Origin of the sequence: Nostoc sp. 'Peltigera membranacea cyanobiont' 232 (genome assembly GCF_002245985.1) — a bacterium.
Lineage (GTDB): Bacteria > Cyanobacteriota > Cyanobacteriia > Cyanobacteriales > Nostocaceae > Nostoc.
Map to the genome: position 1 here is coordinate 1 of NZ_NOLK01000029.1, position 57,671 is coordinate 57,671.

General features: G+C 41.8%; 51 protein-coding genes and 1 pseudogene (1 of these 52 running past the window's edge). 23 read left to right on the forward strand and 29 right to left on the reverse strand.

Going from position 1 to position 57,671, the window contains the following annotated elements; all coding sequences use genetic code 11:
• Window positions 1–40: 40 nt before the first annotated feature.
• From CDG79_RS12300 to CDG79_RS12340, 9 genes are all read right to left on the reverse strand, one after another.
• Window positions 41–2,239, reverse strand: coding sequence for a putative baseplate assembly protein (locus CDG79_RS12300; protein WP_094342390.1), 2,199 nt, complete (start codon window positions 2,237–2,239; stop codon window positions 41–43).
• A 99-nt stretch (window positions 2,240–2,338) separates the two neighbouring features.
• Window positions 2,339–2,752 carry a GPW/gp25 family protein gene (locus CDG79_RS12305; RefSeq protein ID WP_094342391.1) on the reverse strand — a complete coding sequence of 138 codons (414 nt, stop codon included), beginning with the start codon at window positions 2,750–2,752 and terminating at the stop codon, window positions 2,339–2,341.
• Window positions 2,753–2,787: 35 nt separating this feature from the next.
• Window positions 2,788–3,210 carry a hypothetical protein gene (locus CDG79_RS12310; protein WP_143855470.1) on the reverse strand — a complete coding sequence of 141 codons (423 nt, stop codon included), beginning with the start codon at window positions 3,208–3,210 and terminating at the stop codon, window positions 2,788–2,790.
• A 124-nt stretch (window positions 3,211–3,334) separates the two neighbouring features.
• A complete protein-coding gene (locus CDG79_RS12315; protein WP_094342393.1) occupies window positions 3,335–3,832 on the reverse strand; it encodes a PAAR domain-containing protein in 498 nt (165 codons plus the stop codon).
• Window positions 3,833–3,954: 122 nt separating this feature from the next.
• Complete coding sequence (locus tag CDG79_RS12320) at window positions 3,955–5,685, reverse strand: VgrG-related protein (protein ID WP_189524976.1); 1,731 nt, start codon at window positions 5,683–5,685, stop codon at window positions 3,955–3,957.
• 80 nt (window positions 5,686–5,765) lie between these two features.
• Window positions 5,766–6,329 (reverse strand): CIS tube protein, encoded by a 564-nt coding sequence (locus CDG79_RS12325; protein ID WP_094342395.1) that lies wholly within the window; start codon window positions 6,327–6,329, stop codon window positions 5,766–5,768.
• Between the two features lie 33 nt (window positions 6,330–6,362).
• Window positions 6,363–9,719 carry a hypothetical protein gene (locus CDG79_RS12330; RefSeq protein ID WP_143855471.1) on the reverse strand — a complete coding sequence of 1,119 codons (3,357 nt, stop codon included), beginning with the start codon at window positions 9,717–9,719 and terminating at the stop codon, window positions 6,363–6,365.
• 23 nt (window positions 9,720–9,742) lie between these two features.
• The gene (locus CDG79_RS12335; protein WP_094342397.1) at window positions 9,743–10,267 is read right to left on the reverse strand and encodes a phage tail protein; all 525 of its coding nucleotides are present in this window, start codon (window positions 10,265–10,267) and stop codon (window positions 9,743–9,745) included.
• Window positions 10,267–10,506 carry a hypothetical protein gene (locus tag CDG79_RS12340; protein WP_094342398.1) on the reverse strand — a complete coding sequence of 80 codons (240 nt, stop codon included), beginning with the start codon at window positions 10,504–10,506 and terminating at the stop codon, window positions 10,267–10,269. Before CDG79_RS12340 ends, CDG79_RS12335 begins: the two co-directional genes overlap by 1 nt.
• Window positions 10,507–10,698: 192 nt before the next feature.
• Here CDG79_RS12340 and CDG79_RS12345 point away from each other — a divergent pair, with 192 nt between their 5' ends.
• On the forward strand, window positions 10,699–12,603 hold the full coding sequence (locus CDG79_RS12345) for an eCIS core domain-containing protein (protein WP_223278108.1): 1,905 nt from the start codon (window positions 10,699–10,701) through the stop codon (window positions 12,601–12,603).
• Between the two features lie 210 nt (window positions 12,604–12,813).
• On the opposite strand, the gene CDG79_RS12350 is transcribed toward CDG79_RS12345, so the two are convergent.
• The 4 genes from CDG79_RS12350 to CDG79_RS12365 are packed head-to-tail and all read right to left on the reverse strand — an operon-like array spanning window position 12,814 to window position 17,440.
• A complete protein-coding gene (locus tag CDG79_RS12350) occupies window positions 12,814–13,467 on the reverse strand; it encodes an FHA domain-containing protein (RefSeq protein ID WP_094342399.1) in 654 nt (217 codons plus the stop codon).
• Entirely contained in the window at window positions 13,445–15,577 is a 2,133-nt protein-coding gene (locus CDG79_RS12355) for a substrate-binding domain-containing protein (protein ID WP_094342400.1), read from the reverse strand. The genes CDG79_RS12350 and CDG79_RS12355 overlap by 23 nt, the downstream gene beginning before the upstream one ends.
• A gap of 43 nt (window positions 15,578–15,620) precedes the next feature.
• Window positions 15,621–16,295, reverse strand: a complete 675-nt coding sequence (locus CDG79_RS12360; protein ID WP_094342401.1) for a response regulator transcription factor — start codon at window positions 16,293–16,295, stop codon at window positions 15,621–15,623.
• A gap of 23 nt (window positions 16,296–16,318) precedes the next feature.
• On the reverse strand, window positions 16,319–17,440 hold the full coding sequence (locus CDG79_RS12365; protein ID WP_094342443.1) for a sensor histidine kinase: 1,122 nt from the start codon (window positions 17,438–17,440) through the stop codon (window positions 16,319–16,321).
• Between the two features lie 489 nt (window positions 17,441–17,929).
• On the opposite strand from CDG79_RS12365, the gene CDG79_RS12370 reads away from it, so the two are divergent.
• The 12 genes and pseudogenes from CDG79_RS12370 to CDG79_RS12430 all read left to right on the forward strand — a co-directional run bounded on the left by CDG79_RS12370 (window position 17,930) and on the right by CDG79_RS12430 (window position 31,901).
• Window positions 17,930–18,769, forward strand: a complete 840-nt coding sequence (locus CDG79_RS12370) for a Pvc16 family protein (RefSeq protein WP_094342402.1) — start codon at window positions 17,930–17,932, stop codon at window positions 18,767–18,769.
• Window positions 18,770–18,799: 30 nt separating this feature from the next.
• Complete coding sequence (locus CDG79_RS12375) at window positions 18,800–20,461, forward strand: phage tail sheath family protein (protein ID WP_094342403.1); 1,662 nt, start codon at window positions 18,800–18,802, stop codon at window positions 20,459–20,461.
• A 143-nt stretch (window positions 20,462–20,604) separates the two neighbouring features.
• Window positions 20,605–21,060: a phage tail protein gene (locus tag CDG79_RS12380; protein WP_094342404.1), complete on the forward strand. Its 456-nt coding sequence runs from the start codon at window positions 20,605–20,607 to the stop codon at window positions 21,058–21,060.
• Between the two features lie 127 nt (window positions 21,061–21,187).
• A complete protein-coding gene (locus CDG79_RS12385) occupies window positions 21,188–21,682 on the forward strand; it encodes a phage tail protein (RefSeq protein WP_223278109.1) in 495 nt (164 codons plus the stop codon).
• An 11-nt stretch (window positions 21,683–21,693) separates the two neighbouring features.
• Window positions 21,694–22,041 carry a hypothetical protein gene (locus CDG79_RS12390; protein WP_094342406.1) on the forward strand — a complete coding sequence of 116 codons (348 nt, stop codon included), beginning with the start codon at window positions 21,694–21,696 and terminating at the stop codon, window positions 22,039–22,041.
• Between the two features lie 248 nt (window positions 22,042–22,289).
• Window positions 22,290–22,673 carry a hypothetical protein gene (locus CDG79_RS12395; RefSeq protein WP_094342407.1) on the forward strand — a complete coding sequence of 128 codons (384 nt, stop codon included), beginning with the start codon at window positions 22,290–22,292 and terminating at the stop codon, window positions 22,671–22,673.
• Complete coding sequence (locus tag CDG79_RS45150) at window positions 22,637–22,819, forward strand: DUF6760 family protein (RefSeq protein ID WP_094342444.1); 183 nt, start codon at window positions 22,637–22,639, stop codon at window positions 22,817–22,819. The genes CDG79_RS12395 and CDG79_RS45150 overlap by 37 nt, the downstream gene beginning before the upstream one ends.
• Window positions 22,816–24,789, forward strand: a complete 1,974-nt coding sequence (locus CDG79_RS12405) for an FHA domain-containing protein (RefSeq protein WP_094342408.1) — start codon at window positions 22,816–22,818, stop codon at window positions 24,787–24,789. The genes CDG79_RS45150 and CDG79_RS12405 overlap by 4 nt, the downstream gene beginning before the upstream one ends.
• A gap of 158 nt (window positions 24,790–24,947) precedes the next feature.
• Window positions 24,948–27,128 (forward strand): CHASE2 domain-containing serine/threonine-protein kinase, encoded by a 2,181-nt coding sequence (locus CDG79_RS12410; RefSeq protein WP_094342409.1) that lies wholly within the window; start codon window positions 24,948–24,950, stop codon window positions 27,126–27,128.
• Window positions 27,129–27,477: 349 nt separating this feature from the next.
• Window positions 27,478–28,857, forward strand: a pseudogene (locus CDG79_RS12420) (RNA-guided endonuclease InsQ/TnpB family protein).
• A gap of 737 nt (window positions 28,858–29,594) precedes the next feature.
• Window positions 29,595–31,442: a group II intron reverse transcriptase/maturase gene (gene ltrA / locus CDG79_RS12425; RefSeq protein WP_094342445.1), complete on the forward strand. Its 1,848-nt coding sequence runs from the start codon at window positions 29,595–29,597 to the stop codon at window positions 31,440–31,442.
• Window positions 31,443–31,682: 240 nt separating this feature from the next.
• A complete protein-coding gene (locus CDG79_RS12430) occupies window positions 31,683–31,901 on the forward strand; it encodes a hypothetical protein (protein ID WP_094342411.1) in 219 nt (72 codons plus the stop codon).
• A gap of 171 nt (window positions 31,902–32,072) precedes the next feature.
• On the opposite strand, the gene larC is transcribed toward CDG79_RS12430, so the two are convergent.
• Window positions 32,073–33,356 (reverse strand): nickel pincer cofactor biosynthesis protein LarC, encoded by a 1,284-nt coding sequence (larC, locus tag CDG79_RS12435; protein ID WP_094342412.1) that lies wholly within the window; start codon window positions 33,354–33,356, stop codon window positions 32,073–32,075.
• Window positions 33,357–33,442: 86 nt separating this feature from the next.
• On the opposite strand from larC, the gene CDG79_RS12440 reads away from it, so the two are divergent.
• The 3 genes from CDG79_RS12440 to CDG79_RS12450 all read left to right on the forward strand — a co-directional run bounded on the left by CDG79_RS12440 (window position 33,443) and on the right by CDG79_RS12450 (window position 36,623).
• On the forward strand, window positions 33,443–34,102 hold the full coding sequence (locus CDG79_RS12440; RefSeq protein WP_094342413.1) for an L-threonylcarbamoyladenylate synthase: 660 nt from the start codon (window positions 33,443–33,445) through the stop codon (window positions 34,100–34,102).
• 508 nt (window positions 34,103–34,610) lie between these two features.
• A complete protein-coding gene (locus CDG79_RS12445; RefSeq protein WP_094342414.1) occupies window positions 34,611–35,831 on the forward strand; it encodes a HetZ-related protein in 1,221 nt (406 codons plus the stop codon).
• Window positions 35,832–36,146: 315 nt separating this feature from the next.
• The gene (locus CDG79_RS12450; RefSeq protein WP_094332732.1) at window positions 36,147–36,623 is read left to right on the forward strand and encodes a PD-(D/E)XK nuclease superfamily protein; all 477 of its coding nucleotides are present in this window, start codon (window positions 36,147–36,149) and stop codon (window positions 36,621–36,623) included.
• Here CDG79_RS12450 and CDG79_RS12455 read toward each other — a convergent pair.
• Window positions 36,620–37,453, reverse strand: coding sequence for a DNA adenine methylase (locus tag CDG79_RS12455; RefSeq protein WP_094342415.1), 834 nt, complete (start codon window positions 37,451–37,453; stop codon window positions 36,620–36,622). The two genes, CDG79_RS12450 and CDG79_RS12455, sit on opposite strands and share 4 nt — an antisense overlap.
• Window positions 37,454–37,618: 165 nt before the next feature.
• On the opposite strand from CDG79_RS12455, the gene CDG79_RS12460 reads away from it, so the two are divergent.
• A complete protein-coding gene (locus tag CDG79_RS12460; protein ID WP_094342416.1) occupies window positions 37,619–37,825 on the forward strand; it encodes a DUF751 family protein in 207 nt (68 codons plus the stop codon).
• A 116-nt stretch (window positions 37,826–37,941) separates the two neighbouring features.
• Window positions 37,942–38,361: a 30S ribosome-binding factor RbfA gene (rbfA, locus tag CDG79_RS12465; RefSeq protein ID WP_094342417.1), complete on the forward strand. Its 420-nt coding sequence runs from the start codon at window positions 37,942–37,944 to the stop codon at window positions 38,359–38,361.
• A 509-nt stretch (window positions 38,362–38,870) separates the two neighbouring features.
• Here the strand turns inward: rbfA and CDG79_RS42320 are convergent.
• Window positions 38,871–39,044 carry a hypothetical protein gene (locus CDG79_RS42320; protein WP_189524977.1) on the reverse strand — a complete coding sequence of 58 codons (174 nt, stop codon included), beginning with the start codon at window positions 39,042–39,044 and terminating at the stop codon, window positions 38,871–38,873.
• Window positions 39,045–39,319: 275 nt separating this feature from the next.
• Here CDG79_RS42320 and CDG79_RS12470 point away from each other — a divergent pair, with 275 nt between their 5' ends.
• Complete coding sequence (locus tag CDG79_RS12470) at window positions 39,320–39,556, forward strand: DUF4327 family protein (RefSeq protein WP_094332736.1); 237 nt, start codon at window positions 39,320–39,322, stop codon at window positions 39,554–39,556.
• 484 nt (window positions 39,557–40,040) lie between these two features.
• On the opposite strand, the gene CDG79_RS12475 is transcribed toward CDG79_RS12470, so the two are convergent.
• Entirely contained in the window at window positions 40,041–40,394 is a 354-nt protein-coding gene (locus tag CDG79_RS12475) for a hypothetical protein (protein ID WP_094342418.1), read from the reverse strand.
• Window positions 40,395–40,565: 171 nt separating this feature from the next.
• Entirely contained in the window at window positions 40,566–41,312 is a 747-nt protein-coding gene (locus tag CDG79_RS12480) for a 3-oxoacyl-ACP reductase family protein (protein WP_094342419.1), read from the reverse strand.
• 616 nt (window positions 41,313–41,928) lie between these two features.
• On the opposite strand from CDG79_RS12480, the gene CDG79_RS12485 reads away from it, so the two are divergent.
• Window positions 41,929–42,834, forward strand: coding sequence for a cation diffusion facilitator family transporter (locus CDG79_RS12485; RefSeq protein WP_094332739.1), 906 nt, complete (start codon window positions 41,929–41,931; stop codon window positions 42,832–42,834).
• A 62-nt stretch (window positions 42,835–42,896) separates the two neighbouring features.
• Here the strand turns inward: CDG79_RS12485 and CDG79_RS12490 are convergent, their stop codons facing one another.
• The 11 genes from CDG79_RS12490 to CDG79_RS12550 all read right to left on the reverse strand — a co-directional run bounded on the left by CDG79_RS12490 (window position 42,897) and on the right by CDG79_RS12550 (window position 52,908).
• Window positions 42,897–43,301 (reverse strand): response regulator, encoded by a 405-nt coding sequence (locus CDG79_RS12490; protein ID WP_094342420.1) that lies wholly within the window; start codon window positions 43,299–43,301, stop codon window positions 42,897–42,899.
• A gap of 834 nt (window positions 43,302–44,135) precedes the next feature.
• Window positions 44,136–45,758 carry a glutamine-hydrolyzing GMP synthase gene (guaA, locus tag CDG79_RS12500; RefSeq protein ID WP_094342422.1) on the reverse strand — a complete coding sequence of 541 codons (1,623 nt, stop codon included), beginning with the start codon at window positions 45,756–45,758 and terminating at the stop codon, window positions 44,136–44,138.
• A 224-nt stretch (window positions 45,759–45,982) separates the two neighbouring features.
• Window positions 45,983–47,098, reverse strand: a complete 1,116-nt coding sequence (gene cbiD, locus CDG79_RS12505; RefSeq protein WP_094342423.1) for a cobalt-precorrin-5B (C(1))-methyltransferase CbiD — start codon at window positions 47,096–47,098, stop codon at window positions 45,983–45,985.
• A 27-nt stretch (window positions 47,099–47,125) separates the two neighbouring features.
• Window positions 47,126–47,371 (reverse strand): hypothetical protein, encoded by a 246-nt coding sequence (locus CDG79_RS12510; RefSeq protein ID WP_094342424.1) that lies wholly within the window; start codon window positions 47,369–47,371, stop codon window positions 47,126–47,128.
• Complete coding sequence (locus CDG79_RS12515; RefSeq protein WP_094342425.1) at window positions 47,352–47,630, reverse strand: BrnT family toxin; 279 nt, start codon at window positions 47,628–47,630, stop codon at window positions 47,352–47,354. The genes CDG79_RS12510 and CDG79_RS12515 overlap by 20 nt, the downstream gene beginning before the upstream one ends.
• Before the next feature lie 573 nt (window positions 47,631–48,203).
• The gene (locus CDG79_RS12525) at window positions 48,204–50,258 is read right to left on the reverse strand and encodes an SUMF1/EgtB/PvdO family nonheme iron enzyme (RefSeq protein WP_094342426.1); all 2,055 of its coding nucleotides are present in this window, start codon (window positions 50,256–50,258) and stop codon (window positions 48,204–48,206) included.
• Window positions 50,259–50,299: 41 nt separating this feature from the next.
• Window positions 50,300–50,572 carry a DUF5615 family PIN-like protein gene (locus tag CDG79_RS12530; protein WP_223278111.1) on the reverse strand — a complete coding sequence of 91 codons (273 nt, stop codon included), beginning with the start codon at window positions 50,570–50,572 and terminating at the stop codon, window positions 50,300–50,302.
• Window positions 50,518–50,742 (reverse strand): DUF433 domain-containing protein, encoded by a 225-nt coding sequence (locus tag CDG79_RS12535; RefSeq protein WP_094342428.1) that lies wholly within the window; start codon window positions 50,740–50,742, stop codon window positions 50,518–50,520. The genes CDG79_RS12530 and CDG79_RS12535 overlap by 55 nt, the downstream gene beginning before the upstream one ends.
• An 8-nt stretch (window positions 50,743–50,750) precedes the next feature.
• The gene (locus CDG79_RS12540; RefSeq protein ID WP_094342429.1) at window positions 50,751–51,206 is read right to left on the reverse strand and encodes a hypothetical protein; all 456 of its coding nucleotides are present in this window, start codon (window positions 51,204–51,206) and stop codon (window positions 50,751–50,753) included.
• An 89-nt stretch (window positions 51,207–51,295) separates the two neighbouring features.
• On the reverse strand, window positions 51,296–52,180 hold the full coding sequence (locus tag CDG79_RS12545) for a hypothetical protein (RefSeq protein ID WP_223278112.1): 885 nt from the start codon (window positions 52,178–52,180) through the stop codon (window positions 51,296–51,298).
• Between the two features lie 344 nt (window positions 52,181–52,524).
• Window positions 52,525–52,908: a transposase gene (locus CDG79_RS12550; RefSeq protein ID WP_094342430.1), complete on the reverse strand. Its 384-nt coding sequence runs from the start codon at window positions 52,906–52,908 to the stop codon at window positions 52,525–52,527.
• Window positions 52,909–53,331: 423 nt separating this feature from the next.
• Between CDG79_RS12550 and CDG79_RS12560 the strand changes: the two genes are divergently transcribed.
• From CDG79_RS12560 to CDG79_RS12570, 3 genes are all read left to right on the forward strand, one after another.
• Window positions 53,332–54,393: a hypothetical protein gene (locus tag CDG79_RS12560; RefSeq protein WP_223278113.1), complete on the forward strand. Its 1,062-nt coding sequence runs from the start codon at window positions 53,332–53,334 to the stop codon at window positions 54,391–54,393.
• Window positions 54,394–54,497: 104 nt separating this feature from the next.
• Window positions 54,498–55,694 (forward strand): hypothetical protein, encoded by a 1,197-nt coding sequence (locus tag CDG79_RS42325; RefSeq protein ID WP_189524978.1) that lies wholly within the window; start codon window positions 54,498–54,500, stop codon window positions 55,692–55,694.
• 184 nt (window positions 55,695–55,878) lie between these two features.
• On the forward strand, window positions 55,879–57,671 hold the start of the coding sequence (locus CDG79_RS12570; RefSeq protein ID WP_094342432.1) for a protein kinase domain-containing protein. Its footprint extends 1,999 nt past the window's final position; 1,793 of the gene's 3,792 nt are visible here — the first part of the coding sequence; it begins with the start codon at window positions 55,879–55,881; its stop codon lies off the right edge, out of view.

A 57,671-nucleotide genomic window follows, 5' to 3' on the forward strand; every position in this document is an offset into this window, starting at 1 on the left:
ACTAATAACCAATGACAAATGACAAATGACAAATGACAAATTAAGAATTACGAATTACTTGGATGTCGTGATTTGAACGTAGATTGGTATCAGCCCAAGAACATATCAAACCTTCCGATCCTGGGTCAATTAGTTGTTCTGGTGATGGTTGTCGTCGCCAATTTTCTCCTTGCTTGCGGATGGGAAACAGCAGGACGGGGCCTAAATGACGCACGCCTGGGGTTTGTTGTAGTAATGCGACAATATCGGATGTATAAACGGGTCGCCCAAATGGCCAACCTTTACCGTCCATTCCTCCAGTTAAGGGATTTAAATATTTATACAGTAATACCCTTAAATTACGACGAATTTCTTCGCTGGCAAAAGGGTTGTTGTATGCTGGCTCTAAAGCAACTTCTGTCTGTACCGAAACACCTACGTAATTCGGCTCTTGTAATTCTATTTGTACCCCTAATAACCGTCTTTCATCTAAGTAACTCAAAATTTGCTCTTGCAGTGCATTACTGAGAGCAAATTCTTCTGGTGTCATGCCATCGCCTTGAGCGATCGCATCTGTGTTTGCATAAGGAACTATCAGTAAACTAACTATACCAGCTTGTCTCCGAGAATTTGCTGGCAAACACCGGACACGCGCGATCGCACCAGCACCCGCCTGTTGAGTCAAAACTTCAAAATCTTCAGCAGTGACGGCGCGATCGCGCGTGCGGAGGATGCGGGGAGCCTTCATCACAGCCTGTTCCAGCGATTCGGCATCCGCACCATTGATTGCTGGTACGCGATTGACTACACTAGCAATGTATGGATACGCAGACTTCAAAAACTGAATTGCCCCAGTTTGCACATTGCCTTCCCTACCGCCACCTGTGCGATAAGTAACCATTTTAATCTCTGCACCACGAGGAGGAATCGCCCCATATTGGTGTTCAGATTGGTTGTTTTCCAGAACTTGTACAGATGTGTCGTCTAGTGATGGTTGCTGAATTCTTGAGCGCACCTGGGTATGCTGTTTAAGTTGGCTAGGTTCCCGAATCAGAGGCCCAAACTGGATTGTACCAGTCAGCGAATCGATGGTGTAATGGAAGTTATGTGGCCCAGAATCAGCAAAATCTCTCACCTCAGTCCACTTCTGAGGCAAACCACCACTGGGAGTAACTAGGATATACTCATTTTCTCGGCGTTCTAAAATTGGGGAAGTTTGTAACTGGAAACTCTGGCCGGGTGTACCATCACTAATTCCCAATCGCTCATCTAGAATCAACGTACTGTGACTAGCCCTAACAGTACCGCCAATTGACTGCACTGCTAAACCAATAATTCTTGGCGGACGATTGTAACCAGATTCATTGGCTTCTGTACTAATAAAGCTACAGCGCAACCAGCGACCTCGGTAAGAGGTAAAATTAGCCACAGGCCAAACTTGAGGTAAGTGCAAACGCACCTCTGCACCTTGAGACGGGTTTCCACCCTGTTGGGCGATTTCATAAAAACTGAAACCGCGAGTTTTATCATCTGACTCTTGCAATAAAACTGCTTGCCAGTTTTCTCCATCCCAGGCTTCCCACTTGCGGGGCGGTTGATTGGGGTTAATCCCAGCAGGGGTAGCCGCAGCCCCTTGGAAAATAATTTCTAAAACATTAGCATCTATTGGGTCGTCAGAATTAATTGCTAAATAAAAGCAGTTACCAGGCTGGGGTTCCTCTTCAAATATCGGTTGTTCGTTACCTGTCCAGAAACCGTTAGATTGACGAGTCCAGGAAGTTGTGACTCTTTCGCGCAGAGATTGGGGAATATCTTCGGTGGTTTGGGCAGTTAAGAAGTGTTGGATGCGGGGATTGCCGATAATTAGAGGAGAATCTGTACTAAAAGTAATAGCTTCTGTAGTTTCAGTGCGGATAGTTGAGGCTTCCAATCCGGCTGGAATCGTGTAGGCTTCGGGTAGTGCAGCGCTTAAGTAAAAAGTTAATTCCGTGCGGGCTGGGGCGGGTGGTTGGAGACGAATACCCAGTAATTCTAGGAAAGCGACATAATTTTTGCGAGGTACTTGGTTGAATCTGAGCAACATTTGGTCAGTTAACCAAGCAAATAACTCAATTAGCGTAATTCCTGGGTCGCTGAGATTGTGGTCTGTCCATTCTGGACAGTAGCGAGGAATACGCATAATACATTCTTCCACCAAATCATCGAAGGCGCGATCGTCTAAGTTAGAAGAAGGTAATTTCGGTAAAAAATCAAAGTTCATACCAATTTAAAAAAGAATGTGACAGATATAAGCCTAGAAACCCAGATGAAATTTAGCTTTCTTAATTTTCAATTTTCAATTTTTAATTTTTAATTTGTATCACGATTCCTCCCCAGCTGAAACCAAGTAATAAGGATAAACAAAACTATAAATATCGGGGCCGTCTTTGAGTCGATAATTGATGATGATGTCCACTCTGCCACGCACAGGATCAGGATCGGTGATAACTTCATCGATAGTAATACGTGGTTCCCAAACCTCTAAAGCTTCCAAGACATAAAGACGGATTTGCAGTAGGGTATTGCTATTCAAAGGTGCAAACGCCAGTTCCGACAAGCGCGAACCAAAGGTAGGTCGATAAACCCGCTCACCTACTCCTGTGCGGAGGATAATCCAAATAGATTCTTTTACTTTTTGATCTTCACGGCTAAGTTGTATCCCACCTTGCACACTTAAATGCAGTGGATAAGCCCAACCTGTTCCCAAATAGGCTCGTTCACGACCATAAACCATTATCTGGCACTTAGACAGTTGTTACATGGATATCTTCAAAGATATCGGCACAGAAGGTTTAAGCCTATTCGCCAAAGGTCGAGATAATTACTGATTCGTAATTCGTAATTCAAGACTGATTGCCTTCCCCTTTGAATTAAGTTTCGATGACCATGTGTCTTTACCGTCTTGAACTCTTTATATTGGATAAAAAATGTAGCTGCCAACGCAATTGCATCATTCGCATGAGTTTCTGGGCATTGTTTCGACTTGTCTTTTTTGTTTTTTACAAGTCCTAGCTGAGTGCGATATTTACCTGTATTTAAGGAATCCACCTCTACAACAGGGGCTATTTTAGACGCTTGGGATCTAAACCATTCCTGACCAACAGTTACAGGGGAGATACCAAAACCATTTTTCTTAGTATTGCCACCACATGATTCATCTCTGATTTCAGAAATGGGAATAATTTTAGACATTTCTATTAATATCCGTAATTCCATTTCTCGGTTAGCCTGTGCCTTATCTCATTGCCCTAACCAACTCTTACATTGCATACCGTGAACCTAGCGAGCTAGGTGTTTTGCAAGCCATAATCTTCACTCAACCGCCAATGAGAACAGTAAAATCACCTTTGATAATTTTATTCGGTGGCCCTAATGCTTCTATAATAGTGTCGCCCATCCGAGAAGCAGGTAGGTTGTTAATCAGCACAGTCTGGCTACCGTCAATCACAACCCCAGGGCCGTGAGGAGGTATGGGCAATGGTGTAGCGCAATTATGAATATCAGCACCTGCGGCAGCAGCAGCGATCGCACTACCCATAGTAGCTGCTGATGTTGCCTTGGTAGTTTGTTCGGTAGCTAAAGCACCAGGTAGTCCTGGTGTACCAGCAGCCGCTAAGGTAGCAGCTTCAGCTACTTGAATAGCTGTATCAGAAACTTGCTTGGCGGATTGCAAAGCTGGTACTGCTGCGGCAAGCACGCCCCGCCACGCAGGTAAAGACCCAATCAACACATTGGGACTACCCGGCCCTCCTGTTAAAACTGGGGGTAAAGGATGCGCCACATTGTCAGTAATTCGTGCTGCCGGTTTACCCATCACAACCTCCTATAGTCTTTTTAATTACCTGTTTCGTCAAAAATTACGAATTACATTAGCGTAGCGGTAGCGAGTCCACGAGCGTCATTACGAATTACGAATTACGAATTACGAATTACGAATTAGTTAAGTCGAATCAATGCACCTTTGACTGTAATCGTGCCGTTGGCTGAAATGTCTATATTTCCAGCAGCATTTAATGACATATTACCTGTTGATTTCACTGAAACAGATTTAGCCATATCGTCCATTTTGATTTTATGACCGCCTTTGGTTTCAATCTCTATACACCTTTGACTATCATTGAGATATATTTTATGACCGTCTTTCGTTTCTACGCGAATACCTGTTTTACTACTTCCTTTATCCTCTTCAACAAACTGTAAAACATGACCAACGCGAGTCTTAATGGTGCGTAATCTTACACCACCTGTAACAGAATCATCTACCTTTTCTGGTGGTGCATCCTTCCCGTTCCATACCCCGCCAATGATGTAGGGACGGTGAATATCGCCATGTTCAAAACCTACCAAGACTTCATCATTTACCTCTGGTAAACAATCGAAACCTCTGTTTTGACCTGCTCCCAAAGCTACAACTCTCGCCCAGTTACTTTCATGTTCTTCTGTCATCGTTGGAAACTTGACTTTCACTCTGCCCATTTTCTCTGGGTCTTTATTATTAGTCACAATTCCTACTAATAAAGTCTCAGATGGTTGTAAGCGTTTTTCTGTAGATAAAGTTGTGAATAAGTTCCCAGAACGTAGTCCTCGGACGCTGAAATAAGTTTCATAAACTCGCTGATTGAAGAAATGGCGTGTTTCTGTAATATAATACTTACCATTATACTGATTGCCCATACCCTCAAGTTTAACAACTCGTCCTGGACGAATCTCAGGATTCCCTGTCGCTTTGGCATCTGCATAAACAAATTCTCCTCCCAATTCATCACACAAAGCCTGAGCCATAGCCTTTGCCTGATTTTCACTGGCAACAGGTTTATTTACAATAGTCATTTTGGGCGACTTAAGATTAGAAAATGCAGTACTTGTACTACTTCCTAGCTTATTACCTGTTTCGGTTACTTGCTTCTCTTTGATGGCTGTTTGACTAATCAATCTTTTCTGACTATAGTCCCAGGCACGGACTTCTACAGAACTCACCTGTTCAGCACTGGTGACACGGGTACTAAATTTACTAATATCAACTAGCCATTTTAGTGGTAAATCTCCCTGAACTCTTGGGCTGCAAAAATTTATCTTGTCCTCTGTAATAAATAATTCAAAACCAATGCGGGCAGCCCTTTCCCGCAAAAACTCCATATTAGTTTGGTTTTCTTGGAAGACATATTTATGAACTTCGCTAGTTGGCTCTATCCTACCAAGTTTTATCCCTACTTCTTTAACTACTTTTTTGACTATATCGCTATCAGTTTCATTCAAAAAAGAACGATTATAACGACCTCTATGAAGACGATGAGAAATGTCATAGCCACGAACAATGATATCAGCTTCAGATTTTTCATTGAAGTGAACTTCCATTGCTGTAATTTCACCTTGGATGAGAAACTCTTCTAAATCTTTTTTGAAATTAGGATCTTGAGTAGTACTTCCACTAAAACCCAACTTCACTTTTTTCCCAATCTTAAATAGCTGCTCATATCGCCAAGGCTTGTTTTCTGAACGTTCAGAAGTGGGAAGATAGCTATTATGTACTACTAGAGTAAACATTGCTGGTAAATGAAGGCTTTCTTCTATGGTGATTTGCAGTAAATCTTTCATTAATTCTGAAGAATCACCTAGTCCTTCTATCTGGATTTTAGGTTCACTTAAATAGAGGCTTTCTTTAGACATAATTATTGTTTTAATACCATAAAGTTTTCAGATAATCATTGAATTATAAAGTAGTTAAAAATTAATGTTTAAGACTTCGGCTACTTTTGTTTATCAGTTTTTCCGAGCTTTTGATTTGGCTGACGAGCTTTGCCTTTAGAAGCTGATTCTTTGCTTGCAGGAAGGTTTGCTTCATCTACTTGTTGTAAGGCTATATCTACCATTGCCCTGACTGGTGTACCATCAGTAAGAAACATACTTAAAGTGTAAGTTAGGCTTGTGATTACACAATAAAAATACTCTGTTCCCCAGATAAATCTATAAACAGGTGGGCGCGTATCAGGCTTATCATCGATACCTTCTACACCTTGCTTAATAATGTTTATGTACTTCATTACCGATTCTTTAGTTTCATAAGTATCGAATAATAACTGTTTAAGTGTGAATTTGTAAGGATCAAGAGCAGAAAAGTTAACTTTAGGGAAAAGTTTAGTAGTTCTATTCCCTTTTTCACTTTCCCACGTCACACTTCGAGTAAAACTAATTTCTGTAGGATTAAACATCAATTCAATATCTTTCGTCGCTCCACTTTTATAAGCCACAAGTTTAGCTTTCTCAAGTTGCGGTTGACGCTTTTGAATAACAATAATTGCTGGACTTGCCATTTAAATATTTCTCCTAAAAGTATTGAATTACATTTACCAAGGTAATCGACCTGAGTAACCGCCATGACGCTCTCGCTCAATTTCTATGCGTTGTCGTAATCTGTTATAAATTTCACGCGCTAGAGCTTCTAAATCGCCTGTATCATCTTTCTTAGTTTCTCCAGAAGACAAAGAAGTATTATCTATCGTCTCAGTTACTGGTTGTATTTCTCTAGATATGTCGGGTGGAGTCACTTCTCCACCATCAGCAAAGCCTCTAGGTGTAGGAAGGTGTTTAGCAAAAACTGGTGGCGACTCTGAAACATGAGAAAAATCATAATTTTGGCTATTAGATTCTCCATCATTAAAGTTAAAGCTAGTGAATTCATCGTTATTTCCATTGAGTAAATCTTCAACACTTGACCATTGAGAAGGTGTATTTGACCATTGGGTAGATGTGTTATTCGTAGGACTTACTTTTCGGAAAATCAGGGGAGGCGATGAGTATTGAGGTGAAGCTTCACCGACATCAATTGTTTCATTTTGAAGAGGATGAAGCTGTGGAGAATTAAGAATCGAAAGTTTCTGTTTGCTAATATTCAATCCCAAGGAAGAAGGAATTAAAGAATTGGATATCTCAGGTGAATCAGTCTCAGTGCTTTTTAGCTGTAATGAAGTGTCTGAAAAAGAATCGACTTTAGTCGGAGTCTCTGGAGAAGTTGTTGCTTCTGGTTCTGTAAGATTGGGTGTCTGTAAACTTGGAAGGATAATATCGTGCGGTATTCCACCAGTGTTGATGTGATGTAGTAGGGGTAAATTCTTCTGTGCATCCCTGGTATTAATCACAAACTCCCCAGGCGTAAGCATTGCAGGTACTGTATCTGAGGGTGCTATGTGCTGACGATTTTCAACGGGGGAATCTGTAACATGACCACCAGTCGCATAACCTTTAGGTGCGGGTTTTTGTGCGATCGCATTTTGCTCAACTTTCGGTGCTGTGCTTACCTCATCTTGTGGATAAGTTGGGTTTTCTAGAATCTCTGGATTATCCCAGGTTAATATTTCAGGATTTTCTGATTCTACTGTTTGTTCATTATCAATAATTTTTCTAAAAATACTTGCTTCTCCAACAATTTCAGGTGAAGTGGCGGTAATTGTTGGTGCTTCAATAATTTCAGCTAAACTGGCGCTAGCTACCGATGCTTCACCAATTTCAGGCGAAGTGGCGGTAATTGTTGGTGCTTCACCAATCTCAGCTAAACTGGCGCTAACTACCGATGCTTCAACAATTTCAGGTGATGTGGCGATAATTGTTGGTGTTTCATCAATCTCAGCTAAACTGGCACTAACTACCGATGCTTCAACAATTTCAGGTGATGTGGCGATAATTGTTGGTGTTTCACTAATTTCAGGTAAACTGGCGCTAACTACTGGTACTTCACTAATCTCAGGTGAAGTGGCGATAATTGTTGGTGCTTCACTAATTTCAGGTGAACTAGCCCTAGCTACTGGTACTTCACTAATCTCAGGTAAAATGGCGATAATTGTTGGTGTTTCACTAATCTCAGGTAAACTGGCGCTAGCTACTGGTACTTCACTAATCTCAGGTAAAATGGCGGAAATTGCTGATGTTTCAACAATTTCAGGCAATGCTAAGATGGGATAATTTTCTGTAAACTCGCTGGTAATATCCTCATCACGTTGTAGTGAAGTCACATTTGCTGAGATATTAACAGCTATACCAGACTGTGACTCTGAAGTTATTAACTCTTCATTATTATCAGAGTTGCTGAATAAACTAGGTGTGTCTTCAATATAGGCTGAAGTAGATGTTAACTCAACAGGCGCACTGGCTAGAAATTCACTTGTAACACTCAAATCAACTTCCTGACTTTTACCAGTATCTGGAAAACCTTTTTTGTGCAATGAGAGAGGCTTTAAATTCTCTCCATCCCCTTGTAAGGAAGTAGGCTGGAGGGTTGCGTTTTGCGTTAGATTTTCCATATCCTGTGAAAACTCAGGATTAAATTCTTGTTTTACTACAATTGGTTTGTTTACAAATGAAGGTTCAGAATTAGATTGCAATTCTCCAGTATTTTCATCATTTGCTAAAGGAAAAAGTAATGTAGGATCGCTATTAACATCAGGTGAAGTAAGTGCTGACGGTAAAGTTAAATAATTTTCAACTACAGCATTATCTGTAACAAAATCATTTGGGTTGCTTTTTAATAGCAAGTCTGTTTTAATAACCTGATTTGCATCAAAATTATTATTTATATTTGTTAACTCTTCTTCCTGCGATGGAGAGATTAAAGTTGGTAAATTCTCTTTCGATTGGATTAAATTTGTTTGAGTAGTGCTAATTTTATTGTCAACGATAGAAGAAACGTGATGTGCTTGAATATTTTGTTGTGAAGGCGTTGGGCTGACTGAACTATCTAAAACATTAGCTGAGTCTGATGCTTCAGTGATTATTGTTTGATTATTATTGAGAAACTTATTAGATGGAGTAAATATTTTTTCTACATTATTAGTCAAAGGATATTCTCTAGACGGATCTTCGACTAATTCACTTGTATTATTATCTAAGTTAATCTTATCTTGTAATGGTAAAATGCTTTCTGTTACAGGCAACTCTACACTGGGTGAGCTAGATGGAAACTCAGAAGTTGGGTGCAGATTATTGCTAAGAGTATTCCTGAATAAAGTCGATGTATCCTCAATTAGAGATGGAGTGTTTACTGTTGTATCAGTAACATAATTATTGTTATTTATGGTGTTCTCTGAAGCACTATCCAACTGGAAATTTGGGGTTTCTAAGTTAGCTTTAATCGATAGAGATTCTTCGTCATTAATAGTAACATTATTTTCATTAACAAATTGTTCAACATTTTTAGATGGCGATGATGCGATCGCCTTTTTAGCTCTAGGTTTTGATTTTGACTTTTTTGCTGCTGGCTGTTGAGGTTTATTTGGTTTTTTTGATTTAGATTTACTTTTGATATTTAATTCTTGCGATGTGTTGTTACTCGTATTTTTTTCAATGGGAGTCGGCAGTATTGCTGGGATACTGTCTTTTACTGGCTTATTACTATTAATAGTACTATTATCTAGTGGATCTATTAAATCATAAGAATCAAACTCAATTACGGAAAACTCACTATTTATATCCTCAGCATCCCAACTATCCCAACCTATTAATGGTTGAATCGATGGCTCATACTGACGAGACAAGAAAAACTTAGCGGATGTGACTAATGGTGGTTTAGTTTGTATTGTACTGATAAAATTACTTCGTGAATGCAAAGAATGAGATTCTTTCTTCAAGCTCATTCTCTGAGGATTCGACAAAGGTGATATTACCCCAAGGGGATGAATATTGTTTCCTAATGAAGATTGAATAATTTGCATAGTTATAGTTTAAGAGTAGCCAATTAACTAGAAACGAAATATCCTGTTTTTTGATTTCGTTGTACAGAAGTGCCTCCTCCTGTAGACCTTGCTATTTGTAAACCTTCATAAGCTAAAGTTAATTCTTCAATTGCAACTGCTTTTCCATCTGCTTGGAGTGCAGGTGTTTTCCAGGTTATGGGAATAGCGCCAATCAAAGTCCAACTCATCATCGTTTCACCAGCTTGGTTAAAAATCAGAATATTGACATTACGTCGAGATGTTTTCTTTTGTTCATCAAAAACTGCATTCATCCAGTTCCAAAAACCTGGATGATCGGTAAATCCTCGCTTAAGAGTTATGTCTGCAAATTCTGTATGACCTAAATAAATTCTTTGCTGGTCGTTGACACCACCTTCCTGAAAAACATTTTTCTTAATTTGAACACTTAATCCTGAACATTCAGCGAAAGATGCAGCAATAGAACTGTCTATTTCAACATAGAACCGATTAGTAGTAACATAATTCAATTCGTGAGTAATGTTGCCGTTATTAGCGCCTGTAGCCATCACAACCACCTTTGAGAATCATAACTACCTACCCTTTCTCGCTGCGATCGCAGGTCTTCTAGCAAAAGTTTATACACGTGTTCTGTAAGTTGGTTCATCAGCCGTGAGTCGTTGAGATATTTACTTGCCGTTTTAGCCGCCTTGGTAGCATCAGATGCGGCTGAAACCCCGGCGTATCCAGCAGTACCGCCAACATCTCCATCGAAGGTGAAAAAACTTTGTTGTTGTTTTGAGTCCATAAATAAAAAACCTCTCCTAGAATCCAGGCTAAAGGTACTGCATCAGAATCAAAAGTAGCCAAAAGTCGAACTTAGTTTTTGCCTAAATTTAAACTTTTGAGGAATTGTGTAGAAAATGCGATCGCAGTACTCTAGATGTTAGTAACAGCAAAATCATTCATCTAGCTACTACTTGGGTAACAGGATAAGAAAATGAGAGAATATGTCAGCCGGAAGAAACAAACTACTACAGGCTTCTCAATTCCATCCCTGAAACACCCAACACGCGGATTTGGCTTGGAGTCGTCGGCAATTTCACGCCAAGCGGTTCCTAAAATACAACCACTTCATCAACTAGTTACTCACGATATCAGTCACATACCACTGCGATCGCAAGCAAAACTCTCAATAAGCCAGCCTGGAGATATTTACGAACAGGAAGCTGATAACGTCGCACAACAGGTAATGCAAAGAATGGCGCAACCAGTAAATCGCCAGTCTATCCAACGAGAAGCATTACCAGAGGAAGAAGAAGAATTACAGATGAAACCGATGGCAAATTCCATCACGCCTTTGGTGCAACGAGAAGCATTGCCAGAGGATGAGGAAGAATTGCAGATGAAATCTCTGGACAATAGCACACTGCAACGAGAAGCATTACCAGAGGATGAGGAAGAATTACAGATGAAATCTCTGGACAATAGCACACTGCAACGAGAAGCATTACCAGAGGATGAGGAAGAATTACAGATGAAGCCGATGGTGCAGCGCCAGGCTGGAATGGCTGCTGCGCCTGACTTGGAAGCGTCTATTAATCAGGCAAAGAGTGGGGGACAGTCAATGGCTGACAACATCCGCAAACCGATGGAAGAGGCGTTTGGCGCTGATTTCAGTGGGGTGAAGGTTCACACGGATGGTAAATCTGACCAGTTAAATCAATCAATACAGGCGCGGGCTTTCACAACGGGACAGGATGTGTTTTTTCGGCAGGGAGAATATAATCCAGGGAGTCGAGGGGGGCAAGAGTTGTTGGCGCATGAGTTAACCCATGTTGTGCAGCAGAATGGCGGGGCTGTGCAGCGAAAAGCCATGCCAAAAGAATATCTCCAAGCTAAGTCAACCCTACAGAGTGGGGAAGCGATCGCAGAATTGAGAGATTTTCAGGAAATGGCCAATAACAGCCCACAAACTCAACAAACACCTCAATTGCAGGCGATGGCTGACAATTATTCAGATCGACAACAACCCATCCAGAAAAAAGAAAGCCTTACAGAAGCAACCACAAGCTTAACGACTGCTTTCTCAAGTGAGTACGTAGTGCAACGGCAGATTAAGATTAAGGCTGATAAGGGTAAAAAAACAAAAAAATACGCAAATTTTAAGGCTTTTGAAAAGTCCCCGTCCTATGAGACACTCATGGGCAGTCTTGCTGAACTCGATGTCGATCCAAAGGTAGTTGAATTCCACCTCAAACAACTCTTTTCCACGGAGGTAGAATTCGAGAACGAACAACATTTTACGGAAGCACTAATTTATGACATCCAACATAAGAGTATGCCGGATCGGGAGCATACTTTACAGGAGCAGTACATGACACTTTACGGCTGGAAAAAACGCGAGGCTGGAAAGCAACCAGCAAAGGCTACTGGAGCAGACGAACGCGAAGTTGAGACATTGAAGGTATACCGGACAATGAAATTAGAGGACTGGAAAGAACTTGAAGGAGGTAATAACGCGAAGCTAAGTGGGCATTTAGGAGACTTCAAACAGGCTCAAAACTACTTATATCGTAAAAGCCCTGAGCCTAAAGTACTTATAGAATTCACACTGCGTCCCGGAGCCGAACGGGATTTGTTTAATACTGGGATAATGGCGTTCCCGGATGTAAAGGGAAAGACTGTGCCAAATTTGATAAAAAGCACATTGATACAAGAAGGAACGAGCGACTCATTCGCCAAGGCCTCAACGAATGAAGGCACAGCACCAGACAAGGTTGGAATTAAGTCAGAGGGTGGTGAAGCTGGGTTTAGTCTGGGGATCGGTGGTGGCACATCGCCTGAAGTATTTATGGGATTAGTTGCAGACAAGAAGGTTATTGGGAGATCGGAAGCAGAATAGAAAGCAGAACATAGACCTTCTCATGTAGCAGCTACAGCGCGATCGCCAATCTTGTAGGGTGTGTTAACAAAGAAACGCACCAAACCAATCTAATGGTGGATACTATGAGAGATATTAATTTGGCATGAACAATGAGTATTTTCAAATCGAAGGGTAGTTGATAACCCATCAACTACCCTTCGATTTTGACAGATTTTAGTAACTGTTTTACTACACAATATATACCGTAAAATTCACTAGATTATCCTGACCAAATCGCAATGAATCGCCATTGAGTAGGCGATATTGCATACCAGGAGTGAGAGAATTGTTGTTTAAATAAATACCATTTGTACTCATATCAACAATCATGTATGCATTTTGCGACCAGTCCCAATCGACTCGTGCGTGACGACGAGAGACTATTCCCTCACTGGGGATGCCAGTCAAGTCAATTTCGGGTGGTGCTATTCCTGGACTCTGACTGCGGCGACCAATATAACCTCCTTCCCCAACAAGGTGAAATTCTCTACCGGTGCTATGAATCAGCTTTAAGGCTGGCGCTCTTTGAGGCGGAGGGGTATAAACTGGAGGTGTTGGTTGATAAGCAACCCGTGGCTGATAGACTGTTGAATAATCAACAGGGGCTTGTTGAGGAGGTTGGTAGTTAGGTTGGTCTGTTGCTGGCCGCTGATACTGAACAGGCGGAGGTTGGTTAGACGGTTGTTGGTTAGACGGTTGTTGAATAGGTGGTTGTGGTGTAGGGGAAACTACATTATTCACAGGGCCCACAGGAGTGGAACACCAGGGACAAACCTTAGCATTGTTAGGCAGGGCGCGGTTAAAATATTCGCAACTAGGATTAGGGCACCGATTTGCAGGCATAGGAATTTATATCATCAGGCATAGGTTGTAAAGCTACAAGACCTACTTTACTAAGTAAACACTGACCCTGACGAGTGGTTAGCATCTGGGCAAATGTAGAACCACCAGGCAGGCGGCTGCTGTCTTTAGGGTACACTACAAAAATAGGGTATCCCAGGGGGTAGCTTTGGAAAGTTGTGACATCAACATAATAATCATCATGTTGACACAAGTCATCTGAGGGATTAATTGAGCGGCGATCGCGCCTTTGAAACAGAGGTTGAATTGCTGACTTTTTACCATCTGCGATCGCTAGCGGATAGCCAGTACACTGACTCGAAGTTTTACTGATAATGCCAAAACTGATAATACCAGTGGTTCGCCCCTCTAAAGTCTCACTGCGGATCTGATTTTGGGTTTTTGTTGTATCAAGTTTAGTAACTTTCGCTGTAAATAAAGCTTCGTCTTGAGGGGCATTTTTGAGAATTATTTCTTTAAATTTACTGATTGCTTCTGGTTCAGTTGGAGCAAAAGGTTTCACAGTCAGATTTGGAAGTTTGGGACTAATTTGCTGCCAATTGGTAATTTTACCTGTGTAAATTTGACGCAATTGCTCAATATTTATTTGCCCACCCAGAGCATTAGCAAGATTTGAGTCTCTTTTATTAAATGCTACAAAAACAAGTAATCCATCATAAGCAACTTGTCTTTTAGTAAGTTTATCTGTGATGTTGTCTGCCAAACTAGTAATTGCAAAATCTTTTTTGCTTGTTTGGACTTCTTCAATACTTTTAATCGGATTATTTATATTAGATGACAAAACAGATTCATAGTTAAATGTTGCTGTTGCATCTGGCTTTGGTCTGGTCAATAAATCTCCTAAACGACTGTTGTCTACCGATTGCGTCAAAACAAAGCTCCATGTACTGTCTTTTTCTCCTGTGTAAGTAAATTGTCCAGAAGGGACGTTAGGGACTTCAGAGAAATTCCGCACAAGTCTAGACCAGAGTATATATTGATTAGGATTATCTGTTTTCTTGCCCAAAAGCCAATATAAAATTCCCCCGCAAAGTAGTAATAAAGCCAGAATCCCTAACAAAATTAAAGGCATTGGCAAAGGCTTTTCTATTACTTGAGAAGCTGTAGAACGCACCGAACTATTACCACGATCTTCTTTAGGAAGTTGTAGCAGTGCTTGACGAGCCGTTTCCGCATTCTCGAAAGGAGTTTCTAGCCCAATTAGGCGATAAATAAACTGCTTCAAATGGCTATCTGTATCTGGCCATTGTTGATTATCTCTAGGGTCGAGAGGCTGGTTGGATAAAAAATTAATTGTTCTTCCTGCCCATAAATAAAAGGCTAGCAACCCTAATGATTCTAAATCTTGCTCAGGTCTGGCGGGTGCGGGTTGAGTAATAATAGGTGGAATAAATAAGTTTTCCCAGATAGCTAAATCGCAAAAGTATATAGAGAACTTTTGATTTTTTTCTACTTTAATTAAAGTACTATCTAAATTAATGTTGCCGTGAGTTATACCCAGTTGTGTTTGATTGGAGGGGAAACGCAGCTTTTGGGTGTGGAGAAACTGGAGAGTTTGTAAACCTTGATTTAGTACCTCACGCACATCAAGAGATGTCATTGCTCCCTTTTCTATGAGATACTTACCTAAAGTTTGGGATGACTCTATTCCTTGAGTAATTAAATAACAACGCTCTCCTTTTTCATCTGCGATCGCTTCTTTAGTTTCCACCAGACGGAAGTTTTGAATTCTACTATCGGCTAAACTTACCCCACCCACCCGTTTAAAAGTATCTTTGCGCTTTTGAGTCTCGCTTTCATTAAAAGAACGATTGGGTAGTAGGTATTCTTTGATGATGACAGGTTGTTTGTCCTTGAGTTGGATACCTGAGTATAAGCGGCCTAAACCCCGCACACCAATAAAACTAGCTATTTGATAAGTCCCCTGATTTCCTTTAATCTCAGCCTCCTGTGGTAAAGTTGCCGGAAAACCACATTCCAAGCAAAACTTAGCTCCCTTGATTTGCTGCGCCGTTTGGAAGGGGCGATCGCAACTTAAGGGAGAATTATATGAACAGGGGTATTCTTGATAAAAAGATTCAAATGAAGGCATAAGCAAAGAGTTTCGTGAATTGCGCCGATTACTTTCGTCGCGCTCAAGCGTGAACTAATCCTAACTTGAGGGCAGTTACAATAGCTTGAGTCCGGCTAGTAACCTTCAATTTTTCAAAAATACTGGTGAGATGCGCCTTAACAGTAGCAACTGTTACATATAAATGTTTAGCGATTTCTTCATTAGAAGCACCTTGAGTTAACCAGTATAAAACCTCTTGCTCTCTTTCGGTTAAATGCACTTCATGACATGCTTTTAGACAAGAATCTGAGTAAGCCTGAAAAAACCGGAAAAATCGACTAGCAACTTCTGAAGGTAGATAAATTTCCGCTCTTGTAACAGTCTCAATAGCCTCACACAATTGTGTTGCTACACGATTTTTAAACACATAACCTGCGGCTCCCGCCTGCATTGCTCTAAAAATCCAGTCATCTTCTTGATGAGCCGACAACACTAAAATCTTGCCAGTGTAAGCAGTTTCCTTAAGACGTGCTAAAACTGTAATCCCATCACATCCCTTCAATTGCATATCCAGCAAAATTAAATCTGGACACTTTTGGGCTGTAAACTTTAAAACCTGCTCCACAGAATCTGCATCACCGATAACTTCTACAGGTAAGGCAGAATTAATACTATAGAAATTGAGAAGAGTACGTAATCCTTGGCGGAACCGTTCTTCATCATCTACCAACAAAACCGAAAGTTTATTATTATTCATTTTTGTTAATTACGAATTACGAATTAATTCCCGCTCCTTGGTCGAGGTAAAATTACAGAGAATTGCGCTCCACTTTCTGATAAAACTTGCGCCCAAATACTTCCTTGATGATCCAAAATAATTTTCTTAGCAATAGTTAAGCCTAGTCCTGTACCTCCTTTACGCCGGGAATAAAATGGAGTAAAAACTTTTTGTAAATCCTCTTGAGATAATCCTATACCTTGGTCGGAAATTTTAATTAAAACTTCATCTTGAAAAATTTGCCAGCTACAGGTAACAGTTCCTGAATTAGGACTAAAATGGACAGCATTACTGAGAATATTGTCAAATACTTGTTTCATTTGCAATCTGTCTATTTTCAGTGTCGTTGATGTATCGGGAATCGATATTTTAATTTTTTTCTGATTAATTAGGGGTTGTAAATTTGTGATACTTTCAACAACTAAACTTCTTAAATCTTGGAGTGTTACCCTTAATTTTGCTCCTTGTCCACAATCAATAAGCTCGTTTAAATTAGTATCTAAATCTTGTATGCTTTCGCCAATAATTGTTGCTTGTTCTTGCCAAGGACTATCTTCTAACCCTAAGCATAAGTTATGTGCATATAATCCTATAAGCCCTAGAGAGTTACGTAATTGATGCCCTATTCGATGCAAAACATCTTCTAGGAGTTGAATTTCAGTTTTTTGTCTTTCATAGTCTAAGTAAATATCTACATACTTACTCAAGAGCATAGCAGAGCGTTTAACAGACACTTGCAAACTCTCTAACAGAGGTTGATGAGTGATGATTTGAATATATTCAGGTTTTTGATTCCTATAGGCTATGGGGCAAATGTAAGAAATTGATGAAAAATCCTTAAGTTTAAATTCATGCAAAGTCAAAGCAGGTGGAAAATTTGTCAGCCATGCTTCTGAGCGCAAATAATCTAAAGTTTTTCGAGAAAAAGGAGCTTGGTTTTGACCATAACTTATAACCTCCTGATGATTTTTCTGCAAGCAATCATGATAGACAATCCGAGCGAAAAGAATTGGATATTGACTAGTTAACTGCTCAGACTCTAGCTGACAAAAGCTCTGAATATCTGAGGAATTCAAATAATTCGAGCCATTCTCTAGTTTTTGTACAGAAAAGCCTAGTGTCATAGCTTCACTCGCTTTTTGCAACCAAATGTTTTACCCTTCTGCCGATCAGTATAAAATTATGCAGTCTCAGTAATGTTTATTTTTTTGTTAAGTTATCTTGTTAGATAGTTAATACAAAGAATTATTAAGTTTTTATTTGGATGCACTTCCCCTTTTTCTAAGTATATACAATATCTATGGTTGTTGTTTGCAGTACAAGTAAAATGCCCAGTCCACAAAAAAATGTAGTGCATCCCATTAAGAATTGCTCCAGACTAATCTACAAACTGAAGTTACTGTTTTTCGGATTTTTGAATTTAATATCTTCCAGTTCCCTCAATCATCATTCTGGGAAAATTGGGGAATGGGTAATGGGTAATCAAGACTCAGGAAGAGTTTTTCAATTCCCTATTCCCAATCCCAAAAATATCGACAAAAGTCTAATTAACTTTAGAAGGCTGATACATATACTGTAGATGCATCTGGATTAGCTACCAGCAGAACACCTTCATGCTTATCTTCGTTCTTCAAACTTTAGCCGAAATTCTAGCTGGAGGAACCTCACTTACCAGTACAGAGCAAATTGACTTTAGCCATCCTGGTAATCGAAGGGAAGAGGGAGCAGGCCCGACTCTCAATTTATACATTTTTGATATACGTGAGAGTAAGCAGGTACAACATTCTGGTAGGCAAGTTGAGCGCAAGCTAACACGCGCTCTACAACCTGCCACTGTAAATTGGGCACCTGCTTGGTTTGATGTTTCGCTGCTATTAACAGCCTGGGATAGAACAGCTTTAGGTGAGCATCACTTTATTAGTGAGGCGTTGGCTGTGCTTTTGCGCCATCGCACCTTAGAAGAGGAGTTTTTGGTTCCTGAGTTACGGGGCTATGGTAATTTGAACATGACAGTTGCCCTAGAGCCACCAATTGAAATTGGTTCTTTATGGAGCGCTCTGAATGTGCCATTGCGTTCAGCCTTATATTTGACAGTTACAATCCCCTTCGAGCCACAACCTACTCCAGTACCTTTGGTTTGGGAGCGGATTTTCAATTTGCGAAATCAATTGTCTCGTGATAGTGACAGTCTAGTATTAACCAGGCGAGTTGCGATCGCGGGTATTGTCAAAAGTGCGGTGACAAATTTACCGCTGGTAGCGACAGAAGTAGCTGTGAGGGGAACTGAAAAATCCATATTAACCACTAAAGAAGGGTTGTTCTTCTTTGAAGACCTTCATTTAGGTAATTATGTTTTGACTCTGAATCATCCTGGCTATTTACCCCAAAACGTCAATGCATTGGTAGATAACCAAAGTCATACTTTCAAAGAAATATTTCTAACTCCTGAATAATTAGATTTTTACTGACTTGGAGAGACTTTCATGGCTAGACTTGATTACTTTGCTCCTGGTGTCTACATCGAAGAAATTGACCGGGGTAGCCGACCAATTGAAGGTGTTAGCACAGCAGTGGCCGGATTTGTCGGCTTTACAGAAGATGTTCGCGGTGGGGCTGAGTTATACAAGCCCATGCTAGTAACCACTTGGACACAATTTTTAAACTACTTTGCGCGTCCCAACTCTGACGGCTTCACCGACTTCAACGCCTATTTACCCTTTTCAGTCTACGGCTACTTTATGAATGGGGGCGGTCGTTGCTGGATAACCAGCATCGGCACACAGTTACCAGGCGCACCCAGACCGGCAACTCCAGAACCGGCTACTTTAAGAATCAACTCTAGAGGTAATCGTCCAGCCCTCCGCTTTACTTTGCGCCCTGAGCAAGCATCAGGCGGATTAGTAAATCTCGTCATTATTGATGGTTCACCCCGCGCCCTACCCGAAGGTACTGAAGGAGAAGCGCCTCCAAATACGGGTGAATATTTCACCATCCAAATTCGTCGCGGAGATGAACTTCTAGAGCAATACGAAAACTTGACAATGAACCGCGAGCCTGCTGCTCAAGCAGCAACTTATGCGCTAACGGCATTGAGAAATTCCATGTATGTCACTCTAGAAGACATAACTCAAAGTGGACAGCCTTTAGCTCGTCGTCCGGTTAATGGTCAATATGAACTAGCACCGCCCATTGTCGCCGCCCCACCCGATAGATTTTCACAAAATTTAGAAGGGGTACGAGACGATCGCACCGGGGTACGCGGTATCTTTGAAGTTGATGAAATCACAATGCTGGCCTGTCCTGATGTGATGCGGGCTTATCAAGAGCAGGTGCTGAATTTAGATCAAGTTCACGGCATCATCGAGTTGATGATTAGTATGTGCGAGGGTTCTGCCAGTGGCGATATTCCCAATCCGCCCAACCGGATGGTTGTACTGGATGCGCCACCAGATGCCGTTAAACCTCAGCAAGTAGTGGAGTGGTTGAATAGATTTAATCGTCGTTCAATGTTTGCGGCCCTTTATTATCCTTGGATTAAAGTACCCAATCCACGCGATCGCGGTAATCCAATTTTAGTACCTCCTTGTGGTCATGTGATGGGTGTTTGGGCCCGCACTGACGAAACCAGAGGAGTTTACAAAGCCCCTGCAAATGAAGTTCCTAGAGGCGTAATTGGTTTGGGCTATGACACCAACTTCCGCGAACAAGAACTATTAAACCCTTTGGGGATAAATTGCATTCGTAGCTTCCCCAACCGAGGTATCCGCATTTGGGGTGCGCGCACTTTAGTTGAGCCAGATAAAACAGAGTGGCGTTACATCAGTGTGCGTCGGCTCATTAGCTATATCGAAAAATCCCTAGAATTGGGAACTCAATGGGTAGTTTTTGAACCGAACGACCAAGATTTATGGGCACGTGTAACCCGCACCGTCAGTAATTTCTTAGAGCGCATCTGGCGTGAAGGTGCTTTATTTGGGGCATCTCCAGCACAAGCATTTTATGTGAAGTGCGACGAAGAATTGAACCCACCAGAAACCAGAATTTTAGGACGTTTGTACATCGAAGTCGGTGTTTGCCCAGTCAGACCGGCTGAATTTGTTGTTTTCCGCATCAGCCAATGGAATGGCATTGAAGATAGCGAATAGGGCATGGGGCCAAGAATTCTCCTAACTCTTTCTTGTACAGACGCGATTTATCGCGTCTCTCCCCATTCCCCATTCCCCATTCCCCATTCCCCATTCCCCATTCCCCATTCCCAAATTAATTACACACAAAGGAGTCTAAAAGTATGGCAGGCGAATTTTTAACCTCTTGTAAATTTTACTTCGAGGCAGATGGAATTACTGATAAATTTATCAAAGAAATTAGCGGACTAGGCGTTGAGAATACCCCAGCGCAAGAAGTCCACGGTTCATCTAAAGGCGCTAAAATAATGCGTCAAGCTACACCAACTGTTGTTAAATTTACTAACATCACAGTAAAAGTCATCGCTACTGATGATATAGACCTTTATAAATGGTATCAAGATTGTAACGAAGATATGGGCGATCCTCGGAAGTGGGCACAGAATCGTAAGACCGGTTCAGTGGTTGCTTATGACCAACAAGGCTCTGAAAAAGCACGGTGGAACATTGTCAATTGCTATCCATGTAAATATACTGGCCCTACATTAACTGCCTCTGGTGGTGATATGGCAAATGAAACAGTTGAATTGGTTCACGAAGGAATTAAACGAATCAAATAACCGTAATTACGTAAAGCCTGCGGCATAGCTTTGCTTAGAACGTAGCGGTAGCGAGTCCGCAAGCGTCATTACGAATTACGAATTACGAATTACGAATTACGAATTACGAATTACGAATTATTTAACAGTGGTACAATCCGCAAGCCGAATTCCAGAAGTTCTGACAGCCCATCGGTTCTATTTAGAACTGACACTAGAAGGTCAAAACGATGCCAATTGCTTCTTTTTGGAGTGTCAAGGCTTCAAAAGAACACAAGAGGTAATTGAAATTTGTGAAGTTACTTCTCAAACCTGGGGTACAAAAGGGCAGTCAAAAGGTCAAGTGGTGAGAACTAAACTTCCTAGCAATCCTAAAAGTGGTAATCTCACTCTGCGTAGAGGTACCACTAAATCTATGGATTTTTGGAAGTGGTTTGAAAAAGTCGAAAAAGGTAATTGGTCTGGGCAACGTAGACTTGTTGCTTTGTCTATTTATAATCAGGCAAATGAAGAAGTAGCTAGATTTGAATTAGCCGGTGCTTGGCCCGCAAGTTACAAAATTGCCGATGTTAACGCCCGCAGCCATGACATCGAAATTGAGGAAGTGGAGGTTGCTTTTGAGGAATTTAAGCGCGTGAAGTAATTAGGAGGAGTATGTTTTCTACAGAGTTTGAATTTACATTGCCAAAAGGATATCTAGACTCAGAAGGCAACCTCCACCGCAAAGGTGTAATGCGGTTATCAACGGCGATAGATGAGATTGCACCCTTGCGTGACCCACGCGTTAAAGCTAATCCTGTTTATGCCACAATTATTATCTTGTCACGAGTGATTACCCACTTGGGTGCTTTATCAGAAGTGACTCCTGCAATAGTAGAAAACTTTTTTGCCCAAGATTTAAATTATCTCCAAGATTTTTATCGTCGAATTAATGGCTTGGAAAGCGAAACTTCCATACCAGAAGATACAATAAATTCCCCCGAAGTAGTTCTTCATAATTGAATGGGGCATTGGGGGATGAGGGAGATGGGGAAAAAGAACTATTTATTATTGCCAAATGACCAAATTTAACTAATTTTGGGAGTTTAAGTGAAGAGCAAGTAACAAGTGGGAAGTTTTGTAGCGGAGTCTAAATCACCGTTACAAAACTTAATTACGTTAGCGTAGCGGTAGCGAGTCCGCTTTTAGCGTCTCGTAGAGAGCATCATTACGAATTACGAATTACGAATTACGAATTATTTTAATTACCTATGCGCCGTAAAAAGGATACTCTCTGCACAGAATTTGCCTTCACTCTTCCTAGAGGATTGAGTGATAGCGAACAACGAATACATCGTCATGGGGTGATGCGTTTAGCCACCGCCAAAGATGAAATTTTGGTGCAACAAGAGCGCAGAGTTCAGGAAAATCCAGCTTACGGCGTATTAGTAATGCTTGCACGGGTCATAACTCGCTTGGGCAGTCTCAATTCTGTTAGCCCTGATTTACTTGAAGAACTGCTTCTACATGACATTGCCTATCTCCGAGAATTTTATAATCGAATTAATCAGCAAGGGAATGTACATATTTCGACACAATGTCCCCAGTGTAATACTCAATTTTCAGTCGAGCTAGAACTAGCGGGGGAGTCGTAAGCTACCCCTCTGATACTTTATATGAGGAGGTAGCTTTTATTGCTTATCATTTCCACTGGTCACAAGATGATATTTTAAATTTAGAACATACTACCCGTCAGCGATGGGTGGCAGAAATCAATAAAATTAACCAAAAATTAATATGAAAGTAAAAGTTAGCTACTCACCAACTCTCAGTGAAGTCAAGGAAGTTGACCTTACCACAGAAGCTACAACCAGAGGAGAATGGTTAATAGGTCGTTCTCCTGATTCTGATTTAGTCTTAGACAGTCCTGATATCAGTCGGGTACATGCGAAGTTTTTTGTTAAAAGTGGAAATTACTACTTCTCTGACCTTGGCAGTAGAAATGGCTCAATATTTAATGGGAAACAAGCTGAAAAAGAACGACCATATTCTTTGAGTGATGGAGATATTATTAGGATTGCAGATTACGTTCTAATTTTGGAAGCAGTTGCTCCTGCTTATGAACAACCAGAGACAGTCTTTAGAATTATAGACCCTTCACTGTTTTCTCGGCCGCGATCGCCTGAAAATGTCAGCGCTGCCAATGTTGCCAATCCAGCCCCAGAAGTAGTTAACGAAGTTCCAACGCCAATTAGTCAAGAAGTAAAAACACCTTCCCCAGAAACCAGCGAAATCTCAGAAGTTGTTGCTACTCAACCTGATGATGTCATCCCGGTTGTTGAGGTAATCGTTCCTGAAAACATCATTCAGGCACCAGAAGCAATCAGCGAAGTTCCTCACGATAGCCATGATGAAGTTGTGGATTTGCAAACACCAGAAGTCAGCGCCGATAGTGAGGAAGTTTCTTTTACTGTAGCTGATGATGCGATCGCAGCACCTGAAAACATCATCGAAACTCCTGAAGAGGCAAGTGTTCTTCCAGAAGCGACTCACGATGAGGTTACAGACTTTGAAGCAGCACTGGCGGCAGAATCTACTTTTGTACAACGGCGTGATACAAGTGCCATTCCCGAAGCTACCGACCATGAGGATGCAGAGTTAGAGGCTGCACTAGAAGCAGAAGTCACTTTCGTACAGCCGCGTGACATTTTCCACCAACTATCTGCACAGAGTGCCATTACCGAAACTACTGACCATGAAAACACAGAATTAGAGGCTGCACTAGAAGCAGAAGTCACCTTCGTACAGCCGCGTGATATTTTCCACCAACTATCTGAGGAGGAGAGTAGCGTTCCCGAAGCTACTCATAATGAAAATGAAGTAGTAGATTTAGATACACCAGTTGCAGAAGAAGCTACTCCACATTTTGGCGAATTTGTCAACAAAATTCCTGAAGACGAAGACATTCAGTCGCCAGAAACATTGAGCCAAGGTACACAAGATATCAATGATGAACTGCTAGATTTAGATAGGTCATCAACAGCAGAACACAGTGTAAATATTAACGAAGTAGAACCTAGTTCGGCTGTTGATGAAACAAGAAGCGAAGTTTCTGAAACATCAACTGCACCTGACAATATTGCTGCGGGAGTTTTCAGCAATCAATACATTGATTCGAGTAATCCAACTACAGAAGAAGCCAGTGTCGATGTTAATGATGTTGTTCCAGTCAGTGAAGTTTCTCAATTAGCTGATATTCAATCTTTAGAAACAACAGACAGTGAAGCTTCTGAGAGGATCAATCAAACTATTCAAGAGGTTCCTGAAATAGAAACAACTCAATCGGATGAAACTCCAGAAGAAACAAATGTCAGTGAGCCTCCGCAAGCGATTATTGAAAGAAACATAGTACTCATCGCTCATGAGAGCAAAAAATCAGAACTTGCTGAATTTGTTTCTCAACATCAAGAATTTTTCTCACAGAGCTTTACAATTACCTGGCCATCTGTTAGCGAAGTTTTACATCAACAGGCGGGAATAACTATTAGTCAACAAACCCCAGCACCAATTTCTGGAGGGTATCAAACAATTGCTTCATTGGTTGGAGCAGGAGAAATTTTAGCAGTTATTTTCCTGAGAGATTTGCTGCAACCTCAGCCTGGTCAAGCAAATGAAGAAGCGCTGCTAAGGTTATGCACTATTAATCAAGTTTTCCTGGCAACTAATTTGCCAACAGCAGAGGCAATTGTGCATTATCTTAAACAGATATAGCCCTACTTAATCATTCGTAAGCAACAATATCTCCGACTTCTTAAAGAAGTTGGGGATATTGGTATTTCGAGAAAAGTTGCAAATTGCATAGAATAATTTCAATGATGAAAATTAGGATAAAAAATATGTATATTTTAAAGTAAAATATATTTAAAGAAATGGTTGTGAATTTTAAAAGTTTATTTAGACAGCCAGTTATTTTGTCAAGTGCGATCGCTACACTTTTACTAGTAGGCATTCAAAAACTTGGGGTTTTCGAGCCTCTAGAGATGAAGGTCTATGACCAGATGATGCAATTACGTAGCGACCCCGGCCCAGACTCTCGTCTATTGATTGTTGCTTTAACTGAAAAAGATATCCAAAAGTGGAATTGGCCCCTATCTAGCGAACTTCTAGACCGACTGTTAGGAAAACTTGAAGCTTATGAACCGCGAGCCATTGGTCTAGATATTTTCCGTGACTTACCAGTACAGCCTGGTCATGAAAAGTTGCTGCAACGCCTACAACAGAGCGATATCATCATTCCTATTTGTAAACATTCTGGTTCTAACAATCCGGGAATAGCACCGCCAAAAGGGGTTGAAGCAGAGCGAGTAGGATTTAATGATGTTGTAGAAGATACTGATGCTACAATTCGTCGCAACCTATTATTGGTAAGTGCAGAAGAATCCGATTCTTGTCAAAGTACTTATTCTTTTAGTTTACAGCTAGCACTCAAATACTTAGAAGTTGGAAACATCCGACTAGAATTTACCCCAAAAAAGGAACTACGACTACGAGATACTATATTTAAACCCCTGCAAAGTAACGCTGGCGGTTATCAGAAAGCAGATACAAATGGCTACCAAATTTTGCTTAATTACCGTTCTGGTCATCAGATTGCCCAGCAGGTAACTATTACAGAAGTACTTGAAAATCAAGTTAAACCAGATTTGGTGAAAGACCGCATCGTTTTAATTGGTTCAACAGCTAATAGTTTAAATGATATTTTTAATACGCCTTTTGCTACTGGTAAATCAGATAATTCTGGCAAATTGGCAGGAATTGAAATTCATGCCCACAGTGTTAGTCAAATTCTTAGTGCTGTTCTTAACAAACAGCCTCTATTTTGGTTTCTACCTGAGTGGGGGAAAGTCCTGTGGATATGGGGATGGACTGTAGTTGGTGGGTTACTGGTATCGCGGATTCAGCATCCGCTAGGCTTAGGACTAGCAGGAGCAACAGCCCTTGCAGTGTTATTTGGAGGCAATTTTGTCATTTTTACCCAAGCTGGATGGTTCCCAGTAATCCCTCCGGCGTTGGGGTTAGTATTTACCGCCGGCAGTGTCCTTGCGTATAGCGCTTATCAAACAAAGCAAGAACAACAAGAAATTACCCAACGGGTTCAAGAACACCAACAATTAATTGTGGAATTGCAAGGTCTTTTACGGCAGCGCGGCGATGCCTTAAATGAAGCACCAACTGTAATTGCTGATTCCATCGGGCAAGATATTGCACTAGGAACCCTACTAAATAACCGCTACCAAATTACTCAAGGCTTGGGTTCTGGAGGATTTAGTAATACTTATTTGGCTGATGATATCCAGCGTCCTGGTAATCCCCAGTGTGTGGTTAAACAGTTGCGTCCCCCCCGCCAAGATGCAGAATATTTAAATGTCGTCAGACGATTATTTGACGCTGAAGCAGAAATTTTAGAAACTTTGGGTAAGCATCCACAAATTCCTCAACTGCTAGCTTTTTTTGAAGAAAATCGGCAATTTTCTTTAGTGCAAGAATTTGTGAGAGGACATGCGATGGACAAAGAGCTAACCTCTGGGAAGCGACTAAAACAAGCCGAAGTTGTGGATATGCTCAAAGAAGTTTTACACGTGCTTGTTTTTGTGCATAGCTATGGCGTAATCCATCGAGATATTAAACCTAGTAACTTGATTAGGCGAGAATCAGATCGACATATTGTTTTAATTGACTTTGGTGCTGTTAAGCAAATTCATCCTCAGCAGCAAGAAGCTCAGACCATTTCAATTGGTACTCCTGGTTATGCACCTTCTGAGCAAATGAGCGGTTTGCCAAAACTCAACAGCGATATTTATGCGTTGGGAATTATGGGAATTCAGGGTTTAACTGGAGTAGACCCTAGAGAATTTCGCAGAGATATAAATACTGGTGAAATAATTATTCAAGGCGAAGCTGATGGCAATCAACAGATTTGGCAACATTGGCGCGAACTAACTGACGCTACAAACGATTTAGTGATTATTTTAAATAGAATGGTACATTTCGACTTTACGCAACGATATCAGTCAACAGCAGAGGTGCTAAAAGCTCTCGAAAGTCTTTAGCTGAAACAAAAAGAAGCCTCTCGCCTACCCGAAGGGAGGCGATGAGATGAATTTTTGGGTGATGACGAGTTGACCCCTAACCAAATCAAACCACAGGTTTGACTGGTCTTGGGGTCGTTCGCGGAGCGTCTCGTAGAGAGGAGGAATCACCATTTTCAAGTTTTAAAGAATCAATAAAATCCTCAATAATTCTTGTCATAGTCATATCTTTTTGAATTGAATACAAGCGTAATTTATTTAATCGCCTTTCCGAGATTCTCAAATTTAATGACTTGTTTTTCATAATTATCTATACATTGTCTGTACGTTTATGTTATCATAATAGGAGGTCGAAAACAAAGGGTAAAGAATGAAAATCTCATACCAATACAAAATCAAGCCAACAAAAGAACAAGCGGAAAAGATTGATAAAACACTGGAAATGCTGCGTTGTCAATATAATTATTTGCTTGCTCAAAGGTTTGACTGGTATGAGATGAATCGTTGTCCTGTTGATAGATGCCCGTTAATTTGTCATCTGCCAGAGCTAAAAGAGCAGCCTAACTACTACAATCAAAAAGCGTCTTTGGTTCAACTTAAAATAGATAGACTCTGGTACAAAGAAATCCACTCTCAAGTGTTACAGGAAGTTCCTAAAAAAGTTGAACTGGCAATTGAAAGATGGTTAAAGAGTGATGTTAATGGCAAAAAGTCAGGTAGACCCAGATTCAAGGGCAAAGGGCAATACAAAACATTTACATATTCCCAATTTAAGAGTCATCATTTTGTCAATAATAGAATAATGCTCTCAAAGATTGGGAATATTAAGGTGATTGTTCATCGCCTAATACCCGATAGCGCAAGCGGTAGCGACGTAGGAGCGTCTGGGTTTGACATCAAAACTGTATCTGTCACTAAAAAAGCTGATGGGTATTATGTTACTTTGAGTTTGGATGGTAAAACCGTACCAACTACTAAGCCTGATTTCAAAGCCAATAATATTGTTGGAATTGATGTTGGTCTGATTGATTTCTATGTAGCTTCTGACGGATCTAGAGTCAAAGCACCTAAATATCTACGCAAGGCTGAACGCAGATTAAAATCAGCGCAGCGTAAAGTATCAAGGCGTAAAAAAGGTTCTAACAGACGAAAGAAAGCTATTAAAAAACTAGCTATTCAGCACAAAAAGGTTGCGGATACTAGAAAGGATTTCCACTTTAAAACAGCGAAAAAACTGCTTGATAAATACGATGTGGTGGCTGTTGAAAAGCTGAATATCAAAGGACTTGGCTTATCATGGCTGGCTAAGAGTATTAATGATGCCGGGTGGGGACAGTTTGTAACGATACTTTCAAACAAAGCCGAGAACGCTGGTCTGAAAGTGATAAGCTGATGTGCATCTAAATTGTATAGTACGAAAACGTAAAATTATTGTAGTGCGGGCATCTTGCCCGCATCGCATATACAAATTAAATACGCAACAGCTTATCTGTCAATCCAAGCGGCACGATCCAAGAATGTTCTAGTTGTGGGCATAAAGTCAAAAAGCCACTATCTCAAAGAATGCACAATTGCCCTAATTGTAGTATCAGTTTGTGCAGGGATCTAAATGCTTCTTTAAACATAAAGGCGCGTGGGACACACGCCCTCAAAGCTCAATTAATGTCTTCATAGAAGAGTCGTTGAGAAGCCCACACTCACCCTGAAAGGGGAGTGTGTGGAGTATGTCAGTGCGATTCGTTCAGTCTAAACCTGAAAAGGAGGACGGCTGGCTTTGGTTGAGTAACCCATTCCAGGGTAGAGTTCGCACTTTAATCCTCAACCAATGACAACTCAATATCCATGTAGGTGAGGAAATCTAGCCGAGCATTAGCCTAGACAGCTAGAGGAGAAAGGGAAATATTCAAATGATTAACTTGAATCATAACCTAATCAGAATACACCAAGTCCTACTGTCCCGGTGCGGGATTAAAAGCACACAAAGTACCAGAAATCTGGTAGCCCCTACATCCCAGATTGATTATCAAAGGTGTAAAGCGGGGGTGAAAGCAGGAATAGGTGGTAATTGCTGAAAGCACCTACTGCAAGCAAGAGTCTATGGGTAGAAAAGCAAAGTGTTGTTTAACCATCGTCACTCCACGCCAAGGGCTATAAGCTAGTGGCACAAGCCACACTCTTGGGTCGGGAAAATCCGACAAAGGTAGAGACTATCAGGATTTGACGACCGCGATAGCGCACCACTCAAAACCTCGGTGGAGAGACACGCCCTAAAGACTCAATTATGGATACTGGGAACGAAACAACCCTTCATGTTCTCCTGAAATTGGTAACAGGTAGGCATCAGCCATAAGACATGAGGGCGCAGGATGACTCAAGAAGCAAAATGCCTAACCCGAATTAACGGGTAATGCCTTAAAAGGGATGGCGTAACTTCCAGGATAAGCAGACGTGAGCCGCAGTGTGGGAAAGCTAGAGGTAACAGTAGCTATGAATAAGCCTAATTCGGATTCAGAAATGAATATCGAGGGATGGAAAACAATCAATTGGCGACAAGCTGAAAGATATGTTTTCAAGTTGCAAAAACGCATCTACGCTGCTTCCCGCCGTGGTGATTTCAAGCAATGCCGTAAACTCCAAAAGACGCTGATGAGGTCTTGGTCTAATAGATTATTGGCGGTACGACGGGTTACACAAGACAACCAAGGCAAAAAGACGGCAGGTGTGGACGGTACTAAATCACTGCCCCCAAAAGCACGCCTTGAACTGGCAGGGCAATTAAATCTAACTGGCAAATCCAAACCTACCCGTAGAGTATGGATTCCAAAACCAGGAAGAGAGGAAAAACGCCCATTAGGAATACCCACAATGTACGACCGCGCACTACAAGCCGTAGTAAAAGCTACGCTTGAACCAGAATGGGAAGCAGTCTTTGAATCAAATTCCTATGGTTTTAGACCCGGAAGGTCATGCCACGATGCGATTAAAAAAATTAAACTCTGTATTCAACAGAAGGCAAAATACGTGCTAGACGCGGATATAGCCAAATGTTTTGACCGCATCAACCATGAAGCACTGCTCCAAAAGTTGAACATCAAGGGTAAAGCCAGGCAACAAATTAAATCCTGGTTAAAATCTGGGGTGATAGACAAAGGAGCATTTACTGCTACATCTGAGGGAACGCCGCAAGGTGGGGTAATCTCTCCACTTTTGGCAAACATAGCCCTCCACGGTTTAGAAAATCACCTGATAAAATACGCAGAAACACTACCTGGAAGAAAGCGGGATAACCGCGAGAATCTTGGATTTATAAGGTACGCAGATGATTTTGTGGTTCTCCACAAAGACAAAGCCGTTGTCCAAAGATGCCGAGAAATTATCTCGGAATGGTTAGCTGGTCTAGGACTTGAATTAAAACCAGAAAAAACTCGGCTAACTCATACACTCAATCATAAGTTAAGTGAGGATGGTAAAGCCGGATTTGACTTTCTCGGTCATCACATCCGACAATACCCCGCCGGGAAATACCGGAGCAATATAAATACTCAAGGTACAATACTAGGTTTTAACACCCTCATCACCCCATCCGCGAAGGCAAGTAAGGTGCATCAAGAGGAAATCGGAAGAATCATCACAAAACACAGGTCATCGCCTCAAGTGGCATTAATCAAAGACCTTAACCCTGTGATAAGGGGATGGGCTTCTTTCTATTCAAACTCCGACGCTCAAAACGTTGGAATACTTCCCAAACAAGACCACCTCACATACCTGAAACTTCGACGATGGGCAAAACGCCGATGTGGAAACATAAATGATGGACACATCAAATATTGGACTTCCATTGACGGTGACAACTGGGTATTCGCAACCAGGGAGGGGAACGCGAACCCCCTTCGGTTACTAAAACATAGGGAAACAAGTTGCAGTAGCACTGACTATGTAAAAGTTAAAAGCGATAAAAGCCCCTACGATGGCGACACAGTTTATTGGAGTACAAGACTAGGAACACACCCCCAAATGCCTAATCGTAAGGCTAAGTTGCTAAAACTTCAAAAGGGTAAATGTCCTTGGTGCGGCTTAAGCTTCCAAGAATGGGATGTTTTAGAAGTAGACCACAAAATCCCCAGAGCATTAAGCGGTAAGGATGAATACAAAAATCTGCAACTATTACATCGGCACTGCCACGACGTAAAGACCGCAATTGACCTAAAAGAAATTAGGAAGAAAGACCACTCAAAATTCCGAGAGAAACTTTCTCAATTCTGGAACAAATCTAACTGGGAGTGGATACATGATATTCCTAATTTCATAAGTCATGCTGTCAGGAAGTCCGAATGACAAATGGATAACACATTGAGTAGCCGTGTGCGATGAAAGTCGCAAGCACGGTTCCGAATGGGAGGGGTGATGCAGTAATGCACACCTCGACCCTACCCTAATCAATTAGCTCACCCGAATGGGTGAGGAATAAATCAACCGATCGGGCGGTCTGAGTGTAGGAAGTTAAGACTGAACAAAAAATGAGAATCTATTATTCAAGAAAGCTAATTGCACTTGACTAGAAATAAAAATAATTTTATGAAACTCTCAATTTTGATAGATTCTGTATTAATTGTCACTTCTATTGCTTTATTGCCTGGAATCGGTGGCGCTCAAACAACTACTAACAATAGTGGCAAATCTATAGCTATTAACTCCAATAATTTACCCACTTCTTCTACAAAAGTCAGCGACCTCAAACCCGTTTATGCTGTATTTCTCGCTCATCAAGGAGGAAAAGCTTCTGTTTCCCCCTAATCACCATCCCATTAGCAAAAATTACTTTAACCCTTCCAATATTGGAGGGGTTTTTAGTTGGTGCTGGCTCTAGTGCATTGGTGTCAAGTTAATGTAAAAGCGATTCTCAAATAAGCTTTTATAGGTTGTCTGCTTCTCAGTCAGAGACAGAAAAGGAGGAACGAAGAGATTTTAACTATTAACTAAATACCAACGCTGTAGCGCCAACCGTTGAATTTCACGCCAGGGAATATTATGTTTTCGGGCTAACTCTGCACAATCTTCATATTCTGGTTGCACGTTAGCAATAACTTTTTCTGGTGATTGTCCTTTCCATGCTACTTTGACACGGACTTTGCCATATTCAATTTCCACATGTTGGATTTCCCGTTGTAAAATGGCACGTTGCTGAGTTGTTCGCCGAATACCCAAAGTTGTAGTTTCACGAAATATAACCCTTTCACAACTGAGTAAATTTTCTGGATGACAAATCACAGTCAGCAAAATCCCTGGACGGGACTTTTTCATTGCGATCGCTTGGGTAAAAACATCCACCGCACCAGCAGCAAACAACGCCTCAAACACATAGCCGATCGCTTGGGGATTTAAGTCATCAATTTGGGTTTCTAGTACTGAGATGGTTTCTAAATTTGAGCTACTATCTTCAGAATCGCTGAAATTTGACTGTAAACTTGTGCTTTCGCCCAGCCAGAGACGTAAAATATTGGGAATGGGTAAATTTATGGTTCCTGCTCCCAGTCCTATTTGCTTAATAGCGATCGCGGGTGGTGAACCAAAGTCTCTTACCAAAGTAGTAGCGATCGCAGCTCCTGTTGGTGTTACCAGTTCTCTATCAATGCCGTTACTATAAACTGGACAACTCCGCATTTCCCACAGCTTTAATACTGCTGGTACTGGTACTGCCATCTGACCATGTGCAGCCCGAACAGTACCGCCACCAGTGGGGAACGCCGAGCAATAAAGTAGGGGCAATCCTTCGTCATTACTTTCAATTCCCAGCCAATCTAACCCCAGGCAAGTACCCACAATATCTACGATCGCATCTATAGCACCCACTTCATGAAAATGAACTTTTTCAGGAGAAATGCCATGCACTGCCCCTTCTGCCACTGCTAACTGTCGGAATACCGCCAAACTCCAAGCTTCTGCCCGTGATGGCAACCCCGCTTTGAGAATCATTTGCTCGATTTCTGGCAAGTGGCGTGTGTGATGGTGACTGTGTTCGTGGCCGTGGTGGTGATGGTGACGATCGTGTACTAAATCCACATGGACTTTAGTCGCCTGCTGGCCATTCCGTTGGACAAACTCCGCTCTTAACTGATATTCCTGTTCAATACCCAACCCATTGAGTTTTTCAATTAAATACTCCACAGGAACACCCAAACTGACCAAAGCACCGAGGCACATATCACCAGAAATTCCTGTCGGACATTGAAGATAAGCAATTTTATTCATAATAAATTAGTCATTTGTCATTAGTCATTTGTTATTTTCCCCAGTCCCCAATCCCCATTCCCCATTCCCCATTACCCATTCCCTCTATGGCAAAAATTTTCTCAGTTCATCCGGATAATCCTCAAATGCGACGAATAGAGGAAATAAAGTCGGCGCTTTCTAGTGGCGCAGTCATGCTTTACCCTACTGATACAGTTTATGCGATCGGTTGTGATTTGAATGCTAAGTCGGCGGTAGAACGAGTGCGGCAAATTAAACAGCTAGCAAATGATAAACCACTGACATTTTTATGTCCCTCGTTTTCAAATGTGGCAACTTATGCCTTCGTAAGTGACACAGCCTATCGGATTATGAAACGCCTGATTCCAGGGCCATACACGTTTTTGCTCCCAGCAACTAAATTAGTACCGCGATTGGTGCAAAGCCCCAAGCGGAAAAGTACTGGAATTAGAGTCCCAAACCATACTGTGTGTTTGGAGTTGCTGGCAGCTTTGGGTAATCCAATTATTTCAACTTCAGCACATCTGCCAGCAGATGAAGCAGACAATGGAATGATTCGGATAGATCCAGAAACTGTTCAGTCACGGGTAGAGCTATTTGACCGTTTGGATAAGTTGGTAGACATAATTGTAGACACTGGCGAAGAACCTACTTATGAAGTATCTACGATTTTGGATATGACGGGAGACGAAGCAGCAATTATACGGAGGGGTTTAGGTTGGGAAGCAGCAGCAGCATGGGTATAAGAATTCCGGGACTGAGAATTGGGAATTGGGTACTGGGGAAAAAATTCTTTTAAGATTTGGTTGGGGTATGAATCCACATACTCATCTTCCCAATCCCCAGTCCCTAGTCCCCAGGCCCTACATCACAAGCACACCTCTCCTTTTCGGAAATTGCGATCGAAGTGACTCCAGTTTTTAAATTGTCATATTCCAAAGCGATGTCTACGATGGGCGCGGACGCAATAACAGGATGGTGGTAAAAGTCGGTACAGCAAGAAATTTGACAACTTTCAGAAAATGGTGGGTACTCATGTCCCCGCTTCAATGTGATGGCTTATGAACAAACCGACACATTGCCATAACTGTAACTCTCTCGTATTTCCTACAGTTTTATATATGAGCTTTAGATGTGAGCATTATATACGGCAAGCCTTAATGGATGAATGCCCAAAGATTCATAAGCCTTGGCTAGCCTTGATTGCTGTCTCTGCGTTGTAATTACGGTGCAATACTACTCCCTGGAAAAGTCATGAAAGCTAACGTCGTTAATCTACCAAACTCTACACCTATTTTTAATAACCACCTTTCGACCGAAGAATTTTCAGACAGCAGCAGCGAAACCTTAATTGAATTGCTGTGTCAGGAAATGCAAGCGCAAGTGAAAGCAGCACCCAGGTGCGTAGAAGCTTTAGCAAACCGCATAGCCGTAGAAGTAGAACGCATTTGCGACAAAAGCTCGCGTATCCAAACATCTGGCGAAATCAAATCCTGGCAGATTACGTTGGGAAGGCATCGGATGCAAAAGTGCTTACGCTACTACCAACTAGGTTCCAAACAAGGACGGGTGGAATTACATAGTAATTTGGGTGCTATGGTTTACCGCCATGTAACTATATCTGGCTCGGAGTTGGGCTTTGATGCTCGTTACAGCCTAATTGAAGATTTTTTACAAGCATTTTATATCGAAGCTATCAAAGCTTTCCGCAGAGAAAACGAACTACCTAACGATCACACACCGCGTACTCAGCTGCAATTAGCTGAATACATGGCCTTTACAGAACAGTACGCCAAACGCCGCATCAATTTACCTGGTGGTGCAAATCAGCAATTGATTATCTTACGCGCCCAAGGTTTTGCTCGTCGTCAGCCCCAAGAGACTACCGTGGATATTGAAATGGCGGTAGAGTCAGCTAAGGGTGAAGAAGCAGAATCTTATCAGCGTAACTCGGCGGTGCAACAGCTGCGATCGCAAATGATTGCCCAAACTAATTTCGATCCATCTGAAGAATCAGAACGCGATCGCGTCATCACTGAGTTGATGAAATATCTGGAGTCTCAAGGTCAATCTGACTGTATGAACTACCTCAGCTTGAAACTTCAAGACCTCTCAGCCCCAGAAATTGACCAAATTCTCGGTTTAACCAGCCGTCAGCGCGATTATCTCCAACAACGGTTTAAGTACCACGTAGAAAAGTTTGCTAAACAACACCATTGGCAATTGGTACATCAATGGTTAGGCGCAGGTTTAGAGCAAAAATTGGGTTTATCTTCCCAGCAGTGGGAAATTTTTGTGAATCAACTCACAGAACAACAACAGCAAATATTACAGTTAAAAACTGCAAGACAAACTGACCAAGCGATCGCTAAAACCATCAAATGCACCCCCAAACAGTTACAAAAGCGCTGGACTCAACTGTTAGAACTAGCATGGTCTATCCGCAACGGTCATACCGAAGCACAGACCGGTTGAAGCTAAAGTGAAATAACTAAAATTTATCCAAGCTAAATTCCCAGTTATTTAGAGAGGTTAGAAAAAAGTTTAAGGGACAAAAAGAAAAGGGAAATTCCATTCCTTTCATACTCCCTGAATTAGTAACTAGTTTCTTACCCCAATTATTAATACATTTGTATTTTTTTAGTACAAGAGTACCAAACTCTCAGATTTTTTACCCATTAATCCAACCTTGTTTAGTCAAAATAAAAAATTCATATTAAGCAACTGACCCTTTTTTACTACTTCTGTGAAATCCTATAATAAACAGGACTTTTGGCAGAGGGATTGAGGATGGCTCTGACTCAAGGCGGACGGGCAAATAAGTCTGGGAATATTTTAGAAGGAAATGTAGAAGCAATCTTAAATGGGCATAATTATTTTCAAGTCGGTAACTATGTCCCAAAAGAATTTATACTGAATGCTGCTTTATTACCAAAACGTTATGGAAAAGAAGTTTATATTGGGACTGGAATTTATCATACCGATTTGAAGGTTGATTTTTATGTTGTTGGCTCATCGGCTATGCCATCTGGTTTAATTTTTGAGTGTAAATGGCAAGAAAGCCCAGGTTCTGTTGATGAAAAATTTCCTTACTTGAACATGAACATCCAGAACTATTACCCTGCACCAACTATCGTCATTTTAGGCGGGGAAGGTATGCGAGAAGGCGCAAGCAAATGGCTAAAAGCAAGAGTTAATGATAACCATAATTTATTAGCAGTTTACAGCTTAGACAGATTTATTGCTTGGGCAAATAAAAATCTTTAAAAGGATGTAATTAATAGTTCGTCAATCATCCCTCTATTTTTTATATTGGAGTTAATCGAGCGGGCTGCTTTTATTTTATAAGTTTCAAAGTTGATATCTTTATAAATATTTCTAATAAATTCACTATCAGAATTACACACCATAACCTTGACACCACGATTTGCTAACTCTGCACAAGTATCTCTTAAGAGTTCTTGGTCTTTTTTACTAAAACAATTTTGACTATAAGCAGTGAAATAGCTAGTGTCACTGATAGGATAATAGGGTGGGTCAAAAAATACAAAGTCATCACTGCTAGTTGCATGATTTAGGACTTCTGTAAAATCTGCTTGTTTAATTTCTGCATGAGAAAGCGCTTCTGATGCTGCTTGCAGTAAAATCTCAGAACAAATATTGGGATTTTCATATCTGCCTAGAGGCACATTGAACTTTCCCTGTGAATTGACTCGATAAAGACCATTAAAACAAGTCTTATTAAGATAAATTAGACGAGCCGCTTTTTCTATATCTGTACCACCAGAGTGGTTTCTGACACTATAATAATAATCTTTATTATGCCGATACTTATGCTCTTTCAATAGAAAAATTAATTCATCAGCATGACATTTAACACAACAATAAGTATTAATTAATTCGGCATTTATATCAGTCAAAGTTGCTATGTTTGGTTGGAGATAGAAAAAAACAGCACCACCGCCTAAAAATGGCTCATAGTAATTTTTATAACTCTTGGGAAAATAAGGAATATATTGTTGTATCAATCTACTTTTACCCCCTGCCCACTTCAAAAATGGACGCGGGCTAGTTTCCTTGGGAATTTGAATTACCATTTACTTGCGATTTAACTGAAAATAATCGTGACTAAATAAAGCCAATATAACCGACAAGCTATATTTTATATTAGCTGGCTAATTTTCCGGCTGCATAGATTACAATTAAGTGGATAAAGCATATCAAAACAAACGTAAGTATATAACAAGGCAGTTTAGATTCAGATGTTTGATGGATTTTGGGATAACGTCTTTCGCTACCCCCGGTACTTAATTACGATCGTCTTAGGGCTGTTTTTGAACACTTTTGAGCCATTAGTGCCACTATTGAAGCGCCCCGTCACTTTGATCGCCATCTTGGGTTTATTTGTGAGCAGTTTAGTCTTCCTTACTTTCACCCTACGGGCAATGCTCGGTTTAAGTACAATCTAGACTAGCGCTATATCGGTGCTATACCTCACAGATGGTTACTCTTGGCGTTGCTCCCGCTAAGTACTGTCTACATCTATTTTTTTGTCGTACAACCTCTGTCAGGAGGCGAAATTTTTATGGCTACAAATCGCCGGGTTTCCCGCGTTGCAGAATTGATCAAACGGGAAGTTAGCCAAATGCTGCTCAACGGCATTAAGGATGACCGTGTGGGCACAGGAATGGTAAGTGTTACTGATGTTGATGTTTCTGGCGATCTCCAACACGCCAAAATCTACGTCAGTATCTATGGTACAGATGAAGCTAAGGTAGAAACAATGGCAGGCTTAAAGTCAGCCACGGGTTATGTCCGCAGCGAACTTGGGGCGCGGGTAAGGCTACGTCGCACACCAGAAGTCATTTTTCTCGAAGATCGCTCCATAGAACGCGGTAACAAGGTACTGGCACTACTAAGCCAACTCAATCATGAACGTCCGCCAGAAAATCTGCTCCCAGGAGAAGACAACACCGATCAAAACGATCGGGAATTCTCCGAATAAGTAACTAAAACAACAATGTAACTTCAGAACAATTAATCTCAGCAAATCCGCCAAACAGTTTACAGACGTGACTAGATCGCGTCTGTTTTAATGTAACCATAACCTACTTCAGCCATCGGTAGTTGCATCTACATGCTTTTTGTTTGCCTTGGTCAATGCTAAGGAACAAGGGTTTAAAGACCTCCATCGAATTCTTGTACCTTGCCAGAAGCTAACGCAACAGTGGCTTCAAGTCATTGGTAACAGAGCTTTAGCTTTGTCGTTCAGCGTCCCGCAGGGAAGTGTAGGAGTCAAATCTCAACTGGTTTCCTCCTTTTGCCTTCTAAAGATGAGATGTTTTTCAAAAGAAAACTGTATTCTTTGGTGCGAAAAATAACTACGTATTCATAGCCTTACTTAAGAAATTGTTAACAGATGCCAGAATAAAAGCTTTCGTAGTGTACTTTAGCCGTTATGTTTTGCAACAGTTTATACCTTAGTATCTGACAAAGGTTCTTGTGTTGTTTACCTTAGATAAATACCAGCAGTTCTAGATCGGGCTTTGAGGTGATTATTTTGATATGTAAGCGATGCCTGCGGTGGGCTATGACGCTCTCTACGAGACGCTGTTCGCGATCGCTATCGGTGTCGCAGTATGAATATCTTTCCACCCACAAAATATTGTCTAAATACAGTAATGGCAAGACTTTCAGACTTGTTGCATAAAAATCATCCGGCCGCCATAGCAGGTTAAGTTAACTACTCGGAATTTTTTTTGTAAAGCGGATTTTTGATGAATGTCAGGATTCGTTGACTTTCTTAACATTTCTTGAGATAATTTCAGGATATGTAGCGTCAAAATAAAAATAGTTCCGTATAGCAAACTACAAAATCCTAGCCACAAGTCTAATTTCTGTAATGTTTGTTCCTAATTATTAACGGGAACACTATCGTAAGTGTTAATTTGTGAGTAAAAAACATGAGTGTGAATACGGTGCCTTCTATCAATTACTACTCTCTCGATCTGATTCAAGACGAAGCACGCCGACTCGTGCAAAAGGGAATGGTTAGCCGACAACAGCCAATATATAGCCTCTGCCAATATATTCCAGCCAGAGAGTGGGTTTGCGTTGAATGTGAATTAGAGAAATGTGACTTTTTGTTACGCGATCGCATTGGCGACCTAATTGGTCGCGAACAGTGGGACAACGACTAAATCAATGTTTGATTTCGGGTTTGGGATTAGGAGTTTATTTTCGATGTGTGGATGTCACAGTCAACGATCCTACGCCCAATCTGGGGGATAATCTCTGGTTTTTGATCGGCATTGCCCCATATAGAATCTTGCGTCTTTCATTAACACAAAAGTATTGGAGTCTGAATTTAGACAAATTCTCAAGTTAAAGAAGGCATCAGAAGCATTTTTTCTGTACATCTTCTGGTGCTAAAGCTTGAGTCTGGTGTGTAGATTCGGTGAAGCTCCTAGATCGATCTGTCTGATATAAGTGTAGGAACTTCACTTTTGACTCGCAATTCATAGCATCACCTGCTTTTCAAAGCCAAAACTCGTTTTTAGAAGTTGGCTAAGTCGGGCTAACCGACACCAGTTGCGACAATAAAGGGAATTTTCGCAAAATCCCAAATTTGTATAAGATTATTTGTTAAAAAATCTCGAAAAGCATAGAAAAATTATTGAACTATTATCCAACTTGCTCTAAATATTGATTAATGTCTTCAATAATACGAGTAAGTTCAGCTTCAGTAGTCAAGCGAATGTTGATGTTGCGGACAGTCAGCAAAACTTTGGCTGCGAAAGGCGTTGGCCAAATATTAGGATTACAGAAAATCTCTAAAAATACTTCACCTGTATAACGATATTCCATTGGAGGCTGGGGAGTGACTCTACCGCCGCCAGGAGTGGGTTTAGCGGCGACAGCTTTCAGTCGATCCATGAGTTGATCTGTCGCTGTCTTTAATTCTTGTGCTGCTTGGGGTGAAAAACTGAAGGAGACAGAACCTTCAATTAGGTTCAATGTTAGAGGAATTGAAGACATAAGTTTTTTATTAAAGCTTATTGATAAGTACTAATTTTACCGGAAGAAGAGACGAAGCCGCCGAGATCGACGGCGGTGAAGCCAACTTTTTTCAGGATGTGCCCCCAGCCTTGGCGCTGGTATCGTCGCCAGACAGATTTACACGATCGGACTTTTCTTGGTTCTGCTCTATCAGGCTGCAAAGCCGCCATCAATCTTCAGGCTTGCACCGGTGATGAAACCGGCTTCTGCACTAGCGAGATAGGAAACCATATCGGCAACTTCTTCGCTTCGTCCATAGCGTTGCAAGGCAATCATACTTTTCATAGTCTCGGCAAAAGGGCCTTCCGCCGGATTCATGTCGGTGTCTACCGGGCCGGGTTGGATATTGTTCACAGTGATGCCACGAGGGCCGAGATCGCGAGCAAGACCGCGTGTGAAACTGGCGATCGCCCCTTTGGTCAAAGCGTAAACGGAGCCGCCAGCAAAAGGCATGATATCACTGTTGACGCTGCCAATCATCACGATCCGTCCGCCTTCATCCATGTGGCGGACAGCCTCCTGAGTTGCCACAAAGACACCCTTAACGTTAACTGCGATCAACCGATCAAAATCATCCATTGAGAATTGGTCAATTGGGGCCAAAGTGGCGACCCCCGCATTGTTCACGAGGATGTCAAGACGACCAAAGACTTTGACTGTCTCGGCAACAGCGTTTTTCACCGCTTCAACATTGGCACTATCGGCGCGTATTGCCAAGGCTTTGCCACCTGCTGCTTCAATGGCAAGCACCACCTCGTCGGCTTTTTGTGGCGAACTAGTGTAGGTGAGGGCGACAGTTGCACCATCGTCTGCGAGACGTTTAGCGATCGCTGCTCCTAGACCGCGTGAGCCGCCTGTTACCAATGCCACCTTACCTGTAAGTTTTTTAGTATTCATAGTATTTGTGGTTGAAACTTGTCTTCTGAGGAAAATTGACCTTTGGAATTATATTGCTCAAGTTCTTACTCAAACTCATAAGAGTATCAAATGTTCACCCATTATCTGGCTTGTGAATTTACTTTTAGAAGGAGAACGTGAAAACTTACCTATAGATTTACTAATTATTCCAAAACCTGTAAGTATTTTTTGATTTCGCTACTCAAATCTTGACAATTTGATGAATGAAGCTTACGCTTCATCATTTTTATAAGGTAGTAAATAAAACTTCCTAAGCTCGTAATTTATCCTGAGTTAGTACAGAGTGCTAATGGTCGTCATAATATCTTTGAATACAATTCGGTTTGGACTGGCTGGATGTATGAATAACAAAATTAATTAAAATATTTCTGGAATTAATGATAAAAATATGCTGCTGTCTGTAAAGGCATTACTAACAGCTATAAAGCTTGTAGCTGTTATTAGTTATAAATAATCTCAATAAAATAGTATAAAACATAGATCCTATAGAGAGACTTAATTCTTACTGCGTAAGACTTTGATACATTTCATTTGTGTTTATTGATGTTTTAAGTTTTACATTAGAAGTCATAGAACTTGATGTGATAAATTATCTATGATTTACGATAACCGCGCCGAAGTGCGAAAGGTTTTAATTATTACCTTACTTCTCAACCTGTTCGTATTGGGATTGAAAGCAGTTGTGGGCTACTGGACAGGTTCTTTGAGTTTGCTAGCTGATGCCTTGCATAGTGTGACAGATAGCGCCAACAACGTTTTAGGATTAATTGCAAGTAAATTTTCTTCTCCACAACCCGATCGCGAGCATCCCTACGGACACGGTAAGTTTGAAGCTGTGGGAGCTTTAGGAATTGCCTCATTTTTAGGAATAGCCTGTTTTGAAATTTTGCAAGGAGCAATCGAGCGAATTCTCAAAGGTGGTGGTGAACCTGTGAGAATATCGCCACCTGAGTTGTGGTTATTACTAATTGTGCTGGGCGTGAATATTTTTGTGGCGTTTTACGAACGTGCTGTAGGTAGACGGGTGGGTAGCTCTATTCTGATCGCTGATGCAACCCATACGATGAGCGACATTTGGGTGACAATCTCTGTAATAGCTGGCTTAATCGGAGTTTGGCTAGGTTATCAATGGATGGATTTAGTCTTAGCTTTTCCTGTCGCCTTGTTGGTATTTTGGAGTGGCTGGTCAGTTTTAAAAGAGAATTTGCCTTGGCTTGTGGATCAAATGGCGATCGCACCAGAAGCAATCCATGCGATCGCAACTTCTGTTCCAGGTGTAATTAACTGTCATGATATTGCTTCTCGCGGTGTTCTTGGTCGTCAAGTGTTCATTGAAATGCATTTAATAGTAGATGCACCAGACGTAGAAACCGCTCACCACATTACCGAAGAAGTAGAAAGCCGATTAGAAGAAAAGTTCCGTCCAGTGAGGATTTTAATTCACGTTGAGCCACCAGCATATAAGTCTGAGCAAATTAGTTTTGAAACTGGAGCAAACTAGTCTCAGCAATTCCAAATCACTCCCTGTTGATTTAATGACCCACAAATCACTGCATCTTTGCGCTAATTTTTATAAGAAGCAACCAAATCAGCGACGATCGCAACCAATTCTCCTGGATCGACTGGTTTAGGCACATGAGTCTGAAAGCCAGCTTCTAGCGCCCGGCTACGATACTCGCTATCGCCATAAGCAGTTAAAGCGATCGCAGGGAGTTTTTCCCAAATATCAGGTTTCAGCGCCCGAATCTTGCGGATAAAGGTGTAGCCATCTTCACCAGGCATAGCAATATCACAAATCAATATATCTGGCTGCAACTCAGGTAGTACTTTCAATGCTACCGCCGCCGATGGAACTGCCGTAACGGTGGCTCCATCAGCTTCTAACACGGTAGTAATGTAAAAACGGCTATCATCATCATCATCAACAACGAGGATGTTTAAGCCAGCAAGGGGGAGAGGAGGTTCCATAACATCTCCATTAATGTTTATCAAATGAAAGTTATTTCTAACGAGCTGCTGGTTTTTGTCTTTTACCACACCCTTGGTAATTTTACTGCGATCGCGCCTATTTTCCTAGACAATAATTTAATTTGTCCAGCCACCATCTAATTGATGGTTACTTATTTACTGGTATTTATAATGATTGGCTAGATAAAATTATGTTTGTGTTTAAATTTAGTTATATTTAAAAACTTCTTTTAACAATTGGGGTTACAAAATCGCTTTGATAATTGCTGCCTACTTTATTAATAAAAACTTGCGATTTTGATAGAGCTTTTTATTTAACAACTCTCATACTTTGCTATGAAGTTAAAGAAATCTAAACTGCATAAATAAAATCAAACTCTTGCAAATTGGGCAATACAAGCGCCCTAACTATAGGAATCCGCTTTGATTTTTGAACAAGATTAAGTACACATCTATACCCTTCATTTCTGTTCCCTGTTCCCTACCTACGTAGATAATTTCAGGAATCAAATCGGATACTATAGGACTAGTATTTGATTTCTGAAAAGATACGTAGGGTGTGTTAGCGACAGCGTAACGCACTATCATCAAGGGTTTGGTGCGTTACGAACTGCGTTCTAACACACCCTACAATACCTAGTTTTGTTCAAAAATCAAATATGATTCCTATATATATAAGTTAAATGTATAATAGCTTACCAAATCGAGAACACAAAAAAATAGACAATGCCAAAACTGCAAATGAGTCGGGTCGGCATTGCCATTTTTAAATATATGAATCTGAATTATCGGCAAGAGTGAGAGCTTTTAGCTAAGTCAACTTACAAAACTCGATTATTCCCATTCAATGGTTCCAGGCGGCTTAGAGGTGATGTCATAAACCACCCGATTTACCCCTTTTACCTCATTCACAATTCGAGTGGAAATCACTTCCAGGACATCGTAAGGGACTCTGGCCCAATCAGCAGTCATGCCATCTTCACTAGTAACAATTCGCAAGACAATGGGGTAAGCGTAAGTACGTTGATCGCCCATAACGCCAACACTACGAATTGGCAGCAATACAGCAAATGCTTGCCAGAAATCATGATACATGCCGCGTTGGTTAATTTCTTGCCGGACAATTAAATCAGCATCGCGCAAAATATTTAACCGCTCAGATGTAACTTCCCCTAGAATGCGAATTGCCAAACCAGGCCCAGGAAAAGGTTGTCGTTGGACAATTTCTTCTGGTAAACCAATGGAACGCCCAACTTTGCGGACTTCATCTTTAAATAATTTCCGTAGTGGTTCCACCAATTTAAATCTTAGGTCTTTGGGCAAGCCGCCAACATTGTGATGACTCTTAATTTTCACCGCTACCCGCTCACCAGTTTGGGGATCAACATTGGTGTCAGCAGATTCGATGACATCTGGATAAAGAGTCCCTTGAGCCAGATAGTCAAAGTGACCGAGGCGCTTAGATGTTTCCTCAAATACATTGATAAACTCGTGTCCGATGCGGCGGCGTTTTTCTTCAGGATCTGTAACACCATCAACTTTAGCTAAAAAGCGATCGCGGGCATTCACATACTCTACAGGAATGTGAAACTGCTCTTGGAACAGCTTTACCAATCGCTCTGGCTCATACTTTCGCATAAAGCCTTGATCGATAAATACGCAAGTTAGTTGCTCGCCAATGGCTTTATACAGCAAGAAAGCCAGGGTAGAAGAATCCACTCCCCCAGATAGCGCCAACAGCACCCGCTTCTCGCCAACTCTGGTGCGAATTTCCCGAATCGCCTCTTCGACAAAAGCTGCTGTTGTCCAAGTAGGTTCGCAATCGCAGATATGGTAGACAAAATTACGGATTAATGCTATCCCGCCAAGAGAATGCACCACCTCTGGATGGAATTGAACGCCGTAAAGTTTCCTTTCGTGGTCGGCGATCGCAGCACAGGGGGTATTTTCTGTATGTGCCAGCAATTCAAAGCCTGATGGCATTTGGGTAACAGAGTCTCCGTGACTCATCCACATGGTAGTGCCATCTTCAACATTAGTTAGCAAATCTGTGGGATCGTCAATATATAATGATGCTTTGCCGTACTCACCTCGGTCAGCCTTTGCCACTTCCCCACCGAGTTGGTTTACCATTAGCTGCATCCCATAGCAAACACCCAAGACGGGTATTCCCAAATTCCAGATTTCTGGGTGACAATGGGGAGCGTTATCACCATAAACCGAACTCGGCCCACCAGAGAGGATGATTCCCTTGGGATTGAGTTGGCGTAATTGTTCAGAAGTAGTGCGATAGGATAAAACTTCAGAGTATACTTGAGTTTCGCGGATGCGACGGGCAATCAATTCAGAATATTGAGAGCCGAAGTCCAGAATTACAATCAATTGGCGATTGAGCCGCCCAACATTTTCTAATGTTTGGGGCGCTTGTTCTGTCGGTAGAGTCACCACTGTATTCATGACGGGAGTGTTATGTCTGTTAAGGGTAGATGCTTTGCGGTCTATAGTGATGCTATTATTCAGCCTGGTTAGGCTGATAATGGTAGAGAAGCCCTAGACAAACGCGAGGTTATGTGCGTTTGTCTAGTCCCGAAGTCGGAGACGGTATTAGAACGATAAACTTACCCTAGAGTGGTTACTTAAAAAATTATTTATTTGAATTGTTTACGATTATTCATAATAAATTAACATAATTTTCCCATCAACAGACCAGCAGTTTTACTCTTCACGATAATTTTGCGATCGCGATCGAAGAGAATCGAGCCACAGATTGTAACTGCTGTGCCCCTTTCGCTATGGCTTTGGATGTATTCTTGAGAACGAACATCGATGGTTTCGGCGATCGCACTGTAAACTTGATTTACCCAATCACTATCGGTTGCAGCATCTAGAGATTTTAGGTATGTTAGGGCAGCTTCGGCAGTCGCACTGTTAAACACAGCTTGGATATCTGCTGATTTTAAACCTGCGATCGCACAGTGCGCTGCCAAAATTTCTCGCCGTCCATCAGCTAAATAGTGATGAGTGTGAAAAATCCCTCCAGCCAGTTTCATCAGTTTCCCGTGATAGCCAAATAATAAAATTTCTTTTACACCCAGCACATCAGCTTCTACTAACATTGGGCCAAGCCAGTTAGCAGTTTTGACTAATTGTTCGGGATTAATCCCTAGTTTACGCGCTAAATCTAGTCCATTCTCGCCGATACAGAATACTAAACTCTCAAAACGACTGGCTTTATTTTGTAATTCCCCCCGAAAAACTGCAAGCTGATCTGGTGTACTCAAAGGTTGAGAAATGCCGGTTGTGCCTAAAAGCGAAAGTCCTTCAACAACACCAAAAGCAGAATTTGAAGTCCGAACAGCTAGCGATCGCCCTTCGGGTAGAATAATCGTCACCGTGATTTTTTCCCCCGGTGCTAGCATCCGTTGCAAATTCTCTTGCAACAGCCTTTGAGCGTAAGCATAAATAGCCGGCTTGTCGTCAGCATTTAATTGCCTACCAATCCCTTCGCCACCTTTAATAATTACAGCATTATCACCCTGTTCTCGCCATTCCACCAATGCCCAAATCGGTGTATCTTTAGTCAGATCGAGATTATCACCAGGATCGCTGCGAGCGATCGCTAAAGCTGTATTCTCAGATAATCCTGCTACCTGTTCAATGGGGATTTCGGCGATTTGAGCGGGTTCAAGCAAATCTATAGAGGCAAAAGTTAGGGATTTGCGATCGTGTAACCAATGTAAAGCTGCAACAGCAGCAGCGCACGCAAATACTGGGAGTGTGTATCCAGAACGGGACATTTTGTAAATTTACAAGTCAAAATAATGTTAGGCTGTGTCGCCATCTGTAACTTGTGGCATTGACTCAATTAGTGCCCTTAGCACCTTATTGACTGATTCTGGCGTTGTAAAAACTTGAGCTACATCTTCATCTAGAACCACAACTTTTAGCAGTTGCTTTCTTCTGCTTTGAGCAGCGAAACGATTGGGCTTCGCCTTTTTATAATCAAAGTGGTACTCAGCTAGAAGCTCGTCATCTGAATTGTGTGACTCCTCAAAAGGCGTTTCGCTCATAATCTTCACGCTCACTTCGAGTGGCTAAACGGGCACTGATAATGCGAATGGCATTAGAACGTTCGGTGAAAGAAATCAATAGCAAGCGATTGTTTCGGGAGTGCCCAATAATAATTTCTCGCTTCTCACCTACTGAGTGAGCTTCATCATCAAAAACAACTGCTAGCACATTATCAAAGACGGTCTTAGCCTCTTCAAAGCTGACACCGTGCTTTGTTCGGTTAGCTGTTGCTTTTGACTCATCCCACTCAAACTCCATGTCTAAATCATATCTGATTATTCACAGGTTTCTGCCTGAGTTCAGTAGTCTGGATACTCGTCCAGATAGCCAAGCCACATTTCCTCATCTTGCCAGTAAACATATTTCTTGATTATTATTTGTAATTAGATAGGTCGGATAACTGTTCGACTTGCGTCTACCAAGCTATCCGACCCGGTTTTATTTTCGGACAAAGTTATCTCTATCGCCGGAACAGGTCTGGACTCTTCTGGGTACGCCCAAACAATTCCCATTGTCCAGTTCTGACAGTAGAAGAGTGCTGGAAAAACCGAACACACAACCCGAAAACCGATATTGTTGTTGCGGTAGGCGGTAGAATTATAGTTGCGGTTGGCAGCGCGACAGTTCGCCGGATTATTGTTCCAGGAACCGCCCCGTTTACCGATGCCTGTCCCAAAAAACTATTGTAGGGGTTAGTTATCCTTGGGAAGAATCGCGCAATATTTATTGATGATGAATCAAAGAAATATGAAAAAAATTTTTGAACGCGCTTCGCGCGAAAGAAGGGTAAAGAAAAAAGAGTAGAGGGCAAAAGAGAAAGAGAGTAAAGGGCTACAAGAGTCCTGGAAACACCGAACACACAACCCGAAAACCGAAAGAGTAGTAGCGGTAGGCGGGAGAATCAGAGTGGCGGCGGGCAGCGCGACAGCCCGCCGGACTATTGTTCCAGGCACCGCCCCGATATATCCGCTTTTCACTATTTCCATTCACTATCCAAGCTTTGCCATCAGTAGGCGCACTTACATAGTTGCCATGGCAGTGATCGGCGCACCACTCCAAAACATTGCCGTGCATATCGTATAAACCGAAAGCATTGGGCAAGTAGCTGCCCACAGAAGCCGTTTCTCCATCAAACAGAGTGAGCAGAGCCATGCCAAAATTAGCTTTACACCGAGCTAGTTTTGGTGTCAGAGTCTCCCCAAAATAGAATTCAGTCGTTGTTCCAGCTCGACAGGCATATTCCCATTCGGCTTCGCTGGGCAAGCGGTATGGATGCCCCGTCACGCGAGACAAGCGTTGACAAAATTCCACAGCCTCATCCCAAGAGACTTGTTCCACGGGGCGACTATCTCCCTTGAAATTTGAAGGCTCGGCATTGAGCGCGATCTTAACTTGGGGCAGAGCCGCAACCACCCGCCATTGTGCCTGGGTAACAGGATATTTCCCGATCAAGAAAGCTGGCACCGTAACAGCATGTTGAGGCTTCTCATTATCGCTTCCTTGACCTTCTGGTGAACCCATCTGGAAGGTTCCCGATGGAATCTTAACCATCTCTAGCAACACCCCATTACCCAAATCCTCAGCAAAAACCTCTGTTGCCTTCCTAGTGCGGCTTTTTTCTTTTCCTTGTTTATCAACAGTAATGACAGCAAACTCAAAACGCTGCAATTTAGTACCTGCGGTGTTTTGATAGCTGGAGGCTTGACTAGTTCCTGCTTGTGTTTGAGCTTTATGTTTTGCTTGTGCCTGCTTACGTTGCTCCTCAATCTGCCGTTGCTGCCGTTCCGCTTCAGCTTGCTGCTTCAGTTTTTCTTGATATCTTGCCTCTGCCGGTTCACGAATCGATCGCTCAATTTGGACAAAATCTTCATTCTTAAGTCCCAATTGCTGCTGAAAGTTTCTCAACCCCTGTAAAACAGGCTGACTGAGTGGATATTCTACTTCAACGACTCTGGAAAATTCCTGTCTATAACGCTGTAACTTAGCTTCGTACTCCTCTTGCTGCCGACGCTGCTCTAGCGACTGTAGTTGGTCGATTTCAATCTGTTTTTTTTTACCTTGATAATCTAACTCAGCTTGCTCAATAATTGGCTTAGAAATTCGAGCAACATCTTCAGGCTTTAGCCCCAAATCTCTCTGACGATTTTCCAGATCCTTCTCAATCGAATCACTGAAAGGATAATAACCCTTCTCAATTAACCTGTTGAGCGTTTGCTTATATTTATTCAGGTTCTCCTCAACTCTACTGTAAGGCTCATACGCACGAGTTTCGATTTCCTTTGCCTCTTCTGGCGTTAAACCCAGCGATTCTCGAAGTTCGTCTAAAGTGTCTCGTTCCACAATCGAAATCACGCCGTCAGAAAGAGCCTCTTCAACCTTTTGCAGATATTGTGTTTCAATGACCTTTTTCTGCTCTGCTTGCTGCTTGCGGTAGTCTAGCATTAGCTTCGCTGCTGTGCGGATGCCTTGTGTGACGCTCACAAAGGCTTCATCCTGGTTTACCCAAGTCGTTACAGCTTTGGCATCTTTAGGAAACGCTTGTAGCTTGGCAAAAGGTGCATCAAACCAGTCAAATGGGCGTAGAATGACTGGAACGACATACGCCTTTTTTGACTCATGCTGCTGTAACGCCATTGGAATTTCAATGTCACGGCAGTATTTGGAGGCGATAAAGTCTGGGCTGATGAGTAATAGAATAATATCAGCAGATTCAAGCTCAGTCTTAATCTTGTCATCCCACTCCGTGCCGGCTGTAAGTTGGCGATCGTACCAGCTAGAGATAATGCCTTGCCATTGCAGGTTACTCAAATGAGTCGCAAGACTATCTCTTAATAGTTCGTCTCTGTGGGAGTAGGAAATGAAAACTCTAACTGCGTCCTCTGCCATGTTACCCCAAGAAGTTGTTGAGAAGAGTAAAGTACCTGTATTTATTCTCCAACGGCATAACTGCCCAATTCGGCAAAATATTCCGAAAAATAATGCTCCCAAGTGGAAGCAATTACAAAATCATGTATCCTAAAATACTCACAGATCAGCACATCATCTGTATTGATTAACCCTAAAGTTTTAACGTGTACTGAATCAGGATAAATATTTACAATCTGTGAAATAATGCGATCGCACAGATTTTCGTCTACAAGCAATTTCACACAGATACCACAAATAACTTGTTCTTGCGATCGCCAGCAAAAGCTAGACATGCTTTGATATCTTCGGAAGTTAATTCAGAAAAATCCTCTAGGATTTCTGCTTCAGTCATTCCACCAGCAAGATACTCCAAAATATCATAAACAGTTATTCGCATTTCCCGGATACAGGGCTTACCACTGCGTTTTCCAGGCTCAATCGTAATAATGTTGTGGTAATTCATAAAATTAGTCAAGATATATAGTTACGACCACCTTCAAACATCGATTCTAGCTTCTCAACAGTTGCAAGAATTGCCTTCATATCTCCATCTGAAGCCAACTCCTTAATCTCTTTGAGACGTTCCAATACTCCTGCTTTCCCATCTGGCAGCAATGCATTAAACTGATACCAATTGTAGAGGTGATAGAGAAGGTGATACGTAACAGCGATATCTAGTTCATGACTGGGTTCACGTAGAAATAACTCTAAATCAACTAACCAGTCTATTGCGGCTCCAATTCCGTCAACGTAAGTGTGAAAAACAGCAGTTTTCAGCATCTCCTCTGGTGCATTGGGATAAGATTGGCGGAATGCCTGTTTTGCCTCGTTGCTCACGTTACTACGTTGTAACAAGGTTCGTACAATTTCCCAACGTTGTTCTCGATTCAATTGTTTTGGCGTGTTCGCATCCTGTGACTGTTGCATCTAACTGGAGTTTAGACTAAGCCATGCAAAAAGACCCAGCAGGGCTGAGTTAATCAGAGACTTAGCAAAAGTATGAATAATCTTAGGTATTAAACAGCAACTGATGGGTCTTTACGTGGTCGTGTTACTGTTTTTTTAACAATGGGATAACGGTTTTTACGGCTACGTTTTTTTCCTAGTTTCCAACCAGGGGACTTTCCGCGAGGTTTGGGTGGACGGGTAGGAGTACCAATCGCCGCAAAAACTCCTCCCATAGCTTGAGCGACTCGTCCAGGGGTCAATTTGTCAAAAGATTTCTGCCAAGGTAAAGGATTGTCAGTCACAATATCACGGGCTAACCACAACTCCCAAGTCATCAGGGGCATTAAGTCACTCCACCTTTCACATTGTTTGGGGGTACTCAGCTTTGGAACAGTCCAGTGCAGACGTTGCTTTAAAAAGCGATACCAGTGGTCAATGGTAAAGCGACGCAGGTAAAGTCGCCAAACTTCTTCTATTGGAGGCATTTCTTCTCCTACCCAAGCTAACCACAAAGGTTTCGACACTCGGTCATTACCTTGTGCATCAAGACGTTCAACTCTAATCATTAACATCGAACGTGTCGCCGCTTTACGGAAATGCAGTTTTTTCCACACGCTAACCCGTACCCGTTTTAGTTTCGGATCATCTACCTCGAAAACAGATGCCGGTTCACCCCATGTTGTTGGTTCATTCAACTTGAATTGATTGCCATGTTTTCTCGGACAGCCAATGCCTGTATAAGCTCCTGGTTCTCCCCATAAGCAAAGATTTGAACGCAACCGTACAAGAATGTCACATGGAATGTTGGCCGTCTTCAAAATGAAAGGAGCGCAGCCATATTCACTGTCCCAAACTGAAATTGGTCTGGTGGGTAAATGCTCACACACTTGTTTTAGTTGCCAAACTGCTTTTTCAATCGGATTTTCCCAACTGGTGATCCGCTCGTGCCTCAAGGGTAATGCCCAACTACCTGAATCTTCTGGTATCCAAGCAATTGTACTGTATCCTTGACCAACTGGAGTTTAGACTAAAAGCGATATGAGAGAACGCAAACCAAATGGAATTAGAGGTTAAAAATATTATCTTGTCAGCCTTAAAGCATCCGCGACCTTGAACAATTATTGTGTAGTATACTTGCCGAGAGAATAATACAATAATGATAATCATGAAAATGGTGGGAGAGAAANCAGTAACACCACCACGCAAAGAACCATCAGTTGCTGTTTAATACCTAAGATTATTCATACTTTTGCTAAGTCTCTGATTAACTCAGCCCTGCTGGGTCTTTTTGCATGGCTTAGTCTAAACTCCAGTGACCAACGGTAATCGGTTTATTTCCGGCTATGGATGTGCCACTATGCTCATAAGTCCTCTCTTGTAACGTTACTGCATCCGGGCGTGACCAGTTTGTGTGATCTCCTGCTAACAACGGTCGTCCCTCTGCTGGTATCTGCTTGATATATAGCTGCATCAATTTTTGTCGCTGCGGTCTACTATCTTGTAGCGCTTCATAAATACTTGACCACTTGCGTCTAAATACTGGTGATAAGGATAAATCTGCTAAGGAATAAACATTGCGAGTCAGCAATATGGCATCTGTTAATTCAAACGTCGCATCTTTAGCTCTACCTAAATATTTGTAAGCTACTTGACGAAACTCTTCAAGTCTGGCATTTTTCATGTTGGCAGGTGAGTAATGGTAGTTCTTTTCTCACCTTCTGCCAAAAGGGGGACTGTATTCAATCAGACACCCCTTTTTTTCTTGATCATTGCCCATCTAACTCTATCTGATAATGATAATCGAATAGGGGGAGGTGGGAGAGAAACGAGCGTCGCTCGTTTCTCTCCCACCCTTTTTATGATTATCATTATTGTATTATTTGCTGAACAGATATACTACACAATAATTGTTAAAGTTCAGGATGCTTTAAGGCTGACAAGATAATATTTTTAACCTCTAATTCCTTTTGATTTGCGTTCTCTCTTATCGCTTTTAGTCTAAACTCCAGTTAAGCGTTTAAAAGCAATTCATCGCTTGAATGAATTGATTGGCTGATTAGTCACTGTTTCTTCCCTTTCACATCCTAGATATGGGGATTCGGGAGTGATCGAGGCAGACGCACCCAATAACTATCAGCAGATTATTACCTTCAGCAATGGTAAGAGGTTGTTGATCAACAATGCGGATTTGGCTGGTTTAAATGACGCAATTGTGTCCGAATCGAGTGGGCGAACTTACCCAAAAGAGTACACCGAAGGGATCGCTGCTATTGAAGAACGCCATAAACAGGAACTAGAGAGGCTTTCCCAGGAATTGAAGATTGGTTTGCAAACAGAGGCCACAGCCAGAGCCGAAGCCCAGATACAAGAACAAATCCAATCTCTGCAACAACTATTCAAGCAACAAAAAGAAGAGAATGTTCAGTTACAGCAGCGCCTCTTGGAGATGGAAGGATTACGGAAACTGGAGATTGAGAATCAACAACTCCAGCAACGTATTCAGGAATTGGAACACGCTGTTGAACAACGCCCTTCTCAAGAATGGGGGAATACCATGACCCAGCAAGCGACCAAAGCGTTGAACAAGCAGGTGAAGCAAGCTCTGGAGAAAACTATTGATTTGCGATCGCTAGCCCAAGAACCACCCAAGGAGAATGCCCAAGAATGCTTACGTTTAATGGGTATGGCGTTGAAGAATCTCGCCAGCGCTATGAACAATACCCAAGCCCTGGAAGCTGCGGCGATAATTCTGGGGAGTCAACCTACACCATCTGCGATCGCTTATCGAGCCGAGCAATTGGAAATGCTGCCTCAAGCTGTTAGTGATATCAGACGGGTACTGTCAAAACCTGGGTGTACGTGGCAGGACTATTGGGATGTTGCTCAAGAGTACGAGGTGATTAAGTCGGATTACTGGGCAGAACTTACTACCCAGGAAACAGAGTTAATTAAAACTCTTGAAAACTCATCCACTGAACCTCGGACAATTGGCATCGGTTCTATTGTTGCTCATGCTGACCCATACCGAACTCTGTATTTGGAGAGGGGCGAAGTTGTAGACGAGGTAGGGGGCAAAGTAGTTGTTGCCTGGGATCACTGGCGCAATGAGTTGAAAAAGACTCAAAGCTATTCCAGAGATGAGTTGCGCTTTTGGCAATCTCAATAGGCTTTCAGTGTATTAGTAACTTTTTAGACAAGCAAATACAAGTACCAAGCCCCGCATCACAGTAGGGGAAATTTCCATGCGTCAACATAACAGGAGATTGTAAAATGACTGCAACTATTACAAGACCCAAACCCAAAAAGGCTGCTAGCAAACCACAGTCACCGTACAAGCGGCTTCATGTGATTATTCCCATAGAAGATTTGCTGTGGGTTTCCCAGCAAAAGCCATCAGTTACGCAATTGTGGCAGGAATGCTGGACGGCTGACCCTTATGGTTCTCGGTGGATGCCTCTGACTTCTGCTTTGGGGTACAGTACTTTTATCTCTGCAAAGAAAATTCTCTCTGAAAGCAGGTTGTTCATTTTCAAACCCGACAAGTCGATTCAGGATGGTAGGGAAACGGCTAGCTGGATGGTGAAGAATTTGCATGGCAGTCGGATGAAGGAGTTTTGGGAGAAAGCTAATTCTGCGTCACTAAAACCAGATGCTGAAAAACGAGAATCAAATGCTGAGATTTCAGAGATAGATGCTGGTTCTGAAGAAATGCGTGCTTTAAATCAAGCACCTATTTTAGGTCAAAGTCAGTTAGAGCAAGGGTTTCAAAAACCCTCACGAACTGCTCAGGAACACCTCACAAACTCTTTTGTAGAGTTTGTGAGGTGTAACTCTGACACGCTTACCGAAATTTCGCACTGTGAGGAGGCGGCGATCGCTCCCTTGAGGGTCGCGTCGCCTCAGTCTGTTCAAGGCGTGTCAGAGAATGATGAAGACTCGCCTACGGCGAATGACTATACATCGCTGGCGCTAGTGGAAGCTGTACCAAGTCAACCTGCTCCGTTGTTGGCTGAAAATCAAGATTGTGGTGTTGAGCCGAGAGACTGTCATGGAGGTGCTTTTTCCGCCGCGCCTGTGGCTCAAAATGAAAAATCTTTAAATTCTGCGATCGCTAATCAAACACAGAGGCAAGTAGAGGAAGGTTATTCTGCTTCGTTAACGGCTGAAAATTCGGTTTCGAGTGTAGAAATTAAATCAGTTGATCAGGGTGAAAGTTCCGCCGCGCCTGTCTCCAGTGCTGAAAAATGGTCACATGAAGCGATAGTTGCACGGTCAAATATGCGACCTGTAAGAAGGGAAAAACTGAATCGAGCGGCGAATTCGGGCGAGAATCCGGGGTTTGACTTCTTGGAGGAATGCTGGAATGATGACCCTGCTTTGCAGATTTTGATCAAGAAGTTGCTGACGAAGTTTCCGCAATGGGGAATTGCGATTGTGGATGGGGTGTTAGTTAATTGGGATGAATAGTGAAGTCATGTCTACGACGAGTAATGTAAAGTTTTATAAAAATAATCTAAAATATAATATTCGTTTCTGAAATTACTTAGCTATCTGTTGTAAATAGTAAAAAATGATTTCTGTTTGCTGAATACTATATCCAATCTAGGTTGTAGAACAACATAAGCCAATACCACCAAGAAAAAAAGATATTATGCCCCAGAACTTTGCACAATGGAAAGTTGGAGATATTATTCTGGACTTGTACAAAGTTACTGACATTCTTGGAGAAGGGGGATTTGGCAAGGTTTATAAGGTGCGACACCAAGGTTGGAATATTGACCTAGCCGTAAAAAGTCCTAAGCCAGAAATCGTGGAAGCGGCGGGGGGTGTGGAAAACTTTGAACGCGAGGCTGAAACTTGGGTAAATTTGGGCTTACATCCCCACACTGTAAGCTGTTACTACGTGCGACGTATTGATCGTAGTCCTGTAGTATTCGCTGAATATGTGGCTGGAGGAAGTTTATCCGATTGGATTTACTCGCGCAGTCTTTACGCAGGAGGAACGGAAACTTCCCTAAAACGTATTCTTGATATTGCAATTCAGTTTGCTTGGGGACTGCATTATGCCCACCAACAGGGGTTGATTCACCAAGATGTAAAGCCTGCTAATGTGATGATGACTGCTGAAGGTGTAGTTAAAGTTACGGACTTTGGTTTAGCCAATCAACGGACTTTATCCGTTATTGCTAATGACCAAGAGAGACAGGTACAAACAATTACTATATCAGAAGTTACTCTCATGGTAGCAGGTAGTGGTGCGATGACACCAGCATATTGTTCGCCAGAACAGGCAAATGGAAACAACCTGACGCGACGTACTGATTTATGGAGTTGGGCTTTATCCGTTTTAGAAATGTTCCAAGGGGAGCTAACCTGGAGACATGGTACGGTTGCGGCTGGTGTGTTGGAATATTATTTGGAGTCGGGTTCAGAATATCTCCAGTTGCCCCAGATGCCGATATTGTTTGCACAGTTACTGCGGCGCTGCTTTCGAGAAAATCCAGACGAACGCCCCCACGATATGCTGGAAGTGGCCAATGAATTGCAAGAAATTTACCAGCAAGTGACGGGGGAAGTCTACCCACAGCAGCATCCTCAGACTGGTAAAGACATAGCGGATAGCCTTAATAACCGAGCAGTTTCATTATTTGACTTAGGCAAACAGGAAGAGGCTTTGCAGCTATGGGAGCAGGCATTACAAGTACACCCCCAGCATCCTGAATCTACTTTTAACCGGGGGTTGGTTTTATGGCGTTCGCGTGGAATTAATGACGATACTTTAGTTGAAGCGTTAAATGATGCACAGCGATCGCACCCAGGAGATTGGAATGTTAAATATTTCCTAAGTTTAGTACATTTAGAACGTGATGATTGCAAAGCTGCAATTGAAATTCTAGAAAGTATTCAGGAACAAGAAGCGCAGAAAGAAGAAGTTAGAGCAGCACTGGCACTGGCAAGAGAAAGATTACCTCACTCAAGGCGGCTATTAAATTCTTTTAAGATAGATACGAATGATATAAAGTCAGTATGTATGAGTGCTGACGGTCAATTTGCTCTATCTGGGAGTGGTAGCAATCTCAAGCTGTGGGATATACGGACAGGTGAGTGTGTGCGTATTTTTGAGGGACATACAGGTAGTGTAAACTCAGTATGCTTGAGTGCTGATAACCAATTTGCTTTATCTGGGAGTAGCGACGAAACACTCAAACTGTGGGATATACGGACAGGTGAGTGTGTACGTGCTTTTGAAGGACATACAGATAGCGTTAATTCAGTATGTATAAATCAATATGCTTATGCTGTATCTGGAAGCAGTGACAAAACACTTAAACTGTGGGATATACGGACAGGTGAGTGTGTGCGTACTTTTGAGGGACATACAGATAGCGTTAATTCAGTATATCTAAGTTCTAGAGGACTTATTCTATCTGGGAGCAGTGATAA

Excerpts from the sequence above, each read along its gene's own strand:
- CDG79_RS12315 (WP_094342393.1), bottom strand. The coding sequence starts at position 3,832 with ATGGGTAAACCGGCAGCACGAATTACTGACAATGTGGCGCATCCTTTA.
- CDG79_RS12530 (WP_223278111.1), bottom strand. The coding sequence starts at position 50,572 with ATGTCTAGCTTTTGCTGGCGATCGCAAGAACAAGTTATTTGTGGTATC.
- CDG79_RS12455 (WP_094342415.1), bottom strand. The coding sequence starts at position 37,453 with ATGGTAATTCAAATTCCCAAGGAAACTAGCCCGCGTCCATTTTTGAAG.
- CDG79_RS12335 (WP_094342397.1), bottom strand. The coding sequence starts at position 10,267 with ATGGCTACAGGCGCTAATAACGGCAACATTACTCACGAATTGAATTAT.
- CDG79_RS12460 (WP_094342416.1), top strand. The coding sequence starts at position 37,619 with ATGTTTGATGGATTTTGGGATAACGTCTTTCGCTACCCCCGGTACTTA.
- CDG79_RS12515 (WP_094342425.1), bottom strand. The coding sequence starts at position 47,630 with ATGGAGTTTGAGTGGGATGAGTCAAAAGCAACAGCTAACCGAACAAAG.
- CDG79_RS12390 (WP_094342406.1), top strand. The coding sequence starts at position 21,694 with ATGTTTTCTACAGAGTTTGAATTTACATTGCCAAAAGGATATCTAGAC.
- CDG79_RS12310 (WP_143855470.1), bottom strand. The coding sequence starts at position 3,210 with ATGTCTAAAATTATTCCCATTTCTGAAATCAGAGATGAATCATGTGGT.
- CDG79_RS12380 (WP_094342404.1), top strand. The coding sequence starts at position 20,605 with ATGGCAGGCGAATTTTTAACCTCTTGTAAATTTTACTTCGAGGCAGAT.
- CDG79_RS12470 (WP_094332736.1), top strand. The coding sequence starts at position 39,320 with ATGAGTGTGAATACGGTGCCTTCTATCAATTACTACTCTCTCGATCTG.
- CDG79_RS12450 (WP_094332732.1), top strand. The coding sequence starts at position 36,147 with ATGGCTCTGACTCAAGGCGGACGGGCAAATAAGTCTGGGAATATTTTA.
- CDG79_RS12525 (WP_094342426.1), bottom strand. The coding sequence starts at position 50,258 with ATGGCAGAGGACGCAGTTAGAGTTTTCATTTCCTACTCCCACAGAGAC.
- CDG79_RS12305 (WP_094342391.1), bottom strand. The coding sequence starts at position 2,752 with ATGGTTTATGGTCGTGAACGAGCCTATTTGGGAACAGGTTGGGCTTAT.
- rbfA (WP_094342417.1), top strand. The coding sequence starts at position 37,942 with ATGGCTACAAATCGCCGGGTTTCCCGCGTTGCAGAATTGATCAAACGG.
- CDG79_RS12440 (WP_094342413.1), top strand. The coding sequence starts at position 33,443 with ATGGCAAAAATTTTCTCAGTTCATCCGGATAATCCTCAAATGCGACGA.
- CDG79_RS12475 (WP_094342418.1), bottom strand. The coding sequence starts at position 40,394 with ATGTCTTCAATTCCTCTAACATTGAACCTAATTGAAGGTTCTGTCTCC.
- CDG79_RS12340 (WP_094342398.1), bottom strand. The coding sequence starts at position 10,506 with ATGGACTCAAAACAACAACAAAGTTTTTTCACCTTCGATGGAGATGTT.
- CDG79_RS12370 (WP_094342402.1), top strand. The coding sequence starts at position 17,930 with ATGCTTATCTTCGTTCTTCAAACTTTAGCCGAAATTCTAGCTGGAGGA.
- CDG79_RS12535 (WP_094342428.1), bottom strand. The coding sequence starts at position 50,742 with ATGAATTACCACAACATTATTACGATTGAGCCTGGAAAACGCAGTGGT.
- CDG79_RS12300 (WP_094342390.1), bottom strand. The coding sequence starts at position 2,239 with ATGAACTTTGATTTTTTACCGAAATTACCTTCTTCTAACTTAGACGAT.
- CDG79_RS12550 (WP_094342430.1), bottom strand. The coding sequence starts at position 52,908 with ATGAAAAATGCCAGACTTGAAGAGTTTCGTCAAGTAGCTTACAAATAT.
- CDG79_RS12375 (WP_094342403.1), top strand. The coding sequence starts at position 18,800 with ATGGCTAGACTTGATTACTTTGCTCCTGGTGTCTACATCGAAGAAATT.
- CDG79_RS12365 (WP_094342443.1), bottom strand. The coding sequence starts at position 17,440 with ATGACACTAGGCTTTTCTGTACAAAAACTAGAGAATGGCTCGAATTAT.
- CDG79_RS12540 (WP_094342429.1), bottom strand. The coding sequence starts at position 51,206 with ATGCAACAGTCACAGGATGCGAACACGCCAAAACAATTGAATCGAGAA.
- CDG79_RS12485 (WP_094332739.1), top strand. The coding sequence starts at position 41,929 with ATGATTTACGATAACCGCGCCGAAGTGCGAAAGGTTTTAATTATTACC.
- CDG79_RS12395 (WP_094342407.1), top strand. The coding sequence starts at position 22,290 with ATGCGCCGTAAAAAGGATACTCTCTGCACAGAATTTGCCTTCACTCTT.
- CDG79_RS12405 (WP_094342408.1), top strand. The coding sequence starts at position 22,816 with ATGAAAGTAAAAGTTAGCTACTCACCAACTCTCAGTGAAGTCAAGGAA.
- CDG79_RS12410 (WP_094342409.1), top strand. The coding sequence starts at position 24,948 with ATGGTTGTGAATTTTAAAAGTTTATTTAGACAGCCAGTTATTTTGTCA.
- CDG79_RS12480 (WP_094342419.1), bottom strand. The coding sequence starts at position 41,312 with ATGAATACTAAAAAACTTACAGGTAAGGTGGCATTGGTAACAGGCGGC.
- CDG79_RS12355 (WP_094342400.1), bottom strand. The coding sequence starts at position 15,577 with ATGCCTTCATTTGAATCTTTTTATCAAGAATACCCCTGTTCATATAAT.
- CDG79_RS12325 (WP_094342395.1), bottom strand. The coding sequence starts at position 6,329 with ATGGCAAGTCCAGCAATTATTGTTATTCAAAAGCGTCAACCGCAACTT.
- CDG79_RS42325 (WP_189524978.1), top strand. The coding sequence starts at position 54,498 with ATGACTGCAACTATTACAAGACCCAAACCCAAAAAGGCTGCTAGCAAA.
- CDG79_RS12430 (WP_094342411.1), top strand. The coding sequence starts at position 31,683 with ATGAAACTCTCAATTTTGATAGATTCTGTATTAATTGTCACTTCTATT.
- larC (WP_094342412.1), bottom strand. The coding sequence starts at position 33,356 with ATGAATAAAATTGCTTATCTTCAATGTCCGACAGGAATTTCTGGTGAT.
- cbiD (WP_094342423.1), bottom strand. The coding sequence starts at position 47,098 with ATGTCCCGTTCTGGATACACACTCCCAGTATTTGCGTGCGCTGCTGCT.
- CDG79_RS12320 (WP_189524976.1), bottom strand. The coding sequence starts at position 5,685 with ATGTCTAAAGAAAGCCTCTATTTAAGTGAACCTAAAATCCAGATAGAA.
- CDG79_RS12510 (WP_094342424.1), bottom strand. The coding sequence starts at position 47,371 with ATGAGCGAAACGCCTTTTGAGGAGTCACACAATTCAGATGACGAGCTT.
- ltrA (WP_094342445.1), top strand. The coding sequence starts at position 29,595 with ATGAATAAGCCTAATTCGGATTCAGAAATGAATATCGAGGGATGGAAA.
- CDG79_RS12330 (WP_143855471.1), bottom strand. The coding sequence starts at position 9,719 with ATGCAAATTATTCAATCTTCATTAGGAAACAATATTCATCCCCTTGGG.
- CDG79_RS12445 (WP_094342414.1), top strand. The coding sequence starts at position 34,611 with ATGAAAGCTAACGTCGTTAATCTACCAAACTCTACACCTATTTTTAAT.
- CDG79_RS12345 (WP_223278108.1), top strand. The coding sequence starts at position 10,699 with ATGAGAGAATATGTCAGCCGGAAGAAACAAACTACTACAGGCTTCTCA.
- CDG79_RS12490 (WP_094342420.1), bottom strand. The coding sequence starts at position 43,301 with ATGGAACCTCCTCTCCCCCTTGCTGGCTTAAACATCCTCGTTGTTGAT.
- CDG79_RS12360 (WP_094342401.1), bottom strand. The coding sequence starts at position 16,295 with ATGAATAATAATAAACTTTCGGTTTTGTTGGTAGATGATGAAGAACGG.
- CDG79_RS12350 (WP_094342399.1), bottom strand. The coding sequence starts at position 13,467 with ATGCCTGCAAATCGGTGCCCTAATCCTAGTTGCGAATATTTTAACCGC.
- guaA (WP_094342422.1), bottom strand. The coding sequence starts at position 45,758 with ATGAATACAGTGGTGACTCTACCGACAGAACAAGCGCCCCAAACATTA.